This is a genomic window from Pseudomonas sp. S1_E05, assembly GCF_056337105.1.
The window spans coordinates 402,286-458,832 of sequence record NZ_JBFRHM010000001.1 but is presented as its reverse complement, the minus strand read 5'-3'; the positions used below and the strand labels follow the sequence as shown (position 1 = coordinate 458,832).

Genomic DNA, 56,547 nt, shown 5'->3' with positions numbered 1-56,547 from the left:
GCTGGCTCTGGGTTAAGAGCCGGCATTTTAGCAGTCTTCAAGGACTGCCATCGTCGGAACGCCGCCCGGAGCAAGCCCGCTCCTACAATGGTCAGGTGATCCCTGTAGGAGCAGGCTTGCCCCGGGCGGCGTTCCGACGATAGCCATTGGCAGGAAGACCCTGCCTGTTACAGCTCCGCCGCCAACCGCGACCCCTGATTGATCGCCCGCTTGGCATCCAACTCCGCCGCCACGTCCGCGCCGCCGATCAGGTGCACATTTTGCCCCGCCGCCACCAGGCCGTCGTGCAGCTCACGCAACGGGTCCTGCCCGGCGCAGATGACGACGTTGTCCACCGCCAGCACCTGCGGTTCGCCGCTTTCGCCGATGCGAATGTGCAGGCCTTCGTCGTCGATCTTCAAGTATTCGACGCTGTTGAGCATCTGCACCTGCTTGTTCTTCAGCCCCGTGCGGTGGATCCAGCCGGTGGTCTTGCCAAGGCCGTCACCGACCTTGGATTTCTTGCGTTGCAGCAGGAACACTTCACGGGCCGGGGCATGGGGCTGGGCCTTGACGCCGGCCACGCCGCCGCGCGCCTCGAGGTGGGTATCAATGCCCCACTCCTTCCAGAACGCCTCACGGTCCAGGCTGGTCGCCACGCCCTGGTGCACCAGGAACTCCGACACGTCGAAGCCAATGCCACCGGCACCGATGACCGCAACGCGCTTGCCAACCGGCTTGCGCTCCAGGATCACGTCCAGGTAGCTAAGCACCTTGGCATTGTCGACCCCTTCAATCGCCGGGGTACGCGGGGCGATACCGGTGGCCAGGATGATTTCGTCATAACCGCCTTCGACCAGTTGCGCGACGTCGACGCGGGTGTTCAGGCACACCTCGACGTTGCTGGTCTGCAACTTGCGGTTGAAGTAGCGCAGGGTTTCATAGAACTCTTCCTTGCCCGGCACACGCTTGGCCACGTTGAACTGGCCGCCGATCTCGCTGGCCGAATCGAACAGCGTCACCTGATGGCCACGCTCGGCGGCCACGGTGGCGGCCGACAAGCCCGCCGGGCCTGCACCGACCACCGCGATCCTCTTCAGGCTTTGCACCGGCAGGTAGTTGAGTTCGGTTTCGTGGCAGGCACGCGGGTTGACCAGGCAGCTGGTCAGCTTGCCGCCGAAGGTGTGGTCCAGGCACGCCTGGTTGCAACCGATGCAGGTGTTGATTTCATCGGCGCGGCCAGCGGCGGCCTTGTTCACGAAGTCCGGGTCGGCGAGGAACGGCCGCGCCATCGACACCATGTCAGCGTCGCCTTCGGCAAGAATCTGCTCGGCCACTTCCGGGGTATTGATGCGGTTGGTGGTGATCAGCGGAATGCTCACCGAACCGCGCAGTTTTGCCGTGACCTTGCTGAAGGCCGCCCGTGGCACCTTCGTGGCGATGGTCGGAATGCGCGCTTCGTGCCAGCCGATACCGGTGTTGATAAGGGTCGCGCCAGCCTGTTCGATGGCCTTGGCCAGGGTGACGATTTCTTCCCAGGCGCTGCCGCCTTCCACCAGATCGAGCATCGACAGGCGGAAGATAATGATGAAATTCGGCCCCACCGCCTCACGCACCCGGCGCACGATTTCCACCGGCAGGCGCATGCGGTTTTCGTAGCTGCCGCCCCAACGGTCGGTGCGGTGGTTGGTGTGCGCGGCGAGGAACTGATTAATGAAATACCCTTCCGAGCCCATGATCTCGACGCCGTCGTATTCGGCTTTCTGCGCCAGCACGGAGCAGGTGACGAAGTCGCTGATTTGCTTCTCGATGCCTTCCTCGTCCAACTCTTTAGGCTTGAACGGGTTGATCGGCGCCTGGATGGCACTCGGCGCGACTTGCTTGGGGCTGTAGGCATAACGGCCGGCGTGGAGGATCTGCATGCAGATCTTGCCGCCCGCCTCGTGCACCGCACGGGTGACGATCTGGTGCTTGAGGGCTTCTTCCTCGGTGGTCAGCTTGGCCGCACCCGAGTACACCCCGCCCTCGTCGTTCGGGCCGATGCCGCCGGTCACCATCAGGCCCACACCGCCACGGGCGCGCTCGGCAAAATACGCCGCCATGCGCTCGAAGCCGCCCGGCTTTTCTTCAAGGCCCGTATGCATCGAGCCCATCAGGGTGCGGTTGCGCAGCGTGGTGAAGCCCAGGTCCAGCGGGGCCAGCAGGTGCGGGTAATGAGCGGTGGTCATCGGAAACTCCACGTCGAGCGATCACGGATAAAGTGGGGGTGCTCTTTGGCACCCCTCTGTCATGAGCAACAGATTATGGGCACTCAGGTGACGGCTCAATGACCATAACTGACAACTTGATGACCTAATCGTGCAGCTAATGGTCGCATGGCGTCTCAGGCGCAGTGAGTCCTGCACCTGAATTCGTATACCATATGCGCAAATCAGTCCGAACGATCGCCACCGTGACCCAACCCAAATTCAACGCTCCCGACCTGGGCAACGCGCCCTCGACCTCGGAAATCATTACCCGCCACCTGCGTGACGCCATCGTCGCCGGGCATTTCGCCGAGGACGAACCGATTCGCCAGGACGACATCGCCCGCCAGTTCAATGTCAGCAAGATTCCCGTGCGCGAAGCACTCAAGCGCCTGGAAGCTGAAGGCCTGGTGATGTTCCAGCGCAATCGCGGCGCGATGGTTACGCGGGTGTCGGATGCCGAATTGGCGCAAATGTTCGAAGTGCGCATGCTGCTCGAAGACAAGGTGCTGCGCCTGGCCATTCCCAACATGACCGAGGCTACCTTCGCCCGGGCCGAGCGCATCTGTCAGGAGTTTGTCGGCGAGGATGACGTCGGGCGCTGGGCCGAGCTCAACTGGGAACTGCACGCCTGCCTGTATGAGCCGGCGCAACGGCCGTTTTTGGTGAACCTGATCCGCTCGGTCAACGACAAACTGGAGCGTTACCTGCGCATGCAGATGAGCCTGTCCGCCGGCAAGGAACGCGCCGACCACGAACACCGCGAGATCATTGCCGCCTGCCGTGCCGGTGATGTAGACCGCGCCGTGAGCCTGCTCGACGAACACATCGCCGGGGTGTGCCAAACCCTGTTCGAGCACCTGCCCCACCATCATTGACGGCTGGCTGTCCTGTGCCGATTTCGTCATCGGTGCAGAATAAATCCATCAAGCCGCCACGCCCCGTACACGCCACGCTTGCGTTCATCTATCCGAACGCGAGAGTGGTCCCTTCATGAAACGCATCAGCGTGATCGACTCCCACACCGGCGGCGAACCCACCCGCCTGGTGACCGCCGGTTTTCCCGACCTGGGCAACGGCAGCATGGCCGAACGCCGCCAGCTTCTGGCTGAACAACACGACGACTGGCGCGCCGCCTGCGTACTCGAACCACGGGGCAGCGACGTGCTGGTGGGCGCGCTGCTGTGCGAGCCGGTCGACCCCAGCGCCTGTGCCGGGGTGATCTTCTTCAACAACACCGGTTACCTGGGCATGTGCGGCCACGGCACCATCGGCCTGGTGGCTTCGCTGGCGCACCTGGGCAAAATCGGTCCGGGCGTGCACAGTATCGAAACGCCGGTGGGTACGGTGCAGGCCACTTTGCACGCCGACCACAGCGTCAGTGTGCGTAACGTGCCGGCCTACCGTTATCGTAAGGCGGTGACATTGCAGGTGCCAGGCGTCGGCGAGGTTGTCGGTGACATCGCCTGGGGCGGCAACTGGTTTTTCCTCATCGCCGAGCATGGCCTGCGCGTGGCCGGGGACAATCTCGATGCGCTGACGGCTTACACCTACGCTGTGCAACAGGCGCTGGACGTGCAAGGCATTCGCGGTGAAGACGGCGGCTTGATCGACCATGTCGAACTGTTCGCCGACGACGCCCAGGCCGACAGCCGCAACTTCGTGCTCTGCCCCGGCAAGGCCTACGACCGCTCCCCCTGCGGCACCGGCACCAGCGCCAAGCTGGCGTGCCTGGCCGCCGACGACAAATTGCAGCCGGGGCAGATCTGGCGCCAGGCCAGCGTGATCGGCAGCGAGTTCGAGGGCTCCTACGAGTGGCAAGGCGAGCGCATCGTCCCGACGATTCGTGGCCGTGCTTTCATCAGCGCCGAAGCGAGCCTGATCATTGAGCAGGACGACCCGTTCGCCTGGGGCATCCGCCCATGAGCCAAGGCCTGGTGGCCGATGTGATCGTGATCGGCGCGGGCATCATCGGCGCCGCCTGCGCCCAGGCGTTGGCCCGGCGTGGCCTGCGCGTGCAGGTCCTGGACGCCGGCCTGCACGGTGCCACGGCTGCCGGCATGGGCCACTTGCTCGTACTGGACGACAACCCCGCGGAACTGGCCCTGAGCCAATACTCGTTGCAACGCTGGCGTGACCAGGCACCACAGTTGCCCGACGGTTGCGCTTACCGCAGCAACGGCACCTTGTGGCTGGCGGCCAACCCCGAAGAAATGGCCGTGGCCGAGAGCAAATTCCTCAACCTGCAAGCCCAGGGCGTGACGTGCGAACTGGTCGCACGCCACGCCTTGCGCGAGCGCGAACCGGCGCTGCGCGAAGGCCTGGAGGGTGGCTTGCTGATCAACGGCGACGGCATTCTCTACGCACCCGCCACCGCCCGCTGGATGCTCGATCACGCCAACATCGAACAACGGCGGGCGCGGGTCAACGAGGTGGACGGTAACCGCGTACGCCTCGAAGACGGCCAGTGGTTGCAGGCCGAAGCGGTCATCCTGGCCAACGGCATCCAGGCTAACGAGCTGTGCCCGGAGTTGCCCATCGAACCGAAAAAGGGCCATCTGCTGATCACCGACCGCTACCCCGGCACCGTCACCCACACGCTGGTGGAACTGGGTTATGTCACCAGCGCCCACAACGCCAAGGGCCCGTCCACCGCCTGCAACATCCAGCCACGGCCGACCGGGCAATTGTTCATCGGCACCTCGCGGCAGTTCGGCACCACCGACCCGCAAGTCGAGGGCTGGATGCTGGCGAAGATGCTCAAGCGCGCCACCGAATACATGCCGGACCTGGCCCACCTCAACGGCGTTCGCGCCTGGACCGGTTTTCGCGCCGCCAGCCCCGACGGCCTGCCGCTGGTGGGCCAGCACCCACAACGCAAAGGCCTGTGGCTGGCGGTCGGACACGAAGGACTGGGGGTCACCACGGCGCCCGGCACCGCCGACCTGCTGGTCGCGCAGCTGTTCAACGAAGCGTCGCCGCTGGCGGCGCCACCCTATTTACCAGAACGTTTCCTCGGGGAGGTCGTGCATGCCTGACGTGATTGTGGATGGCCGCGCCCTGCACGTGGCCGAAGGCACCACCGTGGCCGCCGCCCTCGCCCTGGCGGGTGACGGCAGCACCCGCACCTCCGTTGCCGGCCAGCGCCGTGCGCCGCTGTGCGGCATGGGCATCTGCCAGGAATGCCGCGTCACCATCAACGGCCGCCGCCGGCTGGCCTGCCAGACCCTGTGTCAAAACGACATGCATGTGCAGACCCGACCATGAACGAATACGCCGACCTTTTGATCATTGGCGCCGGCCCCGCCGGCATGAGCGCCGCCCTCGCCGCCGCGCCCAGTGGCGCGCGCATTGTGGTGCTTGACGACAACCCGCTGTCCGGCGGCCAGATCTGGCGCGACGGCCCCCAGGCCAGCCTGCCGAAACAGGCACGGCAACTGCGCGAGCGCCTGCACGCCTGCGCCAACATCCGTCATCACACCGGCACTCGGGTCATTGCCTGCCCAGGGCACAAACAGTTGCTGGTGGAAGATGCTGATCGCGGCTGGCTGATCGACTACGACAAACTGATCCTGTGCACCGGCGCCCGCGAATTGCTGCTGCCCTTCCCCGGCTGGACATTGCCGGGCGTCACCGGGGCTGGCGGGCTCCAGGCCCTGATCAAGGGCGGCCTGCCGGTGCAGGGTGAACGCGTGGTGATCGCCGGCAGCGGCCCGCTGTTGCTCGCCAGTGCTGCCACTGCCAAACACAATGGAGCGCAGGTGGTGCGCATCGCCGAACAGGCCGGGTTGGCAGCGGTCGCCGGGTTTGCCCTACAGTTGCCACGTTGGCCGGGCAAGCTGGTGCAATCCCTGTTTCTGTTTGATCGTCAGTACCGCGCCGGCACCCATGTGGTGGCGGCGCTGGGCTCGGATCGACTGGAAGGCGTGCGTCTGAGCCAGCAGGGCAAGATTGTCGAACTGGACTGTGATCGACTCGCCTGTGGTTTTGGCTTGATTCCCAACGTTCAGCTGGGTCAGGCGTTGGGTTGCGAAGTGACGGGCTCCGCGCTGGCGGTGGATGCCTGGCAGGCGACGAGTCTGGCCGATCATTATGCGGCGGGGGAATGCACCGGGTTTGGGGGCAGTGAGCTGGCGTTGGTCGAGGGGGAAATTGCCGGGCTTGCGGCGGTTGGCGAAACCTCTGCCGCTGAACAGCTCTGGCCACGACGGGCGCGCTGGCAGGGGTTTGCACGGGCGTTGAATGGGGCGTTTCGGCTTGATCCCAAGCTTAAGGCGTTGGCCCAGGCCGATACTCTGGTGTGCCGCTGTGAAGACGTGCCTTACGCCGCCATCGCCGGGCACCGCGACTGGCGTGAGGCCAAACTGGCCAGCCGTTGCGGCATGGGTGCCTGTCAGGGGCGGGTGTGTGGTGGGGCGTTGCATTATCTCTTTGACTGGCAACCCTCGGCCCCCCGGCCGCCCTTCAGCCCGGCGCGGATCGAAACGTTTTTATGTGTGGATGAGACGCCGCCTGCTTGAATGGCTGACGCCGGGTTTTCTGTGGGAGCGGGCTTGCCCGCGATGGCGGCCTTCGGGCCGACCTGTTTTTTTGGATAGGGTACATATCCATTGCTGCGGTAACGGCCGCTTATGGTTTCGCCCTTACGGCGACTCACTTTTTACAAACGCCTAAAAAAGTAAGCAAAAAACGCTAGCCCCAAGCGTACGGTCCCTCGCCTAGGCTCGGGATACCCTCGCTCCGGCATCCATCCGGGGACATCGCCTCCGGTTTGCTTCGCTGCACCTCCTCTCGATGTGTGCGGCTGCGCCGCACGGCGCTGCGCGCCCACTCCCCGGATGAATGCCTCCACTCAGCCTTCCGAAGGGGCGGGTGGATCAAAAGCTTTCAAGGCGAGCTAACGCTCGGCCTCGTGGTTTGGTTTGACTGGCGCAGTCCTTGTGGGAGCGGACTTGCTCGCGAAAGCGATCTTGCAATCGCCACTGCATCTGCTGGTGTACACCATCCCTGTAGGAGCGAGCATGCTCGCGATGGACGTCAACGATGACGCTGGCTGCCTGATACCCCGCGGTGCCCGAACCACCATCGCGAGCATGCTCGCTCCTACAGGAGAAGAGGTTTACGTTTAACGGTGATGGTGAAATATCGGATAGCGCCTACAAGTCTTTGTAGGCAAACTCCGAATCTTGCTGTTGGGCACTTTGATGCCTTGTTGCGTGTTTTTTCGGGGGATAGTCTCGGGTCGTCGCTGGGTATTCAGCGATCGGGCTTGGAAACCCGTCAGATCACAACGCAAGGCGCCCATGGCACGATTGAAGTGTTAAGGCAGCTGTGCGTGGGACGCCTACGGGCGTGCCGGATTTGTGGTCTCCGGTTTCCAACCTGCGCACAGCCGCCACCCACTCGCTTGGAAACGAACGTGGCGAATTCTCTTACTGTTGGAGAAAGACCATGTCAAAAAATAATTCCCGCCGCACCGCAGACCTCAAAACCATCGGCCTCACGCCCCTCATCTACTGCTCCGACAACCCCCTGTTCCACGTCACCCGCAACGTCCCGCTCGCCGATGCACTGTCCATGGCCTCCGATTTCCTGTTTCTCGCCAAAGGTCTGACCCAGGACGCCGCCTTCGTCCGCGATACCGACCGGCACGCCTGGGCTGCGCATTACCTGACGCAACTGAGCAAGGCGCTGGTGGATGATGTGGCGAAGGTCCTGACACCATCGCCAACAAAACCTCAAACCAGCCAATAACCACCGCCCCCTTTAGGAGCGAGCTTGCTCGCGATGGAGGTCAACGATAACGCGGGCCATCTGACACCCCACGTTGTCCGAACCACCATCGCGAGCAAGCTCGCTCCTACAGGGACGGTGTACACCAGCCGATGCTGGGGCGATTGCAAGATCGCCTTCGCGGGCAAGTCGAATCGTCGCACCGCCGCTCCCACAGGGACAGCGCCAACCCAACCAAACCACAAGGTCGAGCGTTAGCTCGCCTTGAAAGCTTTTGATCTTGCTCTTGATCCACCCGCCCCTTCGGAAGGCTGAGTGGAGGCATTCATCCGGGGAGTGGGCGCGTAGCGCCGTGCGGCGTAGCCGCACACATCGAGAGGAGGTGCAGCGCAGCAAACCGTAGGCGATGTCCCCGGAGGGATGCCGGAGCGAAGGGATCCCGAGCCTAGGCGAGGGACCGGACGCCGGGGCGAGACCTTTTGGTTACTTTTGGGGCGTTTGCCAAAAGTGACCCGCTGTAAGAGCGGAACCATAAGCAGCCGTTACCGCAGCAACGGATATGTACACCAACAAGAACATGCTCAACCGGAAGGCCGCCTTCGCGGGCAAGCCCGCTCCCACAGGGGACCGTGTCCAAGAGGACAAATCAGGTCGACCAAGACGCCACCGAGCCTCTATGATCCGGGGTGTCGCCACCACCCCAAGAACACCATGTTCCCCTCACTCAACAGCTTCAAACCCTGCGACCTGCCCACCCTGCTCAGCAGCCTGGACCCCATCGCCACGCTGCTCGATACCCTGTCGGATGTCGCTTTCTTCATCAAGGATTGTGAAGCCCGCTACGTCTTCGTCAACCAGACCCTGGCCCTGCGCTGCGGCTTCAAACACCGCGAAGACCTGCTCGGCCTCACCGCCGACCAGGTCTTCCCCGCCCATTACGGCCCGCTCTACACCGAGCAGGACCGGCGAGTGCTGTCCACCGGACGCGAACTGGCTGACCAACTGGAATTGCACCTGTACCTGGGCAACCAACCGGTGTGGTGCCTGACCCACAAACTCGCCCTGCAGGACGAACAGGGCCGGATCGTCGGCCTCGCCGGTATCTCTCGCGATCTGCAACTCCCCCAGTCCAACCATCCGGCGTTCCAGAAACTCGCGGCAGTGGACGCCCATATCCGCCGGCACTTCGCCCGGCCCATCAGCCTGGCCGAACTGACCGCCATCGCCGGCTTCTCAGTGGCGCAACTCGAACGCCATTGCAAACGGGTATTCCAACTCACGCCCCGGCAGATGATCCACAAGACGCGTCTCGAGGAAGGCTCGCGGCTCTTGCTCGAGACCGACTTGCCCATCACCGAAATCGCCCTGCGGTGTGGCTACACCGACCACAGCGCCTTCAGCCGCCAGTTCCGCGCACTGACCAGCCTCTCCCCCAGCCAATACCGTGAAGGTCGTCGCCAATAATAATGTTCCGTTAGGGGGCGCTGCGCACTTGGCGTGCTCCCTTCCGTAACACCTCCCAACCTCCGCCCTCGCGGCCAAAGATTCCATTCCCCCTGCAACCGCACTGTTTAGCGGCCTACTGGCCTTTCGCCAAAAAAACACAAAACCGGCACGCCACTTGCTAACAGTTAATATCGTATACGAAATCCTCAATACGATATCTAACAGCACTTTCCGACCACGAGGCTTCTATGAAAAACCCCGCATTTGCCGTAGCCCTCAGCGCTGTTCTCAGTACCTCCTTCGTCGCTACCGCCCAGGCCGACAAGCTCGATGACATCATCGGCTCCGGCAAGCTGCGCTGCGCCGTGACCCTGGACTTCCCGCCCATGGGCTTTCGCGATGCCAGCAACAAACCCGTCGGTTTCGACGTGGACTACTGCAACGACCTGGCGAAGATCCTCGGGGTCGAGGCTGAAGTGGTTGAGACGCCGTTCCCGGACCGCATTCCAGCGCTGATTTCCGGGCGTGCCGATGTGATCGTCGCGTCCACTTCCGACACCCTCGAACGTGCCAAGACCGTTGGCCTCACCGTGCCGTACTTCGCCTTTCAGATGGTCGTGCTGACTCGCGACAACACCGGCATCAACAGTTTCGACGACCTCAAGGGCAAGGCACTGGGTAACACCAGCGGCACCTTTGAAGCCATCGCCCTGGAAGGCGATGTGAAGAAATGGGGCAGCGGCACCTTCCGCGCCTATCAGTCGCAAAACGACACGTTGCTGGCTGTGGCCCAGGGTCACATCGACGCCACCGTCGTCACCAACACCGTGGCGGCCGCCACCATCAAGTCGGGTAAATACAAAAACCTGAAAGTCGCCGGTAACGCGCCCTACGTTATCGACTACGTATCCCTGGCCGCCAAGCGCAGCGAGTACGGCCTGCTCAACTACCTCAACCTGTTCGTCAACCAGCAGGTGCGTAGCGGCCGGTACAACGAGTTGTTCACCAAGTGGGTCGGCACCGAGATCCCGCCGACCGACCTGACCGTGCCGAAGGTCTACTACTAAGGTGTCCGGCATGCCTTTGCCACTGCACGGTCGCAGCCTGATGGCCGGCTGCGCCCAGGGCCCGCTTCTGTTCGCTGATGTGGGCTTGAGCTTCTGGGGCGGGGTCGACCCCTTCAGCGGTGAGGTCATCGACCGTCACCATCCGCTCAGCGGTGAACAGTTGAGCGGTCGGGTGCTGGCCATTCCCAGCGGACGTGGCTCGTGCACCGGCAGCAGCGTGATGATGGAACTGATCAGCAACGGTCATGCGCCGGCCGCGCTGGTGTTGGCCGAAGCCGATGAGATCCTGACCCTGGGTGTGCTGGTGGCACAGGCGATTTTCGGGCGTTCCCTGCCGGTGCTGTGCATCGGCCGGGAAGCCTTCGCCACCTTGCGCGGCAAGGCCTTTGCCCGTATCGAAAACACCGGGCTGAGCCTGTTCGACCAGGCGCCCGCCGATGCCTGGCAAGCGCTCGGCACGCCACTGCAAACCCATGAAAGCGGCGGCCACATCGAGCTCAGTGAGCTCGATCATGCCCTGCTCGATGGCAAGCACGGCAAAGCTGCGCAGATGGCCATGCAGATCGTCTTGCGCATGGCCGAACTGCAAGGCGCACCACGCTTGCTGGACGTGACCCAGGCGCACATCGACGGCTGCATCTACACGGGCCCGGCAAGCCTGCGTTTTGCCGAACAACTGGTGCAGTGGGGCGCGAAGGTTCGTGTACCCACCACCCTCAATTCAATCTCCGTGGACCAGCGCCGCTGGCGCGAGCTGGGTATCGAGCCTGCATTGGGCGAACCCGCCAACGCCCTGGGTGATGCCTACATGGCGATGGGCGCCAGCCTGAGTTTCACCTGTGCCCCGTACTTGCTCGACAGTGCCCCCAAGGCCGGCGAGCAGATCGTCTGGGCCGAATCCAACGCGGTGGTCTACGCCAACAGCGTGCTCGGCGCGCGCACCCTCAAGTACCCGGACTACCTGGACATCTGCATTGCCCTGACCGGCCGTGCCCCCATGATCGGCTGCCACCTGGACGCGCCACGCAAGGCGCAACTGCTGATCGAACTGCCGCCGTTGACTGAACTCGACGACGCGTTCTACCCCTTGCTCGGCTACCACGTCGGCGCCCTTGCCGGCACCCGGATTCCGCTGGTGCTGGGCCTCGAACAACAGGCGCCAGACCTCGATGACCTGAAAGCCTTCGGCGCGGCATTCGCCACCACGTCCGCTGCGCCGATGTTCCATATCGCGGGAGTCACCCCCGAAGCCTTGGATCCAACGCAGGTGCTGGACGGCGACACCGCGCTGCCCGAGGAACAGATCCAGTTGCAGGACCTGTTGCGCAGCTGGCGTGAACTCAACAGTGCCACGAATGCGCACGTGGACATTGTGTCCCTGGGCAACCCGCATTTCTCGCTCAGCGAGTTCGCCCACCTGGCGCGCCTGTGCAGTGGCAAAAGCAAACACGCCACAACAGTGCTGGCGATTACCTGCGGTCGTGCCGTGCTGGAACAGGCCCGCGCCGCCGGCCACATCGACGAGATTGAACGCTTTGGCGCCACCCTGGTAACCGACACCTGCTGGTGCATGCTCGGCGAGCCGGTGATCCCGCCAGGCGCCACCACCCTGATGACCAACTCGGGCAAATTCGCCCATTACGCACCGGGCCTGGTAGGGCGCACGGTGCATTTCGCCAACCTCGCCGAATGCGTCGAAGCCGCTCGCACTGGCACTGCAAGCGGACGACTGCCCACCTGGCTGCAACCTGCCCTGCCGACGGAGACCCCTGCGCATGTTTGACTATACCTTCCAATGGCGCGCGGCCCTGCGCGCCCTGCCGGACATGCTCGCCGGCGCCTGGGTCACGTTCGAGACCGCGGCGTTGTCGATGATCTTCGGCGTGCTGATCGCCCTGGCCCTGACGGTCATGCGCGAGACCAAACAACCGCTGCTGCGCGCCATCGGCAACGGCTGGGTGTCGATCGCCCGTAACACCCCGTCGCTGTTCCAGATCTACATCCTGTATTTCGGCCTCGGCTCCATGGGCCTGCACGTCAGTTCGTGGATCGCCCTGCTGGCGGGGATCACCTTCAACAACGCCGGTTATCTCGCGGAAAACTTTCGCGGCGGACTCAAGGCCGTGCCCGGCACGCAGGTGCGCGCCGCCCGTTCACTGGGCATGAGCGCCTTCCAGGCGTACCGGCTGATCATCGTCCCGCAACTGTTGCGGATCGTGTTCTACCCGTTGAGCAACCAGATGGTCTGGGCGGTACTGATGACTTCGCTGGGGGTGATCGTCGGACTCAACAACGACCTGACCGGCGTGACCCAGGACTACAACGTCAAGACCTTCCGCACCTTCGAATATTTCGCCATCGCGGCGGTGCTGTATTACCTGATCGCGAAGGCGATTGTCGCGACAGCCCGGCTGATGGCCTGGCGGTTGTTCCGTTACTGAGGACGTGACCATGCTATCAACCAGTTTTACCTGGAACGATCTGTTGTTCCTGCTCGACGGCGCCTGGGTCACGCTGCAACTGACCTGCTGGGCGATTTTGCTGGGCACCTTCGCAGGGCTTGTTTTCGGTTTGCTGCGCGCCCTGCTGCCACGGGCCACCCTGCCCCTGGCCTGGGTGCTGGACGTGTTTCGCAGCGTGCCGTTGTTGATCCAGTTCGTGCTGTTCAACTCGCTCAAGAGCATCGCCGGCCTGAACATCAGCGCCTTCTCCGTGGGCTGCATCGTACTGGGTGTCTACGCGGCCGCGTACTTCACCGAGATCGTGCGCGGTGGCGTGCTGGCGGTGCCGCTGACCTTGCGCCGGGCCAGCCGTTCGCTGGGCATGAGTTTCTTCCAGGACCTGCGCTTTGTCGTGCTGCCGATTGCCACGCGGGTCGCCTTCCCTGGCTGGCTCAACCTGGTGCTGGGCGTGATGAAAGACACCGCGCTGGTGATGTGGATCGGCATCGTCGAATTGCTGCGCGCCTCCCAAACCATCGTGACCCGCATCCAGGAACCGCTGCTGGTGCTGTGCATCGCGGGCCTCATTTACTACGTCATGAGCCTGGTGGTCGCACGCCTCGGCGCTCGTCTGGAAACAAGGTGGCAAGAAAATGATTGAGATCGAAAACGTACACAAATCCTTTGGCGACCTCGACGTGGTCAAGGGGGTCAGCCTGACCGTCAACAAGGGCGAAGTGGTTTCGATCATCGGCGGCTCGGGCTCGGGCAAATCGACCCTGCTGATGTGCATCAACGGCCTGGAACCGATCCAGAAAGGCAGCATCCGCGTCGACGGCATCGAGGTTCACGACCGTGCCACCGACCTCAATCGACTGCGGCAGAAGATCGGTATCGTGTTCCAGCAGTGGAATGCCTTCCCGCACCTGACCGTCCTGGAAAACGTGATGCTGGCGCCGCGCAAGGTGCTGGGCAAGAGCAAGGCCGAAGCCGAGGCGCTGGCCGTACAGCAACTGACCCACGTGGGCCTGGGCGACAAGCTCAAGGTGTTCCCCGGCAAGCTGTCGGGCGGCCAGCAACAGCGCATGGCCATCGCCCGCGCCCTGGCCATGTCGCCGGACTACATGCTGTTCGACGAAGCCACCTCAGCCCTCGACCCGCAACTGGTGGGCGAAGTGCTGGACACCATGCGCATGCTCGCCGAGGACGGCATGACCATGGTGCTGGTGACCCACGAGATCCGCTTCGCCCGCGACGTGTCCGACCGCGTGGCGTTCTTCCGCAATGGCCTGGTGCATGAGATCGGCTCGCCGGACCAGGTGATCGGCAATCCGGTGCATGCCGAGACGGCGGCGTTTCTCAAGTCGGTGAAATAGGCGGTGGCCCCATCGTCGGAACGCCGCCCGGACCAAGCCCGCTCCTACAGGGTTAGCGGCGTCCCCCCTGTAGGAGCGGGCTTGCCCGCGATGAGGCCCGAACAGACACAACAAGGAGCAAATAATGCGCTCATCAAAAGTCATCCACGTCGTCAGCTGCCACGCCGAAGGTGAAGTCGGCGACGTGATCGTCGGCGGCGTCGCCCCGCCACCCGGTGCGACGGTGTGGGAACAATCCCGCTGGATCGCCCGGGATGAAACCCTGCGCAACTTCGTGCTCAACGAACCCCGTGGCGGCGTGTTTCGTCACGTCAACCTGCTGGTGCCAGCCAAGGACCCACGGGCGCAGATGGCCTGGATCATCATGGAACCGGCCGACACGCCGCCCATGTCCGGTTCCAATTCCCTGTGTGTGGCCACCGTGCTCCTCGACACCGGCATCCTGCCGATGACCGAACCGCAAACCCGCCTGGTGCTCGAAGCCCCCGGCGGCCTGATCGAAGCCGTGGCCGACTGCCGTGACGGCAAGGTCGAGCGTGTTGAGGTGAAGAATGTGCCGTCCTTCGCCGACCGCCTCGACGCGTGGATCGAAGTCGAAGGGCTGGGTTCGCTCAAGGTCGACACCGCCTATGGCGGCGACAGTTTCGTGATCGCCGATGCCCAGGGCCTGGGCTTTGCCATCCGCCCCGATGAAGCCGCCGACCTGGTGGCGGTCGGGCTGAAAATCACCCGCGCTGCCAACGAGCAACTGGGCTTCACTCATCCGTTGAACCCGGAGTGGTCGCACATTTCCTTCTGCCAGATTGCCGCCCCCGTGGTCATGGAAAACGACATCGCCACCGGCGCCAATGCGGTGGTGATCCAACCGGGCAAGATCGACCGCTCGCCCACCGGCACCGGTTGCTCCGCACGCATGGCGGTGTTGCAGGCCAAGGGCCTGATGCAGGTGGGCGAGCGTTTCATCGGTCGCTCGATCATCGGCTCCGAGTTCCACTGCCGCATCGACTCACTGACTGAAGTGGCCGGCCGCCCTGCTATCTACCCGTGCATTTCCGGGCGGGCCTGGGTCACGGGCACCCACCAACTGCTGCTCGATCCGAGCGATCCATGGCCACAAGGCTATCGACTGTCGGACACCTGGCCGGGCGCCTGACCGCTAGCGCGCTCGACACCCGGACCAACGGCGAAGAAAAAGCCTGCAAAAAGCGAAATAGCACTAGCCGAGCATTGTCATTTTAAATATCGTATACGAAATACAATAAACAACCCCGGAGGCAACAATGAGCAAGCGCATTAACTGGAGTGGTGTTTTCCCCGCAGTGACCACCCAATTCAACGATGACTTCACCATCAACCTGGAAAAGACCCACGAAGTGATTTCCAACGTCATTCGTGACGGCGTGTCGGGCCTGGTGGTGTGTGGTTCGGTGGGCGAGAACACCTCGCTGACCGCCGAAGAAAAAATCGCCGTGACCGAAGTCGCGGTCGACGCCTCCCGTGGCCGTGTACCGGTCATCTGTGGCGTGGCCGAGTTCACCAGCGTGCAAGCGGCGAAAGTGGCCAACTCGGTGCGCAAGGTGGGCGTCGATGGCGTGATGCTGATGCCGGCGTTGGTCTACGGTTCCAAGCCGTTCGAGACCGCCGAGCACTACCGCTACGTGGCGAAAAACGCCGACGTGCCGTTGATGGTCTACAACAACCCGCCGATCTACAAAAACGACGTGACCCCGGACATCCTGATTTCCCTGGCCGACTGCGACAACGTGGTGTGCTTCAAGGATTCCTCGGGCGACACCCGCCGTTTCATCGACGTGCGCAATGAAGTGGGCGACCGTTTTGTGTTGTTCGCCGGCCTCGACGACGTGGTCCTGGAAAGCATTGCCGTGGGCGCCGAGGGCTGGGTCTCGGGCATGTCCAACGTATTCCCGAAAGAAGGCGAAACCATCTTCCGCCTGGCCAAGGCCGGTCGTTTTGCCGAAGCCATGCCGATCTACGAATGGCTGATGCCGATCCTGCACCTGGACGCCCGTGCCGACCTGGTCCAGTGCATCAAGCTGTGCGAAGCCATCGCCGGTCGCGGCAGCGCGCTGACCCGTCCACCGCGCCTGGCCCTGCCGGAAGCCGATCGCGTGTTCGTCGAGCAGATCATGGCCAAGGCCCTGGCCAACCGTCCGCACCTGCCCGACGTCGGCCTCTGAGTGATTGCCGGGCGGGTCCTCGCGGACCCGGCCCGGTTGCCTGTTTTTTTTGCGCCACTACAGGAAACGCGAGCATGTCCAACACTCAACACGCAACCACACCGGCCGGCCTCAAGCGCGTCGTGGCCGCCGCCATGGCCGGCACCGTCGCCGAATGGTATGAATTCTTTCTGTATGGCACTGCCTCGGCGCTGGTCTTCGGCCAGTTGTTCTTCCGCCAGACCGGCAACGCCATCGACGGCATCATCGCCGCCTTCGCCCTCTATGCCGTCGGCTTTCTCGCCCGCCCATTGGGCGGCCTTGTGTTCGGTCACTATGGTGACAAATTCGGGCGCAAGCGCCTGCTTCAACTGAGCCTGGTGGTCGTCGGTATCACCACCTTCCTGATGGGTTGCCTGCCCGGCTTCAACGAAATCGGCTACGCCGCACCCGTGCTGCTGGTGCTGCTGCGCCTGATCCAGGGTTTCGCCTTCGGCGGCGAATGGGGCGGCGCAATCCTGCTGGTGTCCGAACACTGTCCGGACAATCGCCGGGGCTTCTGGGCCAGTTGGCCGCAGGCGGGTGTGCCGGCGGGCAACCTGCTGGCGACCGTTGCCTTGCTGGCGTTGTCGTCGAGTCTCTCGGAGGAACAATTCCTTGCCTGGGGCTGGCGTGTGGCGTTCTGGCTGTCGGCCGTGGTCGTGCTGATCGGCTACTGGATTCGAACCAGCGTCGATGACGCACCGATTTTCAAGGAGGCCCAGGCCAAACAGGCACAGACCAAACAGCAGCAACTGGGGGTGGTGGAAGTGCTGCGCCATCACTGGCGCTCGGTGTTGGTCGGCATCGGCGCGCGATTCGCCGAGAACATTCTTTACTACACCGTCGTGACGTTCTCGATCACCTACCTGAAACTGGTGGTGCACAAGGACACCACGCAAATCCTGCTCCTGATGTTCGGCGCGCACCTGCTGCACTTCTTCCTGATTCCGCTGATGGGTTACCTGTCCGATCTGGTCGGGCGCAAACCGGTGTACCTGACCGGCGCGGTGCTCACGGCGTTCTGGGGTTTCGTCGGTTTCCCGATGATGGACACCGGCAACAACTGGCTGATCATGGCCGCCATCACGCTCGGCCTGGCCATCGAATCGATGACCTATGCGCCCTACTCGGCCTTGATGGCGGAGATGTTCCCGACCCACGTGCGCTACACCGCGTTGTCGCTGTGTTACCAGGTGGCGCCGATTTTCGCCGGCTCACTGGCCCCGCTGATCGCCATCACCCTGCTCAACAAGTACCAGAGTTCGACACCCATCGCGCTCTATCTGGTGGCCGCAGCGCTGATCTCCATCGTTGCAGTTGGCCTGACCCGGGAAACCCGTGGCAAGTCGCTGCACCTGGTCGACAGCGAGGCCGCCGCCCGTGTCGCCGCCACGGTGAAGGTCGAAGCGGCGGGCACCCGCCGCAGCGACTCGCTGGCCTGACGTGACGCCCCTGCCGGAGGCGCCTTCGCGTCTCCGGCAGGACACGCCACATTTCCAACAGGAGTTTTCATGTCCGAGATCATCGGCCACAACTACATCGGTGGCGCGCGCAGCGCTACCGGCGCCATCACCGTGCACAGCCACGATGCCGTCACGGGTGAAGCGCTGCCCTTTACCTTCACTCAGGCGACTGCGGCAGAAGTCGATGCTGCAGCCCAAGCCGCCGCAACCGCTTACCCGACCTTTCGTGGCCTTTCGGCCAGCCGCCGTGCCAAATTCCTCGAAGCCATCGCCACGCAACTCGAAGCGTTGGACGACGACTTCGTCACGCTGGTGACCCGCGAGACCGCACTGCCCACCGCCCGCATCCAGGGCGAGCGCCTGCGCACCAGCAACCAGATGCGCCTGTTCGCTCAGGTACTGCGCCGTGGTGATTTTTACGCGGCGCGTATCGACCGCGCACTGCCCGAGCGCCAGCCGCTGCCACGTGTGGACCTGCGCCAATATCGGATCGGCGTCGGCCCGGTGGCGGTGTTCGGCGCCAGCAACTTCCCACTGGCCTTCTCCACCGCCGGCGGCGATACCGCTGCCGCACTGGCTGCCGGTTGCCCGGTGGTGTTCAAGGCCCACAGCGGGCACATGGCGACCGCCGAGCGGGTGGCGGACGCCATCCTCCGCGCCGCCGAGCAGACCGGCATGCCCAAGGGCGTGTTCAACATGATCTACGGCGCCGGCGTTGGTGAAGCACTGGTCAAGCATCCGGCGATCCAGGCGGTGGGTTTCACCGGGTCGCTCAAGGGGGGCGCGCATTGTGCGACATGGCCGCCGCACGAGCGCAACCCATCCCGGTGTTCGCAGAGATGAGCAGCATCAATCCGGTGGTGATCCTGCCCGACGCGTTGCAGGCAAGGGGCGAGAAAATTGCCAACGAACTGGCCGCCTCGGTGGTGCAGGGCTGTGGTCAGTTCTGTACCAACCCGGGCCTGGTGATCGGTATCCGTTCCCCGGCCTTCAGTGCATTTACCGCCTCGCTGACCGGGCTGATGGCCGGGCAACCCGCGCAAACCATGCTTAACCACGGGACGCTGAACAGCTACGCCAAGGGCGTACAGACCTTGCTCGCACAACCGGGCATCGAACATCTGGCCGGACGTGAACAACAAGGCAGACAGGCACATCCACAACTGTTCAAGGCAGACGTCAGCCTGTTGCTCGAAGGCAACCCGTTGTTGCAGGAAGAAGTGTTTGGCCCGACGACGGTGCTGGTGGAGGTCGCTGACGATGCCCAGTTGCAACAGGCACTACGCAGCCTCAACGGGCAACTCACGGCCACCTTGATTGCCGAGGACGGCGACCTGCAACAGCACGCCGCGTTGCTGCCGTTGCTGGAGCAAAAGGTCGGTCGGGTGCTGCTCAACGGTTACCCCACCGGCGTCGAAGTCTGCGACGCCATGGTGCATGGCGGCCCCTACCCGGCCACGTCCGACGCCCGTGGCACGTCCGTGGGCAGCCTGGCCATCGAACGCTTCCTGCGCCCGGTTTGCTACCAGAACTGCCCCGACGCGCTGCTGCCCGAGCCACTGAAAAACGCCAACCCGCTGGGCATCGCACGACTGGTGGACGGTACAAGCACGCGCGACGCGCTGTAAAAAAAGCGCCACCGATGGTTCGGTGGCGCTTTGCCGTTATCCCAGCAGTGCCTTCAGATCGTTGTACAACCCCTCTGGAATCTGCACGCCCTCCTCCAGGCTGCGCGCCCGCGCCTCATAGCGTCGCTGCGACGGCAAGCGGGCGCCCTGCCCCTGAATGCTCTCGAACAACACCTCGGCACGCGCCAGGTGCTGCTCACTGGTGCCGCCGAGGAAACGTTGCGGATCGAAGGCGATGATCAGTTCACCATGATAAGGCGACGACTTGCTGCCCGCGTCATAGGCCAGGGACTCGGCGCTGGTGAGGTCACCGATCAAGGGACCTGCGATCAGCTCGACCATCGCCGCCAGCGCCGAGCCCTTATGCCCACCGAAAGTCAACATCGCGCCGGCATCGAGCACCACGTTGGCATCGGTGCTTGGCTGTCCTTGCCCATCCACACCCCAGCCTTCAGGGATGGCCTTGCCCGCGCGGCGATGCAGTTCGATGTCACCGCGAGCAATCGCACTGGTGGCGAAGTCGAACACAAAGGGATCCTTGCCCGGACGCGGCCAGCCGAAGGCAATGGGGTTGGTGCCAAACACCGGTTGATGCCCACCCGCTGGCGCGACCCAGGCATGGCTGGGATTACAGGCCAGCGCCACGAGGCCGGCGGCGGTCAGTTGCTCGATTTCGACCCACAACGCCGAGAAGTGCACACAATGGTTGATCGCCAGAGCGGCAATGCCGTTGGCCCGGGTCTTCTCCATCAACGATGCAAGCCCTGCCTGAAACGCCAGTTGCGAAAAACCACCGGCGGCATCGACCCGCACAATCGAAGGCGCCTGATCGATCACCTGCGGCTCGGCATCGGCCGACACCTTTCCGGCCCTGAGCGAATTCACACAACCCAACACCCGGTACAAGCCATGGGAAGCGCAGCCATCACGCTCACCGGCAATCACCGTGGCGGTCACAGCCTGGGCGTGGGCCAGGTTGAAACCGTTATGCAACAAGATCGATTCGGCCAGCTCGCGAGCCTCGGCCAGGGTCAGTCGGATCATAATCCACTCCTTGAACAGACCGATCAGCCTGGCGCAGATGCACCGCAAAGGCTTGATCGGTTTAGCCAGGGGGAATGACGAATTCGGCACATCCGACATCCATGGCGATTGAACCACCGCATTCGCGAGCAAGCCCGCTCCCACAAAGGCCGCGGATGACCCTGTAGGAGCGAGCATGCTCGCGATGGTGGTCGGAACACTGCGGGGTGTCAGGCTGCCAGCGTTATCGTTGACGACCATCGCGAGCATGCTCGCTCCTACAGAGGGATATGTTTAGCCTGCAGGGACGAGGTTATCCAGCGCCCGATTCACCGCCAGGTCCGCCAGCATGATGATCTGTTGGATGCCCAACAACATGCTGCGCTGCGGCCCGTCCACGAATACCGCAAGATCACCGGCCAGGATGCTCGCCGAGACCAGGGATTCGCAAGCACTGGCCAGCAGGGTTTCGGTGTCGATGTCCGGGGCAATCTGGAACAGGGTGCTGGGGGTGTGGGGGGATGCGGATTTCAGCAGCGCTGGGTCGAAACCGAGGTCGTCTACAGGATCTGTGCGCGGGGATGATTCGGGGGGATTTGGGGTTGGTTTTGGCATGGAAGTCTCCTATGAATTTTCTTCGCCACCATGACCTATCGCTAAACAAGTAAGGGTGGCAGCTATGCGCGGGTTAGCGATCCGGGACATAGGAATCCCGGGTAGACCCGAAGGTCTCCCACGCACAGCCGCCATAACACGCCATCGCAGACACAAAAGTCTGTGAGTGTTAGGAGCGGTGTGATGCCTATGTGGAGTCGGATCGCTAAACCCGATCGCTGAATTGGCAGCGATACGCAGACATTAGGGACCAGAGCCAAGCCACACAAGCCGGCGGATTCTGGCGGAGTTGTAGGTAAAGGCGCAAGACAAGGCAAATTCGGAACGTTCTGACAGAACCGCCCCCTGTAGGAGCGAGCTTGCTCGCGATGGTGGTCGGAACACCGCGGGGTGTCAGGCTGCCAGCGTTATCGTTGACGACCATCGCGAGCATGCTCGCTCCTACAGGGACAGCGCCAGCCAAACCAAACCAAACCACGAGGTCGAGCGTTAGCTCGCCTCGCAGGCTTTTGATCCACCCGCCCCTTCGGCAGGCTGAGTGGAGGCATTCATCCGGGGAGTGGGCGCGTAGCGCCGTGCGGCGAAGCCGCACACATCGAGAGGAGGTGCAGCGAAGCAAACCGGAGGCGATGTCCCCGGAGGGATGCCGGAGCGAAGGAACCACGAGCCTCAGCGAGAGGCCGTACGCTGGGGCCAGCGTTTTTTTGCTTACTTTTTTTTGGCGCTTGTAAAAAAAGTGAGTCGCCGTAAGGGCGAAACCATAGGCGGCCGTTACCGCAGGAATGGATATGTACGCCGTAAGGCCGCCATCGCGAGCAAGCTCGCTCCTACAGAAAGACAACAAAAAAACCAAAAAAACACCGCCTTCATTTCCCCCCTGCCCGTTGTTTTGCCGTAGCCTCGAACTCACACGGGTTCCAGACCCCAAACCTGCACAAGGCTGTCGACTGTTTTTCCATGCGCAAACTTCTGTACCTGACCTTCTCCATGGCGTTGATCGCCGCCCTGACCACCTACGCCATGTGGGCCGCCGATCGACCGGCGGGGCATTACCTGTCGGACCTGCGGATCAACCTCGCCGTCGACCAGGGCACGCCAGCCGATCGCGGCAACCTGTTGGGCATCCAGCCCGAGCTGTTCCCCACCGACTATCAAAGCCCCGACCGCCTGCGCCGCAAGCTGGCCGCCTATCTTCAAAATGCCCAGAACCAGGGCCTGGTCAACGAAAAGACCATCGTCGTACTGCCCGAGCACATCGGCACCTGGCTGATGATCAGCGGTGAAAAGGACGAGCTGTACCAAGCTAATACCATCAGGGAAGCCATGAACTGGCTGGCGGTAAGCAACCCCGTGCACTTCCTGCGCGCCCTGATAAGCGCCACCGGCGACAATCGCCTGGACGATGCGCACCTGCGCATGAAAGCCAAAGAGATGGCCAGGGACTACCAGACGCTGTTCGGTGGCCTGGCGAAAGAGTTTCGGGTGACGCTGGTCGCCGGCTCCATCGTGCTGCCCGAACCGAGCGTCATCGACGGCATCCTGAAGGTCGGCCACGGTGCGCTGTACAACAGCAGCGTCGTGTTCGGTCGCGACGGCCTGCCGATTGGCCAGCCGCAGCGCCAGATGCATCCGGTCTTCAACCGGCAGGATGTATTACAGGCCAACGGCGGTGAGTCGCTCACCGTCGTCGACACCCCGGCCGGACGCCTCGGCGTGCTGATCGGCCGTGATAGCTGGTATCCGGACAACTATCGCCTGCTCGACGATCAGGGCGCGCAACTGGTGGCCGTCCCGGCATTCGTCAACGGTCGCAATACGTGGGACCAGCCTTGGCAAGGCTACAAGGGACAGACGCCCACGGTCGTCAGCCTCAAGGTCGGTGAAATCAGTGAAGGCCAAGCCTGGCAACGCCTGACGCTGACAGCGCAACCACCCGCCAGCCAAGCCATCGCCGGCATCAGCGTTTTCCTGCGTGGCCAGTTCTGGGATCAGGGCAGCGCCGGACAAAGTTTCCTCACCCGTGACGGGCAGCATTTCGCCAGCGATCCGGTGCGTGGCGCCCGCTTGCTGAACCTGTGGTTGTAACCGATGAAACCCTCGCCGATGCGCCTGGGCGATCTGTCGGTGGGCTTTGTTCACAGCCTGGCCGATGCGGTACGCAGCCATGGCAATGACCCGCAGCCCTTGCTCGAACAATACGGCCTCGACTCGGCCCGACTGGGTGAGGCCTGCGGTCGCTTGTCGATCCCACGCTATATGCGCCTGGGACACAGCGCGATTCAACTGACAGACAACCCCGCGCTGGGTTTGCGCATGGGCCAGCTCAGCCGCCTGAACCAGGTCGGCCTGGCCGGGGTTACCGCCGCGCAGGCGCCGACAGTGCGGGAAGCGGCGCGCTGCCTGACGCGCTTCGAAGCCCTGTACGGCTCCAACTATCGTGGCCAGTCGAGCTTTCATGAAGACGCCCAGGGCGCCTGGCTGCGGTTTTACTCCATCAGCCCGTACAACGCCTACAACCGCTTCGTGGTGGATTCGATCATCGCTGGCTGGCTGCAGCAATTGTCCAGCGTCAGCGCAACCTCACTGCGTGCCGAGCGCATCGACATCGAGTTCGAGGCACCGGCCTATCGTGAAGCCTATGGGGAAATGGGCGACTGCCCGATTCAGTTCGCAGCCGAGCACAACCAGCTTCGCCTGAGCCTGGCCAGCCTCGCCCTGCGCAACCCGGTGCATTGCCCGAGCACGTGGCGGCACCTGCTGCAACTGTGTGAACGGGAACTGGAGCAACTGACACGTACCCGCAGCCTGCGTGAACGCATCATTGCGTTGCTGGGGCCGTTGCTCAATGGTGGTCGGGAACCCGACCTCGAAGAAGTGGCGGCACGCCTGAAACTGCCGACCTGGACCTTGCGCCGCCGCTTGGCCGAGGAAGGTACGCAATTTCGCGCAATCCTCAACGACACCCGTCGCGACCTGGCCATGACTTACATACGCGATACCGAACTGGCGTTCGGTGAAATTGCCTACCTGCTGGGCTTTGCCTCAGCCGAGGCCTTTCAACGCGCATTCAAACGCTGGAGCGGTCAGACACCCGGCGAATTTCGCCGCAGCCGCAGAGGGACAGTTTGAAGCTGCGAGCCTCAGGCTTACAGCTCGGTAGCATCTTCCGCAGGCTCAACGGGGTCGAGTTCAAAGGCCTGGAACTCGAGCAACTCTTCCTGATATTCGTCCATGGTGCTTCCTCTTCTTAAGTGGTCTGGATAACTGACCTGCCACTTGAGCCTAAAGTGCCAACGTGAAAGAAAAATGACGCACCCACGACAGCTCGTCGCTACTGAATAAAACGTAGCAGCGGGTCAGGAATTTATCACGGGATTTTTTGCTTCGTGACGCACGCCCCCTCCCTTGTAGGAGCGAGCTTGCTCGCGATGGACGCTCAGACAACGCGGGGTGTCAGTTGCCCAACGTCATCGTTGACGACCATCGCGAGTAAACTCGCTCCTACAGGGGGGGCGAGCGGCGGATTAGAGGGCCGGAATCGGCTCGCTCGGCGGTGGCAGGTCCGACGCTGGCGGTGGCGTGATGGTCTCGGTCTGCGGTGCCGGTTCGGCACTTGGCGTCGGGGCCACAGGGGCAGGCTCAGGCGGCGCAGCCACCGGTTGCGAGGCGGCAGGCTCGGGGGTGGGGGTCGGCTCGGCAGCAGGCGCAGGTTGCGGCGTTGCCGGCGCGGCTGGCGGCACCGGGGCCTCAGGCACGCCCAGGTCGGTTTTTGGTTTCTCTTCGATGTGCGCCGCTTTCTTCGCTTCCGGCGGCAGGAACAGCTCGACCAGGGCAAAGAAACGTTCGTAGAACTTGGCCGATGAGACCGTCTCACTGGCCACCTTGACCATGGAGTCATCCGAGGAGCCAATCGGCATCGATACGGAGCCCAGCACGCCCACGCCGACACTGGCGGAGTTGCTGCTCTTCTTCAGCGCATAACTGTCCTGAAGCGCGTTGGCGAACACGGTCGCATGATGCCCTTCGCTGCCGTCATCGGCGCAAACCACACTGAAGCTGATCTCCATGTGCGTCTCGCCGGTCTGCTGGAAGCTCTTGTGACCGGAAATCAGTTTTGGATCGCTGCTGGTGATGATGTAACCCTGGCTGAGCAACGCACGACGGGCGGCTTCACAGCTTTGTTTGTCGGTCACCGGGTAATTGCGCGAAAAGGTTCCGGAGTCGTCAAAGTTCTCATGCTCATAGATCGCGGCTTTCTTCGACGAGCAACCGGCTGCGGCGGCCAGCACCAACGCCAGCCCGACAACCCGTGCGGGAGATGATTTAAACATTGAGCATCCTGATGAAAACGGTTCGGCGCGTATTGTGCAACATAACGTTGCTTAGCGTGGCATCGATTAGTGTCTTGAAACATTTACAAGTGTACTGACTGCGATTTACCGGAAAAAGTCGTTCGACGAATATTTCAGGTGACAGACAGCATCAGTGAATTTTCGAGCGCCCATAAAAAACCCCGACCTTTCGGTCGGGGTTTTCATACCGCGCGAAACTCAACCAGGCGTCAGTAGCGTTGGATGTCCGCTTCGGCTTCCAGTTGCTTGCGATACGCCGCGAAGTCCTGCTGACCGATGCGCGAAGCAAGGAAGCGACGGTATTGCGTCTTCTCTTCTTCGCTAGGCGCGGCGGCTTCATTGACACCGTTCAGGCGCACGATTACCAGGCTGCCATCCGCCAGGGTCACGCTGGAGAACGTCGGCTTGTCTTTGCTGGCCGGTTTCGGCATGCGGAACAACGCTTGCAATACCGTCGGGTCAATTCCTTCCTGAGCCCGAGTGGCTGCGGCCGTCACTTTCCAGCTCTGGCCGTCGATGGCCTTGTCCAGTGGCGCCTTGCCGTCGCGCAGATCGGCGATCAGCTTTTCAGCCTTGGTCTTGGCGGCAGCGCTGGCGTGCTCTTTGGTCAACTGGCTGCGGATCGCAGCAGACACGCTTTCCAGAGGCAATTGCGACGGTTTCAGGTGTTCCTTGGCGCGCAACACGATCACGGTTTCCGGATCGAGTTCGATGGCGGTGCTGTTGGCACCCTCATCCAGCACTTCAGGACTGAAAGCAGCCGTCAACACGGCACGGTTGGCGGCAATACCTTCGCCCCCTTCCCGGCCAAATGGCTTGGAGGTGTGTACGGTCAGTTTCAGGTCCTGCGCCGGCTGGGCGAGGTCTGAGGACTCGAACGACGAATCTTCCAGCTGCTTGGTCGCCTCGACGAAACGCTGTTCGACCTGTTGGGTTTTCAGCTCACGGGTCAGCTTGTCTTTCAGGCTGGCGAAGGTCGGTACTTCCGGTGCTTCGACACCCAGCAGCTTGATCAGGTGAAAACCGAAATCGGTACGCACCGGCGCGGACACCTGGTCCTTGGCCAGCGCATACAGCGCGGTTTCGAACGCTGGATCGTAGACGCCCGGGCCGGCAAAGCCGAGGTCGCCGCCGTTGTTGGCCGAGCCTGGGTCCTGGGAGAATTCCTTGGCCAGGGCCTCGAACTTCTCGCCTTTGGCCAGACGTGCCTGGATGTCTTCGATCTTGGCCTTGGCTTGCGCCTCGGTCATTTTGTCGTTCACTTCGATCAGAATGTGCGCAGCCCGACGTTGTTCGGACAGGTTGGCAATTTCTTTTTGATACGCCGCTTGCAGGTCTTCGTCCTTGACGGCGACCTGATCGAAGAAGGACGACTTCTTCAATTCGATGTAATCGATGACCACCTGATCCGGGGTCATAAATTCCTTGGCGTGCTCGTCGTAGTAAGCCTTGACCTCATCATCGGTCAGCTTCACGGCAGCCGGATCAGCCTTGACGTCCAGGGAAGCGAAGTCGCGGGTCTGCTTTTCCAGGCGGGCGAAAGCCAACACCTGGGCGTCGGTAACGAAACCGCTGCCTGCCAGGCCTGCTCGCAGCTGGCCGATCAGCATTTCCTGGGCCAGCATCTGGCGGAACTGCATGCGGCTGTAGCCGAGTTGACGGATGACCTGGTCGAAACGCTCAGGACTGAACTTGCCGTCCACCTGGAATTCAGGCGTCTGCAGAATCACTTGGTCCAACGCGCCTTCGGAGAAAGCAAACTTGGATTTTTCTGCGCCTTGCAGCAGCAACTTGCGATCGATCAGGCCTTTGAGGGCCGATTCGCGCAGCATTTTTTCGTCGAGCAAGGACGCATCGAAATCCTTGCCCAGCTGTTGCATGAGCTGACGGCGTTGCATATCGACCGCCTGGCTCAGCTCGTTCTGGCTGATTTCGTCGCCGTTGACCTTGGCCGCATCATTCTTGTGCGTCGTAGCCTGAAAAATCGCGTCGAAACCGGTCAGGGCCATCAGTACAACGATGACCCCGATAATGGTCTTGGCAATCCAGCCTTGTGAATTGTCCCTGATATTTTGCAGCATGCGTCCCCCAGAAACGGTTGAACTTCAAAAATTTAGGCAACCGTGGAGTGTGGGTAGAATCCGGATAGAAGAAAGGCGCATCCGAGGATGCGCCTTCTCGTAACTGGCGGAGCGGACCAAGAATTCGAATTTGCGACCCTTGGTGTCTCGGACCGGCAATTTGCCGGTTGGCCTACCGCCCCGCTACCAGATCAGGCATGACCCCGACCCGGACAGGTAAAAACCTGAATCAAACTTAGTTGACAGCTTCTTTCAGCGCTTTACCGGCTTTGAAACCTGGCTTTTTAGCGGCTGCGATTTGCAGTTGCTTGCCGGTCTGTGGGTTACGACCCACGCGAGCTGGACGATCAGTCACGGAGAAAGTACCGAAGCCAACCAGAACAACGGAGTCGCCAGCCTTGAGAGCGCCAGTGACGGATTCGATTACAGCGTCCAGCGCACGGCCAGCAGCAGCTTTCGGGATATCAGCGGATGCAGCGATAGCATCAATCAGTTCCGACTTGTTCACTCTAAAGTCCCCTTATATCTATTTGAGTATGATTCTAAGTTTTTTGGTGAAAGCAAAAACGAGTGCTGAATGGCCTACAGACACTATAAGAGCCGCTTTATAACAAGGGCTCTAAAAAGCTGTCAACAAGCCCCCCAGGCAAATGCGTATTAATGCGTGCTAATTCTTTCCTTAGAGTCAGACTCGCGTTTTTCGTCCTTCGCGACTATCTCCGGAGCTACATCGGGCAAGGGCTCCGGCGCGTATTGCAGCGCAATTTGCAGGACCTCGTCAATCCATTTAACCGGTTTAATCTGCAGATCCTGCTTGATATTGTCCGGAATTTCCTTGAGATCACGCACATTCTCTTCAGGAATGATCACGGTCTTGATACCACCACGGTGAGCCGCAAGCAGTTTTTCTTTCAGACCGCCAATCGCCAATACCTGACCCCGCAAAGTAATTTCGCCGGTCATTGCGACATCTGCGCGCACCGGAATGCCGGTCAACGCCGAGACAAGGGCCGTGCACATGCCCACACCGGCGCTTGGGCCGTCCTTCGGAGTTGCCCCTTCCGGCATGTGGATATGCGTGTCGCGCTTCTCATGGAAGTCCAGGGGGATCCCCAGGCTCTTCGCACGGCTGCGGACAACGGTCTGGGCTGCAGTGATCGATTCGACCATCACGTCACCCAACGAACCAGTCTTGATCAGTTGGCCTTTGCCTGGAACGACGGCGGCCTCGATGGTCAGCAATTCGCCGCCCACCTGGGTCCATGCCAGCCCGGTCACCTGACCGATCTGGTCCTGGGATTCAGCCAGGCCATAGCGGAATTTGCGCACGCCCAGGAAGTCTTCGAGCATCGACGCGGCCACCTTCACCGAGAAGCGTTTTTCGAGTGCATGCTCTTTGACCGCCTTGCGGCAGACCTTGGCAATCTGGCGCTCCAGTCCACGTACACCGGCTTCGCGGGTGTAGTAGCGGATGATGTCACGGATCGCCTCTTCCTCGAATTCCAGCTCGCCTTTTTTCAGGCCGTTAGCCGCGATCTGCTTGGGCGAAAGGTATTTGACGGCAATGTTGATTTTCTCGTCTTCGGTGTAGCCCGGCAGACGAATGACTTCCATCCGGTCGAGCAGCGCCGGTGGAATGTTCATGGAGTTGGAGGTGCACAGGAACATCACATCCGACAGGTCGTAGTCGACTTCCAGATAGTGATCGTTGAAGTTGTGGTTCTGCTCGGGGTCGAGCACTTCCAGCAACGCCGACGCCGGATCGCCGCGCATGTCGCTGCCCATTTTGTCGATTTCATCGAGCAGAAACAGCGGGTTGCGCACACCCACTTTTGTCATCTTTTGAATCAATCTTCCTGGCATCGAACCGATGTACGTGCGGCGATGACCACGGATTTCAGCCTCATCACGCACGCCACCCAAGGCCATGCGCACAAACTTGCGGTTGGTAGCGTGTGCAATCGACTCGGCCAGGGACGTTTTACCCACCCCAGGAGGACCGACCAGGCACAACACCGGACCACGAATCTTCTTCACGCGTTTCTGCACGGCGAGGTATTCAAGGATGCGTTCCTTGACCTCTTCCAGGCCGTAGTGATCGGCGTCGAGGATGTCCTCTGCACGCGCCAGGTCAAGGCGCACCTTGCTCTGGGCCTTCCACGGCACCTGCACCAGCCAGTCGATGTACGAACGCACCACGGTGGCTTCTGCGGACATCGGAGACATCTGCTTGAGCTTGTTCAGCTCACCCTGGGCCTTGGCCAGCGCGTCTTTGGGCAGGCCAGCCGCATCGATGCGCTTTTTCAGGTCTTCGATTTCATTGTGACCTTCGTCACTGTCGCCCAGCTCTTTCTGAATGGCCTTCATCTGCTCATTCAGGTAGTACTCGCGCTGGCTGCGCTCCATTTGTTTCTTGACGCGACCACGAATGCGTTTTTCGACTTGCAGCAGGTCGATCTCGGCATCCAGCAGCGCCAGGACGTGCTCGACCCGCGCCGACAAATCGATGATCTCGAGGATTTCCTGCTTCTGCTCGATCTTCAGGGCCATGTGGGCGGCCATGGTGTCGACCAGGCGACCGGGCTCATCGATGCTGTTGAGCGACGACAGGACTTCAGCCGGGACTTTCTTGCCCAACTGCACATACTGCTCGAATTGAGACAGCAAGCTGCGCACGAACACTTCCGACTCACGCTCAGGTGCGTCGACTTCTTCGATCAACGAGACTTCGGCGCGGCAGTGGCCGTCAACTTCGCTGAAGCGCTCCACGGTGCCACGCTGCTCACCCTCAACCAAAACCTTGACGGTGCCATCTGGCAGCTTCAGCAGTTGCAGGACGGTGGCAATGGTACCTACGCGATAAAGTGCATCTTCACCCGGATCGTCGTCAGCAGGGTTTCTCTGGGCCAGCAGAAGGATCTGCTTGTCACCCGTCATCGCCGCTTCAAGGGCTTCAATTGACTTCTCGCGCCCCACGAACAGCGGGATAACCATGTGCGGATAAACCACGACATCACGCAATGGCAAGAGAGGCAATTCGATGGTCGTCTTCATGATTTCGCCTCGACGGCGGCCACAAGGCCGTAAACAGATGGAATTGAGCTTGAAACCAAGATGGGGGCTGCCTGCAAAAAAAACAAGCGCAAAGAGATGGTTAAAACGCGGAAAAAGCAAAGGGGCCCGAAGGCCCCTTCCCTGTTCCAGCTGCGGGACGCTTAGGCGTCTGGCGCGGCCTTGGCAGTCGGCTCACTGTTTTCGTAGATATACAGTGGCTTGGACTTGCCTTCTATGACGCTTTCATCGATCACCACTTTACTCACCTCGGACTGCGAGGGGATTTCATACATGGTGTCGAGCAATACACCTTCAAGAATCGATCGCAGGCCACGGGCACCGGTCTTGCGTTCCAGGGCGCGCTTGGCAACCGATTTCAGTGCGTCGGCCCGGAATTCCAGGTCCACGCCTTCCATCTCGAACAGCTTGGCGTACTGCTTGGTCAGAGCGTTTTTCGGCTCGGTGAGGATCTGCATCAATGCAGCCTCGTCAAGCTCGTCCAGCGTGGCGAGAACCGGCAGACGACCGACGAATTCCGGGATCAGACCGAACTTGACCAGATCGTCAGGCTCGACTTCACGCAGGGCTTCGCCCACCTTCTTGCCTTCTTCCTTGCTGCGAACTTCTGCGTTAAAGCCGATGCCACCTTTGGTGGAACGGTTTTGGATGACTTTCTCGAGGCCCGAGAATGCACCACCGCAGATGAACAGGATGTTACGGGTGTCGACCTGAAGGAATTCCTGCTGCGGATGCTTGCGACCACCCTGGGGCGGAACGGAAGCGACCGTACCTTCGATCAACTTGAGCAGGGCCTGCTGCACGCCTTCACCGGAAACGTCCCGGGTGATCGACGGGTTGTCGGACTTGCGCGAGATCTTGTCGATCTCGTCGATGTAGACAATGCCCATCTGGGCCTTTTCCACGTCGTAGTCGCACTTCTGCAGCAGCTTCTGAATGATGTTCTCGACATCCTCACCCACGTAACCCGCCTCGGTGAGGGTGGTTGCATCGGCGATGGTGAACGGAACGTTCAGCAAGCGGGCCAGTGTTTCGGCAAGCAGGGTTTTACCCGAGCCTGTCGGGCCGATCAGCAAGATGTTGCTCTTGCCGAGTTCGACGTCGTCATTCTTTTTGTCACGCTGATTGAGGCGCTTGTAGTGGTTGTACACCGCTACGGCCAGAATCTTCTTCGCGCGTTCCTGACCAATGACATATTGATCAAGAATGCCGCTGATTTCTTTAGGCGAAGGCAATTTATGCGCGCTGCTTTCGGCCTGTGCTTCCTGCACCTCCTCACGGATGATGTCATTGCACAGGTCGACGCACTCGTCGCAGATAAAGACCGAGGGGCCGGCAATCAACTTGCGTACTTCATGCTGGCTTTTGCCACAGAAGGAGCAATAGAGCAGCTTGCCGTTGTCCTCGCCGTTGCGGGTGTCAGTCATTCGTTCGATCCAAATCCGATAGGCTTGCAACACAAGATGAAGGCTATTGCGGGCTTTTTCAAGCCCGCCGATGATCGAACACGCCGACCACGCCCTGTTTTGTGCCGCTTATTTTACGCTGGGCGTTGGGTGATCACTTCATCGATCAGACCGTATTCACGCGCTGCTTCTGCACTCATGAAGTTGTCGCGGTTGGTGTCGCGCTCGATTTCTTCGAGGGTACGCCCGCTGTGCTGAGCCATCAGCTTGTTCAAACGCTCGCGAATGAACAGGATTTCCTTGGCATGGATCTCGATGTCCGAGGCCTGGCCCTGGAAACCGCCCAGTGGCTGGTGAATCATCACGCGCGAGTTCGGCAGGCAGTAACGCTTGCCTGGAGCACCTGCGGTCAGCAGGAATGCGCCCATGCTGCACGCCTGGCCGATGCAGGTGGTGGAGACGTTGGGTTTGATGAATTGCATGGTGTCGTAGATCGACATGCCCGCTGTCACCGAACCGCCCGGCGAGTTGATATACAGATGGATGTCCTTGTCCGGGTTTTCCGCTTCAAGGAACAGCAATTGCGCACAGATCAGGTTGGCCATGTAGTCCTCTACAGGACCTACCAGAAAGATCACGCGCTCCTTGAGAAGACGCGAATAAATATCATAGGCGCGCTCGCCACGAGCAGATTGCTCGACAACCATCGGGACCAGGCCGCCTGCGGCCTGGACATCAGAGTTCTGCTGAATATAAGAATTACGGAACATGCTCTGCAGTCACTCCCAAAATAGTTATGTCTTGAAAACGCATAAGCCAGCACGAATGCTGGCTTATGGTGTACGTCTTAACGCAGGAACGATCAGTCGGCTTGTGGAGCTTCTACCGGCTTGACTGCTTCTTCGTAAGAGACCGATTTATCGGTCACGCTAGCTTTCTGCAGAACAGTATCCACAACTTGCTCTTCCAGCACAACAGAACGGACTTCGTTCAGTTGCTGGTCGTTCTTGTAGTACCAGGACACCACTTGCTCAGGCTCCTGATAGGCCGAAGCCATTTCCTGAATCATGTCGCGAACGCGTGCTTCGTCAGGCTTGAGCTCGTACTGCTTGACCACTTCGGCCACGATCAGACCCAGGACAACGCGACGCTTGGCTTGCTCTTCGAACAGCTCGGCCGGCAGTTGGTCAGGCTTGATGTTGCCGCCGAACTGCTGGACGGCCTGCACGCGCAGACGGTCAACTTCGTTGGACAGCAGGGCCTTTGGCACTTCGATCGGGTTGGTGGCCAGCAGACCATCCATGACCTGGTTCTTGACCTTCGACTTGATGGCCTGACGCAGTTCACGCTCCATGTTCTTGCGAACTTCGGCGCGGAAGCCTTCCAGACCCGTTTCCTTGATGCCGAATTGAGCGAAGAACTCTTCGTTCAGCTCTGGCAGGGTTGGCGCGGAAACGGTGTTCACGGTAACGGTGAACTCGGCAGTCTTGCCGGCCAGGTCGAGGTTCTGGTAGTCCTCAGGGAAGGTCAGGTTCAGGACGCGCTCTTCGCCGGCTTTAGCGCCAACCAGACCGTCTTCGAAACCCGGGATCATGCGGCCGGAACCCAGCACCAGCTGAGTACCCTTGGCGGAACCGCCAGCGAACACTTCACCGTCGACCTTGCCAACGAAATCGATGTTGAGCTGGTCATCGTTCTGGGCGGCGCGATCGGCCACTTCGAAACGGGTGTTCTGCTTGCGCAGCACGTCCAGCATCTTGTCCAGGTCGGCGTCAGCCACATCAGCGCTCAGGCGCTCGACGGCGATACCTTCGAAACCGGCAACGGTAAACTCAGGGAACACTTCGAATACGGCAACGTATTCCAGGTCCTTGCCTGCTTCCAGGGATTTTGGCTCGATCGACGGCGAACCCGCCGGGTTCAGCTTCTGCTCAACCACGGCTTCGTAGAAGGAAGCCTGGATCACGTCACCCACAGCTTCCTGACGCGCATCAGCACCGAAACGGCGCTTGATTTCGCTCATTGGCACTTTGCCTGGACGGAAGCCGGCAATCTTGGCCTTTTGGGCAGTCTGCTGCAGACGCTTGTTTACCTGAGTCTCGATGCGCTCAGCCGGCACGGTGATGCTCATGCGGCGCTCAAGAGCAGAAGTATTTTCAACAGAAACTTGCATGGATATTCCTCGTTGCACAGACGTTAGCCGGCCGTTACCGACCCAAGAATCAAGGGCATGCATTCTAGAGGGTCAAACTCAAGAAGTCACCCTACTGAAAAGGGGTAAAAAAACGGCAGGCATTTTAGAGGAGCGAAGGCACCCATGCGCCCCGCTCCGACAGCCAATACAGTCGATCACGCCAAGGCTCTGCATCAACCCTTCTATATATAGAAGAGCTCGCGACCCTACACCCCGGCGGCCGCTGCGCAAACAGCAGCGGCGAGCAGTGCGGCATCATCGGGTAACATTTATACGACGAAACGCCCTGCGCTTTTCAGACTGCCAAAACTAAAAAAGGCGCCAGACTGTTAAATCTGGCGCCTTTCGAAATATGGGGTGGACGATGGGGATCGAACCCACGACAACGGGAGTCACAATCCCGTGCTCTACCAACTGAGCTACGCCCACCATATTGCAGTGCAAGGAAACCAAACGGCCTCTTTGCTTGACTCCAGCCCGGCCTGCGACCCGAATGAAGCTTGTTTGGTGCGGATGAAGAGACTCGAACTCTTACGCCTCGCGGCGCTGGAACCTAAATCCAGTGTGTCTACCAATTCCACCACATCCGCGGATGAAGCTGTTAAAGCAAAGGCGCCAGACTGTTAATCTGGCGCCTTTCGAAATATGGGGTGGACGATGGGGATCGAACCCACGACAACGGGAGTCACAATCCCGTGCTCTACCAACTGAGCTACGCCCACCATATCGCGCTACTTGTGCCAATGCTGCCTAATGGCGCACCCGGCAGGACTCGAACCTGCGACCATCCGCTTAGAAGGCGGATGCTCTATCCAGCTGAGCTACGGGCGCCTTATTAATCTGTACTCTTGGAGGACTACAAACTAAGTGCTTTTCAGCCTCGCAAAACCGTAATTTCGCTCGACCTTCTTAACCAGTGCTAGGCTGTGCCCGACAAGTGCGACGAATAGTATAGAGCGCCCCCAAGGTCGTCAAATCCTTTTTATAAAAAATTCATTTAATTAAAGGGCTTAGGGGAATTTGCAGACCAAGCGCCTTTGCCCTCACCGAATGACATGCGAGAATGCATTCTCTTTTTTCCCCCTCTCGATGGTTAATCACGCGCAATGACTGCACAACTAATCGACGGCAAATCGATCGCCGCCAGCCTGCGCCAGCAGATCGCCCAACGCGTCAGCGAGCGCCGCCAGCAAGGCCTGCGCACTCCTGGCCTCGCGGTGATCCTGGTCGGCAGCGATCCAGCCTCTCAGGTTTATGTCTCGCACAAGCGTAAAGACTGTGAAGAGGTCGGCTTCATCTCCCAAGCCTACGACCTGCCTGCGCAAACCACTCAGCAAGCGCTGACCGATCTGATCGATCGCCTCAACGAAGACCCGGCAATCGACGGCGTCCTGCTGCAGTTGCCGCTGCCTGAACACCTGGACGCCTCCAAACTGCTGGAGCGTATCCGCCCGGACAAGGACGTCGACGGCTTCCACCCTTACAACGTCGGTCGCCTGGCCCAGCGAATTCCATTGCTGCGCCCCTGCACACCGAAAGGGATCATGGCGCTGCTGGAAAGCACCGGCGCGGACCTCTACGGAATGGATGCGGTCGTCGTCGGCGCGTCGAACATCGTCGGCCGCCCAATGGCCATGGAACTGCTGCTCGCCGGCTGTACCGTGACCGTTACCCACCGCTTCACCAAGGATTTGGCCGGCCATGTCGGCCGGGCCGACCTGGTGGTGGTGGCTGCCGGCAAGCCGGGCCTGGTCAAGGGTGAGTGGGTCAAGGAAGGCGCGATCGTGATCGACGTCGGGATCAACCGCCAGGACGACGGCAAGCTGGTCGGCGATGTTGTCTATGAAACCGCCCTGCCCCGCGCCGGCTGGATCACGCCCGTGCCGGGTGGCGTAGGCCCCATGACACGTGCCTGCCTGCTGGAAAACACCCTGTACGCCGCGGAAACCCTGCACGGCTGAGTGTTGCCATGCCTGCACCGACGCGTAAAGGAACCCCGCCCATGGCGGGGTTCTTTTTATTTGCAGGAACGACATGACCATTCGCCGGAAACCTGCTGTTTTGTGGGGCTTTTCAAGGAGTTTCACCTGTCAATCGAACAACCATCGACAGTTCTTCAGCCATACTCCTAAAATGCCTCGGTTTTAAGAAACAGCCCGTTACAAAACGGCTAATCCACATCTTATGAGTCTGCCAGCGTGAAAATCCGTCTTTCCATCCTGAGTCTGTTTTTCGCATTTACTACAGGGACGTTCCTCACGCCATTGGTCGATGCTGCGGAAATCGCAGCTCCGCGCGACACCAAACAACTGAAAATCGCTTCCGGCAGCGCCTTGCTGATGGATCTGCAGACCAACAAAGTCATTTACGCCAGTAACCCAGACGTCGTGGTTCCGATTGCCTCGGTCAGTAAATTGATGACAGCACTGGTCGTCGTCGAAGCCCGCCAGAACATGGATGAGTACATTTCCATCGATATCAGCGACACGCCGGAAATGAAAGGTGTGTTTTCACGGGTCAAGCTCAAGAGCGAAATGCCCCGTCGGGAAATGCTGCTGATCGCCTTGATGTCCTCCGAAAACCGCGCAGCCGCGAGCCTCGCGCACCACTATCCGGGCGGTTACGCCGCCTTCATCGCCGCAATGAACGCCAAGGCAAAGGCATTGGGCATGACCAGCACGCACTATGTCGAACCGACTGGCCTGTCGCCGCGTAACGTCTCCACGGCAAGGGACCTGAGCAAGCTGCTGGTCGCGGCGCACAAATACCCGATCCTCACGGAACTGAGCACCACCAAGGAAAAAACCGTGTCGTTCCGCAAGCCCAATTACAGCTTGGGCTTTCGTAACACCGACCACTTGGTGGGCAAGCCGAACTGGGATATTTCCCTGACCAAGACGGGTTTCACCAACGAAGCCGGCCACTGCCTGGTACTGGTGACCCGCATGGGTAATCGTCCGGTGGCATTGGTGATTCTGGACGCCTTTGGCAAGTACACTCACTTTGCGGATGCGAGCCGCATTCGCAACTGGGTCGAGACCGGCAAGAGCGCCGACGTGCCATCGGTGGCCTTGCAGTACAAGTCAGAGAAGAACCTCAAACAGCGTCAGGGTGGGGTGGCTGAGGCGTCCAAATAAGCTGAATCCCTACCCCTGCTCCTGTGGGAGCGGGCTTGCTCGCGATAGCGGTGTGTCAGCCAGACTTAGGTAACTGACACACTGCTATCGCGAGCAAGCCCGCTCCCACATGGGGGTTGTGACTCGCTCCACCCTCAATCATTCGGCAACGGCATCTGATCATCATCCGGGATGCCGTCGCCCGCACTGGGCTCCTTCGGCGCCACCGCCGGCCGGGCCAGCGGGTCGCGCAGAGGACTGTCCGGATCCAACACCGGATCAACGTTTTTTTCCGGAGTGGTGGGAACACTGTCCGGCTGTTTTTTGTCATCGAAACTCGAATCGGTCGACATACACACCTCACTTGAACGTCAGGGTTTCAGGTCAGCCAGCGGGTCGTACGGTTTGGCGGGGGCCTTGTTGTCCTCTTCCGGATCCACGTCCAGTGGCGCCTTGGCAGGACCGACAGGATCGACCTGCGGATCGTCGAGGTCCGGCGAGTCGGGATCGAATCCAAGCTCTTTGTCAGAAGAGTGCTCGGATGAATGCGGGCCCGAAGGATGTTTGGAATCTGCCATGGTTGCCTCCTTGGTGTGGCCCGCACAATACGGGCACTTACACCTCTGAGGACAATCGCACAGTGCCGTGCGACGCAGATGACGAACGGAGGGTGTTACGGAGCAAGCGCCTTCTTCGCACGAGCCGCAGCCTGCTCCTGACCAGCCTGGGCGAGGTCATTGGCGGCGTTCAACCAGCGCTGCCGATCAACGTTGGCCGGAATCTGATTCGGCTTCTGGATCAGCACCGCCCACCCGCCGGCACTCGTGAACGCCGATTCGAACGAACCGAAACTCATCAACTCCCGGCGATCCATCCCGGCTCGCAACAATACGGTCTGCTTCTGACGGTCGTACCCGGCCAGGATGGCGTAACGCTGCTCGGCCCAGAACGCCGAGCCTTCGGTGAAGCGCACCATCACCGGATACCCAGCAGCGACCTGAGTCAGCAAGGCCGGCAGGTTGTTGTCCAGCGGGTAGACGACCATGCCGTACTCGCGCGCCAGGTTTTGCATGTTCTTTTGCAACTGCGCTTCGGCTCCAGGCAGATGCAAGGGCTTTTCCAGCAGGCCAGGGGTGATGACCACACCCAATTGAGACAACAGGCTCGCCAGCACCTGCGGCCCGCTTTGATAACTCACACCTCGGTAAAACGTGCCGCTGAGCTCCACCCGTTGCGGCAGACGCTGCACCTCAGGCGCCACGCTGCCGGCGCACCCGGCAAGCCCCGCCACACACCCTGCAATCAATGCCGCCACTCGAATCCGCGAAATAAGCCGAACCATCATCTCTCTCTGCCTGTCCCTGTTAATACTGGCGATCATAGGACGCCCACCGGCAGCGGTATAGCCTTTACCCGCAGTTAGGCACTTTCGATAGAGCGAACTGGTTGGTGACAGGCGACCTTTGGTCAATAGCTTGAAACACGGCAGCGACTAGACTGTGAATTGTAGAGGGTATGCCCGCCGCAGGGCGAAGAGGAGGCACTGATGAGCCTGACAATGACCATCGTGATGTTGATTTCCGGCTGGCTGGCCGTTGCCACCGCCATGTTGTGGGGGGTCCTGCGCATTGCACGCCGGCACCATCACCACCCTGCCCCAGCTGCGCGGGTGGTCAAAGATCCGACCGTACGCCACGCCACTGCACACTGACGCTCATTGAAGGATGGATGTAACACGGCCGCCTGGGCTCTTTCGAGCGCAGGCGGCCGTTTCATTTACGTTGTGGTTCAAGCCTCGGCGCTGACGCGCTTCTGCTTGGCCCGCCGGGACATCATGTTCAACACCTCGATCGCTGCCGAGAACGCCATGGCCGCATAGACGTAGCCTTTGGGTACATGGGCGCCAAAGCCTTCGGCAATGAGCGTCATGCCGATCATGATCAAGAAGCCCAGCGCCAGCATCACCACCGTCGGGTTGTCGTTGATGAACTTGGCCAGCGGGTCAGCGGCCAACAACATCACCAGTACCGAAGCCACGACCGCAATGATCATGATCGGCAAATGCTCGGTCATGCCGACTGCGGTAATGATGCTGTCGATGGAGAACACCATATCCAGCATCAGGATCTGCCCGATAGCCGCAGCGAAACCCAGGGTGACGGTCGAGGTGGCGCTTTTCGGGTCCTCTGGCGCCGGGTCCATGCTGTGGTGGATCTCGGTGGTTGCCTTCCACAACAGGAACAGACCACCGGCGATCAGGATCATGTCCTTCCAGGAGAACGCGTGGCCAAGTATCTCGATGACAGGCGCCGTCAACTGCACGATGAACGCGATGGTGCTCAACAACGCCAGGCGCATGATCAATGCCATGCCGATACCCAGACGCCGCGCTTTCTGGCGATATTGCTCCGGCAGTTTATTGGTCAGGATCGAGATGAAGATCAGGTTGTCGATGCCGAGCACGATCTCCATCACCACCAGCGTGGCCAGGGCGACCCAGGCGGTGGGGCTTGCAGCAAGTTCTAAGAGGTATTCCATGGGTCAGTCCTGACTCGATTAAGACGGTTTAGATTTCCTGGGAAGATTCGGTTTTTTCGTTATCTTCGCCTGATGACTCTTTCTTGCTGATGAGCCCGCCGGTGGCGTCGCTGAGCGCCTGCTCGGCTGCTTTGTGCGTGTCGTCGATGGCCTGCTTGGCACTTTCGGCTGCCTTGCCCATCAGTTGCTGGGCGCTTTTTTCGGCCTGGTCGCAACCGGCCAGTATCAGTAAAGACGCGATCAACAATGCCGTGGATTTAAGCTTCATGATCCTTTTCCTCGATAGAACAGATCGGGCCGAAACCTGGCCCGCTGATAGCGAGGCATTCTAGGGAGATGAACACTTCAGTAAAATTCGTATTTTTAGCGGCTATACTTCGTTTTTTACGAACTGTAGGGCACCATGATCAACTATCGCCAATTGCATTACTTTTGGGTGGTGGCCAAGACCGGCAGCATCGTACGTGCCTAGTGAGCAACTGAACCTGACGCCACAGACCATCAGCGGACAGATTTCACTGCTCGAACAGACCTACGGCATCGAATTGTTTCGCCGGGTCGGTCGGCAACTGGAACTCACCGAGGCCGGGCGCCAGGCATTGCCTTATGCCGAACAGATGTTTCAGATCGCAGGTGAGCTGGAATTGATGTTGCGGGCACAACCCAATGAGCAGCAGATCCTGTTTCGGGTCGGCGTGGCCGATGTCGTGCCCAAATCCATCGTGCATCGCCTGATCGCCCCAACCATGGAGTTGCACGAACCCCTGCGCATCACCTGTCGCGAGGACAAACTCGAACGCTTGCTCGCCGACCTGGCGATCCAGCGGCTGGACCTGGTGATTTCCGACAGCCCGATGCCCTCGCACCTGGATATCAAGGGCTACAGCCAGAAGCTGGGTGAATGCGGCATCAGTTTTTTCGCCACGACAGAACTGGCGGGGCAATACGGCCAGGATTTTCCCCGTAGCCTGCACGGTGCCCCACTGTTGATTCCGGGCCCGGAAACCGTCGTGCGCAGCCGTTTGCAGCGCTGGTTCGCCGAACAGCAGATTCAACCCCGGATTGTCGGCGAATTCGATGACAGCGCCTTGATGCAGGCGTTCGGGCAATCGGGGAGTGGGATCTTCATCGGCCCGAGCGTGATTGCCGATGAAGTAAAGCGCCAGTACGGCGTGGAGCTGCTGGGCCAGACTGACGCGGTGACCGAGTCGTTCTATGCCATTTCGGTGGAACGCAAGGTCAAGCACCCCGGCATCGTTGCAATTACCGAAGGTGCCCGACGCGAGCTGTTTACTGCGCTCTGACGCCTCAGGCGCAGACGTGCCGGGGCTTGAAGGTCATCAGCGCCATGGCCAGCAGAATCGACATCAGGATCAGCCCCGCCGCCGCGAACCCCAGGCCTTGCAGGCCGACGCTGTCGATCACCCGGCCACCGATCATCGCCCCCAGCCCAATGCCGAGATTGGCCCCGGCGATGTTCAGCGACGCGGCAAACGCCGGTGCCTCGGGCGCGGCCTTCATCAAGCGCACATGGCTGACCAGGAACAACGCCGCCTGGGTCACCCCCCAAATGCCCATCGCCGCGGCCAGGCCCAGCGGCGAGTGAATGTTCGGCACCAGCGTCACCATGCCGGCGATCATGAACGCACAAAACGTCATCGAGGCGATCAACGGATGACGATCCACCGCGCGCCCACCCAGCGAGTTGCCGATCAATCCCACCGCACCGAAGCCCATCAGGCACCAGCCGACCACCGTGCCGTTGAAACCGGCGAGGCGTTCCAGAATGTCCGCCAGGTAGGTGTAGGCGGTGAACATGCCACTGAACACGATGATCGACAGCAGCACGTGGCCCATCATCAAGGGGCTGCGCAAGATCTTGAACTGCGAACGCAGACTCACCTGATGCTGATGCAGGCTGGTTTTGGGCAGGTACACAAACAGCAGCAAAGCCTTGGCGAAGGCGATCACCGCAAGAATGCCGAAAGCACTGCGCCATCCAAAGGCGTCGGAAATCAGCGTGCCGACCGGAATGCCGAACACCGTTGCGCAGACGATGCCAAAACCAATCTTGGCGATGGCGCGCCCAGCGTAATCCGGCCCGACGATGTCCACCGCCGTCTCACTGGCCAGGGCCCAGAACACCGGCAGCCCCAGGGCGGGAATCAGCCGCGCGAACGCCATGACCCAGATGTTCGACGCGAATGCCGCCAGGGTATTGGCCAGGCCGAACATGATCAGCACCGAAATGAACAGCTTGCGCCGCTCGAAGCGGGCGAAGTACGCCGTCAGAAAAGGCCCGAACGCCGCCACAGTGAAGGCGAACAACGTCACCAGCAAACCCGCCTGGGGAATCGTGACCTCAAGGTCCCGAGCGATGGCCGGCAACAGGCCGACGATGACAAATTCCGTGGTCAGCACCGTAAAACCGGCGGCGGACAACAGAAGAATGGGCAACAGCATGCAGAACTCCAGAAAAACGACAGCACCAGCGATAGCCCGAAGGCCCACTGGCAGAGATGAAAATGAGGATGGCCAATGTTAACAGAGTGTGTCCGAAGCTGGTTGCACGAACCTGCAAATCAGGTGTTCATCGGGTGACAGTTGGTCACGGGCCTGATGGAAGACCACGACTGGCGCTGTGATAAAATCCGCGCCCTGCGATTTCCACCCCCTGCTCATCAGCTCGCGATCGGCCTCGATGTCGCGACCACCTGAACATTCAGAGATGTTGTTTTATGACTGCTTCGTCCCCTTCACTGTTGCAACGCTTGAAAGGCTTGAGCCTGGTTTCACAAATCATCATCGGCCTGATCGCTGGTATTGCCCTGGCCCTGCTGGCGCCAGAGGTGGCAAAGTCCACGGCATTCATCGGAAAGGTATTCGTTTCGGCGCTCAAAGCCGTCGCCCCGATCCTGGTGTTCGTCCTGGTGATGGCGTCGATCGCCAATCACAAACACGGCCAGGAAACCCACATCCGACCGATCCTCTTCCTTTATCTGCTGGGCACCTTTGGCGCGGCGGTCGTAGCGGTTGTCGCCAGCATGATGTTCCCGTCGAGCCTGGTGCTCAGCACCCAGGATGTCGCCGTGACCGCGCCGGGTGGCATCAGTGAAGTGTTGCAAAGTCTGCTGCTGAGCGTGGTGGACAACCCGGTCAGTGCGCTGATGAATGCCAACTTCATCGGAATCCTGGCCTGGGCTATCGGCATGGGCATCGCGATTCGCCACGCGGGCGACACCACACGCGAGGTCCTTGATGACCTTTCCAACGGTGTGACGTTGATCGTGCGCCTGGTGATCCGTTTTGCACCGCTCGGGATTTTCGGCCTGGTGGCCTCGACCCTGGCGACTTCAGGTTTCGGCGCGCTGATCGGCTATGTGCATCTGCTGGCCGTGCTGCTGGGCTGCATGGTGTTCGTGGCACTGGTCATGAACCCGCTGATCGTGTTCTGGAAACTGCGTCGCAACCCCTTCCCCCTGGTGATCATGTGCCTGCGCGAAAGCGGGATCACGGCGTTCTTCACCCGCAGTTCGGCGGCGAACATTCCGGTCAATCTGGAGCTGAGCAAGCGCCTCGGCCTGCACGAAGACACCTATTCGGTGTCGATCCCGCTGGGCGCGACCATCAACATGGCGGGCGCGGCGATTACCATCACCGTCCTGACCCTGGCGGCGGTGCACACTCTGGGCATCGCCGTGGACATTCCCACCGCCATTTTGCTGAGTGTCGTCGCCGCCATCTGCGCCTGCGGCGCATCGGGCGTGGCGGGCGGTTCGCTGCTGTTGATTCCCCTGGCGTGCAGCCTGTTCGGGATCCCCAGCGAAATCGCGATGCAGGTGGTGGCGGTCGGCTTCATCATCGGTGTGTTGCAGGACTCGGCAGAGACTGCGCTGAACTCGTCCACTGATGTGTTGTTCACGGCGGCGGCTTGCCTGGGTGAAGAGCAGAAGGCTTAGATTGCACGGATGAAAAAAAACCGCAGCCAATTGGCTGCGGTTTTTTTTGGCTTTCTGCTTTCTGTAGGAGCGAGCTTGCTCGCGATGGTGGCTCAGACACCGCAGGGTGTCAGTTTCCTTGCGTTATCGTTAACCACCATCGCGAGCAAGCTCGCTCCTACAGAGCAATGGGTGTGCGTCAGAACGCGCCCATATAGTCCCGCTTGCCCACTTCCACGCCATTGTGACGCAGCAGCGCGTAGGCGGTGGTGACGTGGAAGAAGAACTGCGGCAAGCCATAGCTCAGCAGGTAAGCCTGGCCGCTGAAGCGCTTCTCTTTCGGCGTGCCCGGACGCGTCACGATCTCGATGCCTTCCTTGCCATTGATCTGCGCAGGCTTGATCTCGTCGATGTAGGCCAAAACCTTGGTCAGCAGCGCTTGCAGCTCGGCGAAAGTGGTTTCGGTGTCGTCGTACTTCGGCACTTCAACCTCGGCGAGGCGGGAGGAAACGCCCTTGGCAAAATCCACCGCGATCTGCACCTGACGCACCAGCGGGAACATGTCCGGGAACAGACGCGCTTGCAGGAACGCATTGGCGTCGATGTTTTTGGCGGTGGCGTGGGCTTCGGCCTTGTGCAGGACGTCGCTCAGGGCGGTGAGCATTTGCTTGAAAACCGGAATGGATGCGTCGTACAGGGAAATGGTCATGGCAGTCTCGTGTGATGACAGGAGTGAAACGTGGGAGCGATTATAGCGAGCTGCGAATCCTGCGGCGTCTGCCCGCAGATAAAAATAACGGCATGAAACAATGGCGTTTTGATGACTGTTTGCTGCGAATTCAGTTGCCATTGGCGCGCGCCGGCCTAAAGTGCATGCCAGCAGGATCAGATTATGAATCGCGTAAGGACGCAGCCTCATGAGTGAGCAAGAAACCACGTTCGAAGAGCCACGGCTCAACAGCACGGAAATCCGCATTCTGGGCTCGTTGATAGAGAAGCAGGCCACCAGCCCGGAAACCTATCCGCTGACGCTCAATGCGCTGGTCATTGCCTGCAATCAGAAAACCAGTCGTGAACCGGTGATGAACCTGACTCACGGTCAGGTCGGCCAGAGCCTGCGCGCTCTCGAAGGTCGAGGCTTTGCCAAATTGGTCATGGGCAGCCGTGCCGACCGCTGGGAACACAAAGTCGATAAGGCGCTGGAACTGGTGCCAGCCCAGGTGATTCTCACCGGATTGATGTTTCTGCGCGGACCGCAGACCGTCAACGAGCTGTTGACCCGCAGTGGGCGCATGCATGATTTCGAAGATGCCGAACAGGTGGTGCACCAACTGGAACGCCTGATCGCCCGAGGTCTGGCCGTACTGATCCCGCGCCAGGCCGGGCAGCGCGAAGATCGTTATACCCACGCTCTGGGCGATCCGGCGGACATCGAAGCGATCCTCGCCGCCCGCCAGAACCCGACCGAGCGCAGCGCTGGCGGTGGTGTTTCGTTGGAGCGGATCGAAGAACTGGAAGCGCGGATTGCGGCGCTGGAAGAACGGTTGGCGCGGCTGGAATAGCCTGATGTTCTGATGTTGACTGTCCCGGCCCCATCGCGAGCAGGCTCGCTCCCACAGGGATCACCGATAGCCTGTGGGAGCGAGCCTGCTCGCGATGGGGCCGGGACAGCCACCGCATCACCCCCCGAGCAAACGCCACGGCCTTTTCAAACTGCTCAACCGTCGGGCGCACCCCGGTGTACAGCACAAACTGCTCGAGCGCCTGGATCGCAATGACTTCCAGGCCAGTGATCACCCGCTTGCCTTCGGCGCGCGCCCGCACGATCAACGGTGTTTCGCTAGGAACAGCCACCACATCGAAGACCGTCTGTGCGGCTGCAATCGTCTCGGCGTCGAAGGCCAGTTGATCGGCCTCGGGTCCCCCAGCCATGCCGATCGGGGTGACATTGATCAGCATTTGCGGGTTGCGCGCCCCCAGTTCGGCTTGCCACTCGTAACCCAGCGATTGCGCCAGCGCGCGCCCGGCGCTTTCGTTTCGGGCGACGATCAAGCCGTTCTTGTAGCCGCCATCGCGCAGCGCACTGGCTACGGCCTTGGCCATACCGCCGCTGCCACGCAGGGCAAAGGTTGAGTCCTTGGGCACCCGATGGGTGTCCAGCAGTTGCGCGACAGCGATGTAATCGGTGTTGTAGGCCTTGAGGTGGCCGTTGGTATTGACGATGGTATTGATCGATTGGATGGCTGCGGCGGAGGCGTCCAACTCGTCAACCAGTGCAATGCACGCTTCCTTGAACGGCATCGACACCCCGCACCCGCGAATGCCCAGTGCGCGGATGCCAGCCACCGCGCCGGTCAGGTCCTGGCTGCTGAACGCCTTGTAATAGAAATTCAAGCCCAACTGCTCGTACAGATGGTTGTGGAATCGCAGGCCGAAGTTGCCAGGGCGCCCAGACAGGGACATGCACAGTAGGGTGTCTTTGTTGGGGTTCATCTGCATGAGACATCTCCTTCATGGGTACGCGCCTGCGCCGGGCAGTGCGATGTAAAAAAACCGGTACAGACCTTACACAAAATTTACCCAACGGCTGTGCAGAATTTAGAAGAAGCGCTGTCTTATAGGTATCCCCGCGACAATCCCTGGGTCTATCGCAGACACCGGCGCCGGGCTGAAGAATCGAGGAACTATCATGATCCGTAAAATCCCCGCAGTGGCCCTGCTGATCGGCGCTCTGGCTGTCGCAGGACAGGCTCAAGCGCATGGCGGTGGCGGCTGGCAAGGTCCGGCGGTATTTGGCGCGATCGTCGGGTCGGCCATCGTCGGCTCGGCCATTATCAACAGCAACCGCCCAGTCTATGTCGCTCCGCAACCTGTCTATGCAGAGCCGGCGCCGGTGTATTACGCACCACCGCCGCCACCGGTTTATTACCAGCCAGCGCCGGTGTACGTACAACAACCCATTTATTACCGCCCGGCTCCGGTCTACTACGGGCCGCCGCGTGGTTATTACGGCCCGCCCCGTGGCTATTATGGCCCGCCACATGGATACGGCCGCTGGTAACAACCTCAATTAAAGCCCTGCCTCAAGCAGGGCTTTTTTAGGCCTGTGGATCCGTATTGGATGGACTCGCCGCTTCGACTTTTCGCAACCATTCATCGCCAAGGTCTGAATACCTTTCGTCGAGGTCGCTGTCGGGACAGTGCCGGTTGGGCAAGGCGTTCATATTTTTGGCATGACAGGTCCGCAAGCTGGTTCTGTCCGCCCACAATTGCTTGATAACAACAAGGACGAGCCCATGCCCACGCAAAACCCCCATCGCGATACCAGCTTGTGCACTTGCGACAAGGTGTACAGCGCCCTGACCGAACTCAAGCAGCTCGAGGGTCATCGCAACGCCAAGTTCCTTTCGCTGATGGCTGAAAACCTGGTGCGCAAGGGCCTGCTCAACGAGCAGGAAGTGATGCACCTGCTGGATCTTGTGGTCGATTGACCGACAGACGGTCGCTTGGCCTCACTTGCATCAATGACCACTATTGAAAGCGTTGATTTCTCGTCCAGGCACCAGGCTCGTAAGGTAGCTCCATAGATTGATGGAGGTACTTATGTCCCAGGTTAAAATCATGTCCGTTATCGGCAGCGCCGTTCCCGCCTCGCTCAGGGAGGTCGGCTTGCTCGCCTGCTGGTATTTGATGCAGGACGGCGAACCGATCAGCGGTCCGCTCACCTCGCTCAATGCCGCCCAGGCCTTGTCTCGACGCCTCGACACCGAGCGATTCAGCGCTTAAGGCAACTGCACCCGCGGTTGCGTTTCGATGAAAATCGCCCAGCTCGACATGAACAGTGCCGCGATGAGGGGCCCGATCACAAAGCCGTTGAGGCCGAAAATGGCCAGGCCACCCAACGTCGAGATGAGAATCAGGTAATCCGGCATCTTGGTGTCCTTGCCCACGAGTATCGGGCGCAACACATTGTCCACCAGGCCGATCACGAACACACCGAACAGCCCGAGCACCACGCCCTGCCAAATCGCCCCGCTGAACAGGAAAAACGCCGCCACCGGCGCCCAGACAATCCCCGCTCCGACGGCCGGTAGCAACGACAGAAACGCCATGAGCACCGCCCAGAGCAACGCGCTGGGAATATCGAGAAACCAGAAAATCAGCCCGCCCAGCGCACCTTGCGTCATGGCCACCACCAGGTTGCCCTTGACTGTGGCCCGCACCACCCGATTGAACTTGAGCTGCAAACGGCGCTTCTGGTGTTCTTCCAGCGGTATGGCGGTGCGCATTTTGCGCGCCAGTTCGGCACCGTCGCGCAGAAAAAAGAACAGCAGGTAGAGCATGATGAAGAAGCTCACCAGGAAATCGAATGTGCCCTGGCCGAAGCTGAACGCCTGACTGGTGATGAATTCATTGCCGCTCACGGCACTCTTGATGATTTTCTCGCGCAGTCCCTCCAGCTCACCGACCCCGGCCCGATCGAGCAAATGCTGGAAGTACGCCGGCAGGCTGTGCTTGAAATGCGTGACATAACCGGCGATGTCCAGCTCGCCGCTTTCGATGCGCTTGTACACCGTAGCGCCTTCCTGGACCAACAACATGCCGAGAATGATCATCGGCAAAATGGCGATCACCAGGCAGATGCCCAAGGTCAGCGCTGACGTAAAGTTGCGCTGCCATCCCAGCTTCAACTGCAGCCGCCGCTGCATGGGCGCAAACAGGATGCCAAGGATCACCGCCCAGAACACCGCGCCGTAGAACGGCAGCAGAATCCAGATAAAAGCCGCCGTAACCAGCCCAAGCAGGACCACCAGCGACTTGTTGTGTACCGTCTGTTCGTTCATGTCCGATCCATGTCAGTCCAAGGCGACGCAGGTCGCGTCCTGTTGCTTAGTCCGCCACGGTTCGCGCGAGTGCCATCGGTTTGTTCACCAAGCATAGATCCAGATCAATGAAACCCGCAGGCAAGGCCGTTACCCTGCCCGGCTTTTGCGATCGACACGCCCATGACCCTCGCCAAGCCCGAACTGCTCGCCCCCGCCGGCACCCTGAAAAACATGCGCTATGCCTTCGCCTATGGCGCCGACGCCGTATACGCCGGCCAGCCGCGCTACAGCCTGCGAGTGCGCAATAACGAATTCGACCACGCCAACCTTGCACTCGGCATCCGCGAGGCACAGGGCCAGGGCAAGCGCTTCTACGTCGTAGTCAACATCGCGCCGCACAACGCCAAGCTCAAGACATTCCTCAAGGATCTGGAGCCGGTGATTGCCATGGCGCCGGATGCGCTGATCATGTCCGACCCCGGCCTGATCATGCTGGTACGCCGGCATTTCCCACAGATGCCGATTCACCTCTCGGTGCAGGCCAACACGGTCAACTGGGCAAGCGTCGAGTTCTGGCAGTCGCAAGGGGTGAGCCGGATCATTCTGTCGCGGGAGCTGTCGCTGGAGGAAATCGAGGAAATTCGCCAACAAGTGCCAGCCATGGAACTGGAAGTGTTTGTCCACGGCGCCTTGTGCATGGCCTACTCCGGACGCTGCCTGCTGTCGGGTTACATGAACAAGCGCGATGCCAACCAAGGCACCTGCACCAACGCCTGCCGCTGGAAATACTCGGTGCAGGAGGCGGCAGAAAACGTCGTCGGCGATATCGTCCAGACCTTCGAGCCCGAACCCACGCTGGGCATCGGCGCGCCGACCGACCAGGTGTTCCTGTTGCAGGAAGCCAATCGCCCCGACGAATTGATGCCCGCCTTCGAGGACGAACACGGTACCTACATTATGAACGCCAAGGATCTGCGCGCCGTGCAGCACGTCGAACGCCTGACTCGCATGGGCGTGCACTCGCTGAAAATCGAAGGCCGCACCAAGTCCCATTTCTATTGCGCGCGCACCACCCAGGTTTACCGGCAGGCCATCGATGATGCCGTGGCCGGGCGTGAATTCGATCGCAACCTGATGACCGACCTGGAATCCCTCGCTCAGCGCGGTTACACCGAAGGCTTCCTGCGCCGCCACGTCCATGACGAGTACCAGAATTATCAGAACGGCAGTTCGGTGTCGGAGCGCCAGCAGTTCGTCGGCGAACTGACCGGTTCAAGGCGTGAGGGGTTGGCGGAGGTGAAAGTGAAAAACCGCTTCGCCCTCGGTGATCACATGGAATTGATGACCCCCAACGGCAACGTCCATTTCGACTTGCACCAGTTGCACAACCTCAAGGGCGAATCCATCGACGTCGCGCCGGGTGATGGCCACACGGTGTACCTGCCGATCCCGGAAACGGTGGATTTGGCGTTTGGATTGTTGATGCGAGATGTGGCGAAGCCCTGACCCCACCTCATCACGCAAACTCTTCACGCAACATTGCCACGAACGCCTCTCGCGCCGGGTGGACCCCGGCGTTTTCGTGCCAGTAAAACAGGTTGTCGATGGCCGTCAGGTCGGGAAATTCGTACCCCGCGCAACCGGCGCCCTTGGCGTACTGATCGAACACGCCCTTGGGCACCAACGCAACGCCTGCCCCCGCGCTCACGCAACCGACAATCGCGCCGTAACTGGCCAGGCTGACAATCGGCAGTGCATGGCCCTGGCGCAATAGCCAGTGTTCCAACGCCGCGCGATAAGGGCAGCCCTGGGGCCACATGAACACGGTTTTGTCCCGCAGGTCGTTGATGTCACGCACCGGCCCCATTGATGTCGAGGCGATCAACAGCAAGTCCTCGCGGTACATCGGCGTGCGCTTGAGGTGCGAGCGCTCGACATCCACCGCGACTATCGCTCCGTCGAGCCGATGTCCAACCGTGTCATCGAGCAGTTGCCCCCAACTGCCAGTCGTCAGCTCCAACGCCACCGCCGGATAACGCTTGTGGAACTTGGCCAGCAGACGCGGCAAGCGACCCGTCGCGGACGACTCTATTGCCCCGATGCGCAACGGGCCGGACGGCTCGGCGGCGGGGTCCAATGCCCGCTTGGCTTCGGCGGTGAGCGCAAGGATCTTCGAGGCGTAAGCCAGAAACGTCTGCCCTGACGCACTGATGCGCAGCCCCCTGCCCTCGCGCAAAAACAACGCGACGCCCAACTCTGCCTCCAGTGCCTTGATCCGCGCCGTAACGTTCGACGGAACACAATGCAGCAACTCAGCCGCGCGGGCGATGCTGCCCACGTCGGCAACGGTCTTGAACATACGAATCTGGGCCAGCTCCATACATCACCTGAAGTGAACGTTTTGAGCAGTATAAGTCACTTGTGGCGAATGGTTCGCCTTACGATACTCCAGGCATCTGCCTACTGGTGCCCGACCATGCCCGCGCTTGCTGCTGCCTCCCCCCTCAAAGTCATCCTGGCCATGGCCTTTGTCGTGGCGTGCTGGGGGTATTCTCCCAGCGGTATTCACATCGGCCTGCAAGCTTACGACCCCGGTCACCTGGCACTGCTGCGGTTTGTGCTGGCCTCTGCGCTCATGACCCTGATCGCCTTGATCAAGGGCGTCAGCCTGCCACGCCTGCGCGATGCGCCGCTGCTGTTCGGCCTCGGCTTTTTTGCCGTGAGCCTGCATCACGTGGCGATCAACTTCGGCCAGCAAGGCGTGAGCGCCGGGGCATCAAGCGTCCTGGCGCAAACGACACCCTTGTTCAGCACGTTGCTGGCACGGTTTGTCTTCAAAGATCGGGTGAGCGCCTGGCGCTGGGGCTGTGTATTGCTCGGGCTGATCGGCGTGATGATCGTGGTCGCAGGTGACCGTGGTTTGGGCAGCCTCGACGCCCATAGTCTGTTGATCCTGCTCGCCGCGCTGTCCTGGAGTCTTTACTTTGCCTTGCAGAAACATCATTGCGCGCGTTACAGCGGGCTGACACTCGTGTGTTACACGGTGTGGTCCGGAACCGTGTTGCTGCTGGTGTACCTGCCAGGGCTGGCGGCGCAAGTGGCCACCGCACCCGCCCGTGTGCAACTGGCTGTACTGGCGCTGGGCGTGTTTCCCAGTGCGCTCGCCTATCTTGCCTGGGCATTCGTGCTCGCGCACGTTGACCTGAGTCGGGCGACGATGACCCTGTACCTGGTGCCACCGACAGCGATGGTGATGGCGTCTTTCGCCTTGGGCGAGCGCCCCAGCCTGATGATCGTCGTCGGCGCCCTGGTCGTGCTGATCAGCGTGCTGGCGCTGAACCTGGAGCGCAAGACTCTGATCATCGACTCATCGACTACCTGTGATAAATGACACTTTTTTGATCCATATCAAAGCAATCGGACATTGACCCCCCAGGCAAACTATTGGCGCCAGATTCAAGGCGATAGCACTTAGCCATTGCCGTAACATCGAGCACAGGTGTGCGCGGATAAAAATAGCGGTACGACAACTTAGCGCCTCAATGAATTTAATTGGAATGAGGGTTAAGGGCCATGCTGAAAAATGCCCCGCTACGTTTGAAACTGCTATTGATCCTGGCACTGCCCCTTCTCGGGTTTCTATTGCTGTCGGGCCTGTTTGTGTCGAGCAACTACGCAACGCTGCACGACATGAATGAGACGGTGACCGCCAGCGCCACCGCGCAGAAATTGAGTCGATTGATTACCACACTCCAACGCGAACGCGGCGCCAGTGGTGTATTCCTCGGCAGCGGCGGCAAGTCCATGGCGCAGCAGCTGACGCAAATGCGCAACGGTTCCAATGTTTCGATCGAGGCCGTGCGGGGGCTGTCTGCCCAGGGCGATGCACAACTGGTGGATGCCATTCGTGCACTGGATGAGCTGCCAGCCCTTCGTGCGCAGGTGGATAAGTTGAGTATCAGCGGGACCGAGTCGGGTGAGCGTTATACCCGGCTGATCAAGACGCTCATCGGCTTTACCCACTCCCTGGAAGCGAACGTCAATAACGCCGGGGTGATTCACGCGCTCAGCGCGCTCAACCAGTTCATCGAAATGAAAGAACGGGCCGGACGCGATCGGGTACTGCTCGGCCTGGTGTTCAATCAGGGCTACTTCGACGAAACCCTGCTGTCGCGCTTCAGCAGCAACCTGGGCGAGTTCTCTGCCTACTCCGATGCGTTCCGCCGCAAGGCCCCGCCCGCTTCGCTGAAACAGTTCGAGGAACAAATGCGAAGCCCAGTCGCCCTCGCAGTCGACAGATTGCAACGACTGGCGTTTGAAATTCCATTGGGCCAACCGCTGAACATCAAACCCGAAATGTGGTTCCAAACCTCCACCCAGCGCATCGACCTGATGGGCCAGGTAGAAGAAGCCCTGAGCCAGAGCGTGAGCAACCTGGCCATGCATGAACGCGACATCGCCAGCCGTGCGCTATGGCTGACGATTGGCGCGATGGTCGTATCGTTACTGGTAGTCGCACTGCTTTCATACATCATCATCCGCACCATCAATCTGGCGGTGAGCGACGTCAACCGGGTACTCGACGGCCTCGCCCAACGCGACCTTACCGCCCGAGCCACCTACAAGAGCAAGGACGAGTTCGGCCAGATCTCCCTCAACCTCAATCGCATGGCCGAAGAAATCAGGGGGATTATCGAGGAAATCGGCAACGCCACGGCGCAAGTGGCCACGGCGGCGGAGGAGTCGTCTGCGGTGACGATCCAGACCAGCCAGAGCGTTGACCAGCAGCGCCAGGGCACCGAACAGGTCGCTACCGCGATCAATGAAATGAGCGCCACGGTGCGTGAAGTCGCGCAAAGCACCAACGACGCTGCGCAGATGTCGCGGCAGATCAACCTCAGCACCGAGCAAGGTCGCGCCGAGATCGAAAGCACCATCAGCCTGATCCGCCAATTGTCAGGCCAAGCCGAGGACACCGCGCAGATCATCGGCAATCTCAAGGATGAAAGCCACGCGATTTCCTCGGTGCTCGACGTTATTCGCGGCATCGCCGAACAGACCAATCTGCTGGCACTGAACGCAGCAATCGAAGCGGCCCGGGCTGGAGAGTTCGGTCGCGGTTTTGCCGTGGTCGCCTCCGAAGTGCGCACCCTGGCGCAGAAAACCCAGGAATCCACAGGCAACATCCAGCAGATGATCAGCAACCTGCAAGCCGGGTCGGATCACGCGGTCATTTCCATGCAGGAAACGCTCGACAAGGCGCAGGACGGCGCAAGCAAAGTTGAACGCGCAGGTGAATTGCTGGTGGAGATCGCCGACGGCGTCGCCCGTATCAACGACCGCAACATTCAGATCGCCTCGGCAGCCGAAGAGCAGAGCGCGGTGTCGGAGGACATCAACCGCAACGTGAACGAGATCAATGACCTGGTGATTCAGGTCAGTGCCGGCGCCGAGCAGACGGCGATCACCAGCCAGGAGCTGGCCCGCCTGGCCGAATACCAGCAACAACTGGTCAACCGGTTCAAGATGGCCTAGCCGTCAGTGCACGTCAGTCGCGAGCGGCGAGGAACCGGTCGCGACTATTGGTCAGGTGCAGCCACATCGCGGCCCGCGCCGCATCGGCGTCCTGGCGCTTGATGGCATTGAGAATGGCCTCATGCTCCAGGTTGGCAAGCTGTCCCAACTTGCTCAGATCCGTGGCGCCGCGTTCGACGGCGTTGACCCGGGTGCGGGGAATCATGGCGCTGCCCAGGTGCTGCATGATTTCACTGAAACAGGCGTTGCCGGTGGCCTCTGCAATCAACAAATGAAAGCGCCGGTCGGCCTCGACGCAACTGTCGTTGTTGGCCAGCAAACGTTGATAATCGTCCAGGGCCTGGCGCATTTGGACCAGTTGCGAATCGGTTCGCCGCGTGGCTGCCAGCGCTGCGGCCTGGGTTTCCAGGCCCAGACGCAATTCCAGGATGCTGCGCACTCCCAGTGCGGTGTCGACATTCAGCCGCAACCCCTGCTCCGGCGCACGTTCGATGACGAAGGTGCCGATGCCGTGCCGCGTCTCCACCAACCCCGACGCCTGCAACTTCGAGATGGCCTCGCGCACCACCGTGCGACTGACGCCGTGCTCGGCAACGATGCTGTTTTCCGATGGCAGCTTGTCCCCCGGCAGCATCTGGCCGAGCAGGATGCTCTGGGTCAACTTGCTCACCAGGTCATGAGCCAGGTTGTGAGTGCGCTTGCGGGCAGGCGCGTCGAGTTCTTCTTGCATGGGCTCATCCGAAAGCGCAATTGACGCCATCGTAGCACTGCGGATGAGCGGAAGCCGGAATAAACACGCGCCAACTTGTATGACAACACTCAACAAACTCGCCGTAAGCCGCCAAAAAACACTGAAAACAAAACCACAAAAAGACAGGGCATCCCGATAAAACCCAAGATTACTGGGATGCAACCCCTTGCAGAACAAAAAAACGCAGTTGTATGATGTCTCTCAACAAGCAGCACCTAGCAATACCCCGCATAAAAATAATCAGTGGGAGACAATCAAGTGAACACACCCCTTACCGGGATGCACGACGGCGTCAATCCGGTCCTGCAATCCGCCATCGCGAAAGTGAAACGCCACGTTCTGCCCCTGTTCGTCATCATGTTCATCGTCAACTACATCGATCGCGTGAACATCGGTTTCGTCCGCACTCACATGGAACACGACCTGGGTATCGGCGCTGCCGCCTACGGATTCGGTGCCGGTCTGTTCTTCATCGGTTATGCATTGTTCGAAGTCCCCTCCAACCTGCTTTTGCAAAAAGTCGGTGCCCGAGTCTGGCTGACTCGCATCATGCTGACCTGGGGCCTGGTCGCCGCCAGCATGGCCTTCATCCAGAACGAAACCCACTTCTACATCCTGCGTTTTCTGCTGGGCGTGGCGGAAGCCGGTTTCTTTCCGGGGGTGATCTACTACTTCACTCGCTGGCTGCCCGGCGCCGAGCGTGGCAAGGCCATCGCGATTTTCCTGAGTGGGTCGGCCGTGGCATCGCTGATCTCCGGCCCACTGTCTGGGCTGCTCTTGCAAATCAACGGGCTTGGGATGCACGGTTGGCAATGGATGTATTTCATTGAAGGCATGTTCTCGGTAGGCCTGTGCGTGTTCGTGTGGTTCTGGCTGGATTCAAAGCCCCATGACGCCAAATGGCTGAACCGCCAAGAACAGGACGCGCTGGTTCAGGCCATCGACGCCGAACAACTGGCCCGCGAAGCCGCCTCACCGGTCAAACCCTCCCTGGGGACGCTGCTCAAGGATCGCCAGATCATTCTGTTCTGCCTGATCTATTTCTTCATCCAGTTGACCATCTACGCCGCGACGTTCTGGCTGCCGAGCATCATCAAGAAAATGGGCGACCTCAGCGACATTCAGGTCGGCCTGTTCAACTCGATCCCGTGGTTGCTGTCGATCGTCGGCATGTACGCCTTTGCCTCCCTGTCGACGAAATGGAAACACCAGCAAGCCTGGGTGGCTGCGGCACTGCTGATCGCCGCAGCCGGGATGTTCATGTCCACAACCGGCGGGCCGATCTTCGCGTTCGTGGCCATCTGTTTCGCGGCGCTGGGTTTCAAGTCCGCGTCTTCGCTGTTCTGGCCGATTCCCCAGGCCTACCTGGATGCGCGAATCGCCGCCGGGGTGATTGCGCTAATCAACTCGGTGGGCAACCTCGGCGGCTTCGTCGCGCCGACCACTTTTGGCCTGTTGGAACAACACACCGGCTCGATCCAGGGCGGGTTGTACGGATTGGC

The 56,547-nt window shown here is 60.6% G+C and carries 50 protein-coding genes, 4 tRNA genes and 3 pseudogenes (2 of these 57 cut by a window edge); 31 read left to right on the top strand and 26 right to left on the bottom strand.

What is annotated here, in order from left to right:
• Positions 1-26, bottom strand: partial view of a 1-aminocyclopropane-1-carboxylate deaminase/D-cysteine desulfhydrase gene (locus AB4N33_RS01935; RefSeq protein ID WP_476456286.1) — the start only. The gene continues 901 nt to the left of window position 1, outside the view; only the first 26 of its 927 coding nucleotides appear in the window; its start codon is at positions 24-26; its stop codon lies beyond the left edge, outside the window.
• Between the two features lie 141 nt (positions 27-167).
• Positions 168-2,207, bottom strand: coding sequence for an oxidoreductase (locus tag AB4N33_RS01930; protein WP_476456285.1), 2,040 nt, complete (start codon positions 2,205-2,207; stop codon positions 168-170).
• Positions 2,208-2,431: 224 nt separating this feature from the next.
• On the opposite strand from AB4N33_RS01930, the gene AB4N33_RS01925 reads away from it, so the two are divergent.
• The 16 genes and pseudogenes from AB4N33_RS01925 (at position 2,432) to AB4N33_RS01850 (ending at position 19,598) form a co-directional block, all read left to right on the top strand.
• Positions 2,432-3,103 (top strand): GntR family transcriptional regulator, encoded by a 672-nt coding sequence (locus AB4N33_RS01925; protein ID WP_460122546.1) that lies wholly within the window; start codon positions 2,432-2,434, stop codon positions 3,101-3,103.
• 115 nt (positions 3,104-3,218) lie between these two features.
• Positions 3,219-4,151: a 4-hydroxyproline epimerase gene (locus tag AB4N33_RS01920; protein ID WP_476456284.1), complete on the top strand. Its 933-nt coding sequence runs from the start codon at positions 3,219-3,221 to the stop codon at positions 4,149-4,151.
• Entirely contained in the window at positions 4,148-5,263 is a 1,116-nt protein-coding gene (locus AB4N33_RS01915) for an NAD(P)/FAD-dependent oxidoreductase (RefSeq protein WP_476456283.1), read from the top strand. The genes AB4N33_RS01920 and AB4N33_RS01915 overlap by 4 nt, the downstream gene beginning before the upstream one ends.
• Positions 5,256-5,492, top strand: coding sequence for a 2Fe-2S iron-sulfur cluster-binding protein (locus tag AB4N33_RS01910; protein ID WP_476456282.1), 237 nt, complete (start codon positions 5,256-5,258; stop codon positions 5,490-5,492). The genes AB4N33_RS01915 and AB4N33_RS01910 overlap by 8 nt, the downstream gene beginning before the upstream one ends.
• Positions 5,489-6,745 (top strand): FAD-dependent oxidoreductase, encoded by a 1,257-nt coding sequence (locus AB4N33_RS01905; protein ID WP_476456281.1) that lies wholly within the window; start codon positions 5,489-5,491, stop codon positions 6,743-6,745. The genes AB4N33_RS01910 and AB4N33_RS01905 overlap by 4 nt, the downstream gene beginning before the upstream one ends.
• Before the next feature lie 931 nt (positions 6,746-7,676).
• On the top strand, positions 7,677-7,979 hold the full coding sequence (locus AB4N33_RS01900; protein ID WP_476456280.1) for a DUF3077 domain-containing protein: 303 nt from the start codon (positions 7,677-7,679) through the stop codon (positions 7,977-7,979).
• Positions 7,980-8,669: 690 nt separating this feature from the next.
• The gene (locus tag AB4N33_RS01895; protein WP_476456279.1) at positions 8,670-9,422 is read left to right on the top strand and encodes a PAS domain-containing protein; all 753 of its coding nucleotides are present in this window, start codon (positions 8,670-8,672) and stop codon (positions 9,420-9,422) included.
• 230 nt (positions 9,423-9,652) lie between these two features.
• Positions 9,653-10,471, top strand: a complete 819-nt coding sequence (locus AB4N33_RS01890) for an ABC transporter substrate-binding protein (protein WP_460141260.1) — start codon at positions 9,653-9,655, stop codon at positions 10,469-10,471.
• Between the two features lie 10 nt (positions 10,472-10,481).
• Positions 10,482-12,254 (top strand): cis-3-hydroxy-L-proline dehydratase, encoded by a 1,773-nt coding sequence (gene lhpI / locus AB4N33_RS01885; protein WP_476456278.1) that lies wholly within the window; start codon positions 10,482-10,484, stop codon positions 12,252-12,254.
• Entirely contained in the window at positions 12,247-12,912 is a 666-nt protein-coding gene (locus AB4N33_RS01880; protein WP_460122532.1) for an amino acid ABC transporter permease, read from the top strand. Before lhpI ends, AB4N33_RS01880 begins: the two co-directional genes overlap by 8 nt.
• A 10-nt stretch (positions 12,913-12,922) precedes the next feature.
• Positions 12,923-13,573, top strand: coding sequence for an amino acid ABC transporter permease (locus tag AB4N33_RS01875; protein WP_476456277.1), 651 nt, complete (start codon positions 12,923-12,925; stop codon positions 13,571-13,573).
• Positions 13,566-14,288: an amino acid ABC transporter ATP-binding protein gene (locus AB4N33_RS01870; protein WP_460122528.1), complete on the top strand. Its 723-nt coding sequence runs from the start codon at positions 13,566-13,568 to the stop codon at positions 14,286-14,288. Before AB4N33_RS01875 ends, AB4N33_RS01870 begins: the two co-directional genes overlap by 8 nt.
• A gap of 124 nt (positions 14,289-14,412) precedes the next feature.
• Complete coding sequence (locus tag AB4N33_RS01865) at positions 14,413-15,441, top strand: trans-3-hydroxy-L-proline dehydratase (protein WP_476456276.1); 1,029 nt, start codon at positions 14,413-14,415, stop codon at positions 15,439-15,441.
• A 127-nt stretch (positions 15,442-15,568) separates the two neighbouring features.
• Positions 15,569-16,486, top strand: coding sequence for a dihydrodipicolinate synthase family protein (locus AB4N33_RS01860; protein ID WP_460122524.1), 918 nt, complete (start codon positions 15,569-15,571; stop codon positions 16,484-16,486).
• 74 nt (positions 16,487-16,560) lie between these two features.
• Positions 16,561-17,949, top strand: coding sequence for a fosfomycin efflux MFS transporter AbaF (gene abaF / locus AB4N33_RS01855; RefSeq protein ID WP_476456275.1), 1,389 nt, complete (start codon positions 16,561-16,563; stop codon positions 17,947-17,949).
• A 69-nt stretch (positions 17,950-18,018) separates the two neighbouring features.
• Positions 18,019-19,598 (top strand): annotated as a pseudogene (locus tag AB4N33_RS01850) (aldehyde dehydrogenase (NADP(+))).
• 36 nt (positions 19,599-19,634) lie between these two features.
• Here the strand turns inward: AB4N33_RS01850 and AB4N33_RS01845 are convergent.
• Together AB4N33_RS01845 and AB4N33_RS01840 are read right to left on the bottom strand one after the other, a co-directional pair.
• Positions 19,635-20,642, bottom strand: coding sequence for an Ldh family oxidoreductase (locus tag AB4N33_RS01845; RefSeq protein ID WP_476458771.1), 1,008 nt, complete (start codon positions 20,640-20,642; stop codon positions 19,635-19,637).
• Between the two features lie 273 nt (positions 20,643-20,915).
• The gene (locus tag AB4N33_RS01840; RefSeq protein WP_476456274.1) at positions 20,916-21,236 is read right to left on the bottom strand and encodes a DUF6124 family protein; all 321 of its coding nucleotides are present in this window, start codon (positions 21,234-21,236) and stop codon (positions 20,916-20,918) included.
• 957 nt (positions 21,237-22,193) lie between these two features.
• Here AB4N33_RS01840 and AB4N33_RS01835 point away from each other — a divergent pair.
• Positions 22,194-23,321 (top strand): carbon-nitrogen hydrolase family protein, encoded by a 1,128-nt coding sequence (locus tag AB4N33_RS01835; RefSeq protein ID WP_476456273.1) that lies wholly within the window; start codon positions 22,194-22,196, stop codon positions 23,319-23,321.
• A 3-nt stretch (positions 23,322-23,324) separates the two neighbouring features.
• Positions 23,325-24,365, top strand: coding sequence for an AraC family transcriptional regulator (locus AB4N33_RS01830; protein WP_476456272.1), 1,041 nt, complete (start codon positions 23,325-23,327; stop codon positions 24,363-24,365).
• 395 nt (positions 24,366-24,760) lie between these two features.
• Here AB4N33_RS01830 and AB4N33_RS01825 read toward each other — a convergent pair whose 3' ends face one another.
• The 11 genes from AB4N33_RS01825 to AB4N33_RS01775 form a co-directional block, all read right to left on the bottom strand.
• Positions 24,761-25,567, bottom strand: coding sequence for a DUF2242 domain-containing protein (locus tag AB4N33_RS01825; protein WP_460141256.1), 807 nt, complete (start codon positions 25,565-25,567; stop codon positions 24,761-24,763).
• A 230-nt stretch (positions 25,568-25,797) separates the two neighbouring features.
• Entirely contained in the window at positions 25,798-27,669 is a 1,872-nt protein-coding gene (locus AB4N33_RS01820) for a SurA N-terminal domain-containing protein (RefSeq protein WP_476456271.1), read from the bottom strand.
• 235 nt (positions 27,670-27,904) lie between these two features.
• The gene (locus AB4N33_RS01815) at positions 27,905-28,177 is read right to left on the bottom strand and encodes an HU family DNA-binding protein (RefSeq protein ID WP_460122508.1); all 273 of its coding nucleotides are present in this window, start codon (positions 28,175-28,177) and stop codon (positions 27,905-27,907) included.
• Between the two features lie 149 nt (positions 28,178-28,326).
• Positions 28,327-30,723, bottom strand: a complete 2,397-nt coding sequence (gene lon, locus AB4N33_RS01810) for an endopeptidase La (protein WP_460122507.1) — start codon at positions 30,721-30,723, stop codon at positions 28,327-28,329.
• A 161-nt stretch (positions 30,724-30,884) separates the two neighbouring features.
• Positions 30,885-32,168, bottom strand: a complete 1,284-nt coding sequence (gene clpX / locus AB4N33_RS01805; RefSeq protein WP_460122505.1) for an ATP-dependent Clp protease ATP-binding subunit ClpX — start codon at positions 32,166-32,168, stop codon at positions 30,885-30,887.
• A 113-nt stretch (positions 32,169-32,281) separates the two neighbouring features.
• Complete coding sequence (gene clpP, locus AB4N33_RS01800) at positions 32,282-32,917, bottom strand: ATP-dependent Clp endopeptidase proteolytic subunit ClpP (protein ID WP_460122503.1); 636 nt, start codon at positions 32,915-32,917, stop codon at positions 32,282-32,284.
• 92 nt (positions 32,918-33,009) lie between these two features.
• Positions 33,010-34,320, bottom strand: a complete 1,311-nt coding sequence (tig, locus tag AB4N33_RS01795; protein WP_460122501.1) for a trigger factor — start codon at positions 34,318-34,320, stop codon at positions 33,010-33,012.
• Positions 34,321-34,694: 374 nt separating this feature from the next.
• Positions 34,695-34,770: transfer RNA gene (locus AB4N33_RS01790), tRNA-His, on the bottom strand.
• A gap of 76 nt (positions 34,771-34,846) precedes the next feature.
• A tRNA-Leu gene (locus AB4N33_RS01785) sits at positions 34,847-34,931 on the bottom strand.
• A 56-nt stretch (positions 34,932-34,987) separates the two neighbouring features.
• Positions 34,988-35,063, bottom strand: a tRNA-His gene (locus AB4N33_RS01780).
• 32 nt (positions 35,064-35,095) lie between these two features.
• Positions 35,096-35,172 (bottom strand) — tRNA-Arg (locus AB4N33_RS01775).
• A gap of 275 nt (positions 35,173-35,447) precedes the next feature.
• Between AB4N33_RS01775 and folD the strand changes: the two genes are divergently transcribed.
• Both folD and pbpG read left to right on the top strand, forming a co-directional pair.
• A complete protein-coding gene (gene folD, locus AB4N33_RS01770; protein ID WP_460122499.1) occupies positions 35,448-36,302 on the top strand; it encodes a bifunctional methylenetetrahydrofolate dehydrogenase/methenyltetrahydrofolate cyclohydrolase FolD in 855 nt (284 codons plus the stop codon).
• Between the two features lie 237 nt (positions 36,303-36,539).
• A complete protein-coding gene (pbpG, locus tag AB4N33_RS01765) occupies positions 36,540-37,478 on the top strand; it encodes a D-alanyl-D-alanine endopeptidase (protein ID WP_460122497.1) in 939 nt (312 codons plus the stop codon).
• Positions 37,479-37,612: 134 nt separating this feature from the next.
• Here the strand turns inward: pbpG and AB4N33_RS01760 are convergent, their stop codons facing one another.
• The 3 genes from AB4N33_RS01760 to AB4N33_RS01750 form a co-directional block, all read right to left on the bottom strand.
• On the bottom strand, positions 37,613-37,810 hold the full coding sequence (locus AB4N33_RS01760; protein WP_460122495.1) for a hypothetical protein: 198 nt from the start codon (positions 37,808-37,810) through the stop codon (positions 37,613-37,615).
• Between the two features lie 18 nt (positions 37,811-37,828).
• Entirely contained in the window at positions 37,829-38,035 is a 207-nt protein-coding gene (locus tag AB4N33_RS01755; protein ID WP_460122493.1) for a DUF6021 family protein, read from the bottom strand.
• A gap of 95 nt (positions 38,036-38,130) precedes the next feature.
• Positions 38,131-38,799, bottom strand: a complete 669-nt coding sequence (locus tag AB4N33_RS01750) for a peptidase C39 family protein (RefSeq protein WP_460126611.1) — start codon at positions 38,797-38,799, stop codon at positions 38,131-38,133.
• 204 nt (positions 38,800-39,003) lie between these two features.
• Here AB4N33_RS01750 and AB4N33_RS01745 point away from each other — a divergent pair, with 204 nt between their 5' ends.
• Positions 39,004-39,168, top strand: a complete 165-nt coding sequence (locus AB4N33_RS01745) for a hypothetical protein (protein WP_460122491.1) — start codon at positions 39,004-39,006, stop codon at positions 39,166-39,168.
• A gap of 77 nt (positions 39,169-39,245) precedes the next feature.
• Here the strand turns inward: AB4N33_RS01745 and AB4N33_RS01740 are convergent, their stop codons facing one another.
• Positions 39,246-39,995: a TerC family protein gene (locus AB4N33_RS01740; protein ID WP_460122489.1), complete on the bottom strand. Its 750-nt coding sequence runs from the start codon at positions 39,993-39,995 to the stop codon at positions 39,246-39,248.
• 28 nt (positions 39,996-40,023) lie between these two features.
• Positions 40,024-40,263 (bottom strand): hypothetical protein, encoded by a 240-nt coding sequence (locus tag AB4N33_RS01735; protein ID WP_476456270.1) that lies wholly within the window; start codon positions 40,261-40,263, stop codon positions 40,024-40,026.
• A 135-nt stretch (positions 40,264-40,398) separates the two neighbouring features.
• Between AB4N33_RS01735 and nhaR the strand changes: the two are divergent.
• Positions 40,399-41,299, top strand: a pseudogene (gene nhaR / locus AB4N33_RS01730) (transcriptional activator NhaR).
• A gap of 4 nt (positions 41,300-41,303) precedes the next feature.
• On the opposite strand, the gene AB4N33_RS01725 reads toward nhaR, so the two are convergent.
• Complete coding sequence (locus AB4N33_RS01725) at positions 41,304-42,458, bottom strand: MFS transporter (protein ID WP_460122483.1); 1,155 nt, start codon at positions 42,456-42,458, stop codon at positions 41,304-41,306.
• A 275-nt stretch (positions 42,459-42,733) separates the two neighbouring features.
• On the opposite strand from AB4N33_RS01725, the gene sstT reads away from it, so the two are divergent.
• Positions 42,734-43,954: a serine/threonine transporter SstT gene (sstT, locus tag AB4N33_RS01720; RefSeq protein WP_460122481.1), complete on the top strand. Its 1,221-nt coding sequence runs from the start codon at positions 42,734-42,736 to the stop codon at positions 43,952-43,954.
• A gap of 178 nt (positions 43,955-44,132) precedes the next feature.
• Here the strand turns inward: sstT and AB4N33_RS01715 are convergent, their stop codons facing one another.
• Positions 44,133-44,642 carry a DUF1993 domain-containing protein gene (locus AB4N33_RS01715; protein ID WP_460122479.1) on the bottom strand — a complete coding sequence of 170 codons (510 nt, stop codon included), beginning with the start codon at positions 44,640-44,642 and terminating at the stop codon, positions 44,133-44,135.
• A gap of 208 nt (positions 44,643-44,850) precedes the next feature.
• On the opposite strand from AB4N33_RS01715, the gene AB4N33_RS01710 reads away from it, so the two are divergent.
• On the top strand, positions 44,851-45,495 hold the full coding sequence (locus tag AB4N33_RS01710) for a YceH family protein (RefSeq protein WP_476456269.1): 645 nt from the start codon (positions 44,851-44,853) through the stop codon (positions 45,493-45,495).
• Between the two features lie 124 nt (positions 45,496-45,619).
• On the opposite strand, the pseudogene AB4N33_RS01705 reads toward AB4N33_RS01710, so the two are convergent.
• Positions 45,620-46,432: pseudogene (locus tag AB4N33_RS01705) on the bottom strand (shikimate 5-dehydrogenase); the annotation flags it as partial.
• 190 nt (positions 46,433-46,622) lie between these two features.
• On the opposite strand from AB4N33_RS01705, the gene AB4N33_RS01700 reads away from it, so the two are divergent.
• The 3 genes from AB4N33_RS01700 (at position 46,623) to AB4N33_RS01690 (ending at position 47,719) form a co-directional block, all read left to right on the top strand.
• Positions 46,623-46,994: a hypothetical protein gene (locus AB4N33_RS01700; protein WP_460122473.1), complete on the top strand. Its 372-nt coding sequence runs from the start codon at positions 46,623-46,625 to the stop codon at positions 46,992-46,994.
• 235 nt (positions 46,995-47,229) lie between these two features.
• Positions 47,230-47,424, top strand: a complete 195-nt coding sequence (locus AB4N33_RS01695) for a hypothetical protein (RefSeq protein ID WP_460122471.1) — start codon at positions 47,230-47,232, stop codon at positions 47,422-47,424.
• A 112-nt stretch (positions 47,425-47,536) separates the two neighbouring features.
• Positions 47,537-47,719 carry a hypothetical protein gene (locus tag AB4N33_RS01690; RefSeq protein ID WP_460122469.1) on the top strand — a complete coding sequence of 61 codons (183 nt, stop codon included), beginning with the start codon at positions 47,537-47,539 and terminating at the stop codon, positions 47,717-47,719.
• On the opposite strand, the gene AB4N33_RS01685 is transcribed toward AB4N33_RS01690, so the two are convergent.
• Positions 47,716-48,777, bottom strand: a complete 1,062-nt coding sequence (locus AB4N33_RS01685) for an AI-2E family transporter (protein WP_460122467.1) — start codon at positions 48,775-48,777, stop codon at positions 47,716-47,718. The genes AB4N33_RS01690 and AB4N33_RS01685 overlap by 4 nt on opposite strands.
• 162 nt (positions 48,778-48,939) lie before the next feature.
• Here AB4N33_RS01685 and trhP point away from each other — a divergent pair, with 162 nt between their 5' ends.
• Positions 48,940-50,265, top strand: coding sequence for a prephenate-dependent tRNA uridine(34) hydroxylase TrhP (gene trhP, locus AB4N33_RS01680; RefSeq protein ID WP_476456268.1), 1,326 nt, complete (start codon positions 48,940-48,942; stop codon positions 50,263-50,265).
• A gap of 10 nt (positions 50,266-50,275) precedes the next feature.
• Here the strand turns inward: trhP and AB4N33_RS01675 are convergent, their stop codons facing one another.
• Positions 50,276-51,139: a LysR family transcriptional regulator gene (locus tag AB4N33_RS01675; RefSeq protein WP_460122463.1), complete on the bottom strand. Its 864-nt coding sequence runs from the start codon at positions 51,137-51,139 to the stop codon at positions 50,276-50,278.
• Positions 51,140-51,235: 96 nt separating this feature from the next.
• Between AB4N33_RS01675 and AB4N33_RS01670 the strand changes: the two genes are divergently transcribed.
• A complete protein-coding gene (locus AB4N33_RS01670; RefSeq protein ID WP_476456267.1) occupies positions 51,236-52,150 on the top strand; it encodes a DMT family transporter in 915 nt (304 codons plus the stop codon).
• A 182-nt stretch (positions 52,151-52,332) separates the two neighbouring features.
• Positions 52,333-54,294, top strand: a complete 1,962-nt coding sequence (locus AB4N33_RS01665; protein ID WP_476456266.1) for a methyl-accepting chemotaxis protein — start codon at positions 52,333-52,335, stop codon at positions 54,292-54,294.
• A 13-nt stretch (positions 54,295-54,307) separates the two neighbouring features.
• Here AB4N33_RS01665 and AB4N33_RS01660 read toward each other — a convergent pair whose 3' ends face one another.
• Complete coding sequence (locus AB4N33_RS01660) at positions 54,308-55,024, bottom strand: FadR/GntR family transcriptional regulator (protein ID WP_460122459.1); 717 nt, start codon at positions 55,022-55,024, stop codon at positions 54,308-54,310.
• Between the two features lie 300 nt (positions 55,025-55,324).
• Between AB4N33_RS01660 and AB4N33_RS01655 the strand changes: the two genes are divergently transcribed.
• Positions 55,325-56,547, top strand: the 5' portion of a protein-coding gene (locus AB4N33_RS01655; RefSeq protein WP_460142116.1) for an MFS transporter. It continues 103 nt past the right edge of the window; only the first 1,223 of its 1,326 coding nucleotides appear in the window; its start codon is at positions 55,325-55,327; its stop codon lies beyond the right edge, outside the window.

What these genes read in the sequence shown, in the direction of transcription:
- AB4N33_RS01930 (WP_476456285.1), bottom strand. Translation starts at nt 2,207, where the DNA reads ATGACCACCGCTCATTACCCGCACCTGCTGGCCCCGCTGGACCTGGGC.
- AB4N33_RS01920 (WP_476456284.1), top strand. Translation starts at nt 3,219, where the DNA reads ATGAAACGCATCAGCGTGATCGACTCCCACACCGGCGGCGAACCCACC.
- AB4N33_RS01915 (WP_476456283.1), top strand. Translation starts at nt 4,148, where the DNA reads ATGAGCCAAGGCCTGGTGGCCGATGTGATCGTGATCGGCGCGGGCATC.
- AB4N33_RS01910 (WP_476456282.1), top strand. Translation starts at nt 5,256, where the DNA reads ATGCCTGACGTGATTGTGGATGGCCGCGCCCTGCACGTGGCCGAAGGC.
- AB4N33_RS01905 (WP_476456281.1), top strand. Translation starts at nt 5,489, where the DNA reads ATGAACGAATACGCCGACCTTTTGATCATTGGCGCCGGCCCCGCCGGC.
- AB4N33_RS01900 (WP_476456280.1), top strand. Translation starts at nt 7,677, where the DNA reads ATGTCAAAAAATAATTCCCGCCGCACCGCAGACCTCAAAACCATCGGC.
- AB4N33_RS01895 (WP_476456279.1), top strand. Translation starts at nt 8,670, where the DNA reads ATGTTCCCCTCACTCAACAGCTTCAAACCCTGCGACCTGCCCACCCTG.
- AB4N33_RS01890 (WP_460141260.1), top strand. Translation starts at nt 9,653, where the DNA reads ATGAAAAACCCCGCATTTGCCGTAGCCCTCAGCGCTGTTCTCAGTACC.
- lhpI (WP_476456278.1), top strand. Translation starts at nt 10,482, where the DNA reads ATGCCTTTGCCACTGCACGGTCGCAGCCTGATGGCCGGCTGCGCCCAG.
- AB4N33_RS01880 (WP_460122532.1), top strand. Translation starts at nt 12,247, where the DNA reads ATGTTTGACTATACCTTCCAATGGCGCGCGGCCCTGCGCGCCCTGCCG.
- AB4N33_RS01875 (WP_476456277.1), top strand. Translation starts at nt 12,923, where the DNA reads ATGCTATCAACCAGTTTTACCTGGAACGATCTGTTGTTCCTGCTCGAC.
- AB4N33_RS01870 (WP_460122528.1), top strand. Translation starts at nt 13,566, where the DNA reads ATGATTGAGATCGAAAACGTACACAAATCCTTTGGCGACCTCGACGTG.
- AB4N33_RS01865 (WP_476456276.1), top strand. Translation starts at nt 14,413, where the DNA reads ATGCGCTCATCAAAAGTCATCCACGTCGTCAGCTGCCACGCCGAAGGT.
- AB4N33_RS01860 (WP_460122524.1), top strand. Translation starts at nt 15,569, where the DNA reads ATGAGCAAGCGCATTAACTGGAGTGGTGTTTTCCCCGCAGTGACCACC.
- abaF (WP_476456275.1), top strand. Translation starts at nt 16,561, where the DNA reads ATGTCCAACACTCAACACGCAACCACACCGGCCGGCCTCAAGCGCGTC.
- AB4N33_RS01845 (WP_476458771.1), bottom strand. Translation starts at nt 20,642, where the DNA reads ATGATCCGACTGACCCTGGCCGAGGCTCGCGAGCTGGCCGAATCGATC.
- AB4N33_RS01840 (WP_476456274.1), bottom strand. Translation starts at nt 21,236, where the DNA reads ATGCCAAAACCAACCCCAAATCCCCCCGAATCATCCCCGCGCACAGAT.
- AB4N33_RS01835 (WP_476456273.1), top strand. Translation starts at nt 22,194, where the DNA reads ATGCGCAAACTTCTGTACCTGACCTTCTCCATGGCGTTGATCGCCGCC.
- AB4N33_RS01830 (WP_476456272.1), top strand. Translation starts at nt 23,325, where the DNA reads ATGAAACCCTCGCCGATGCGCCTGGGCGATCTGTCGGTGGGCTTTGTT.
- AB4N33_RS01825 (WP_460141256.1), bottom strand. Translation starts at nt 25,567, where the DNA reads ATGTTTAAATCATCTCCCGCACGGGTTGTCGGGCTGGCGTTGGTGCTG.
- AB4N33_RS01820 (WP_476456271.1), bottom strand. Translation starts at nt 27,669, where the DNA reads ATGCTGCAAAATATCAGGGACAATTCACAAGGCTGGATTGCCAAGACC.
- lon (WP_460122507.1), bottom strand. Translation starts at nt 30,723, where the DNA reads ATGAAGACGACCATCGAATTGCCTCTCTTGCCATTGCGTGATGTCGTG.
- clpX (WP_460122505.1), bottom strand. Translation starts at nt 32,168, where the DNA reads ATGACTGACACCCGCAACGGCGAGGACAACGGCAAGCTGCTCTATTGC.
- clpP (WP_460122503.1), bottom strand. Translation starts at nt 32,917, where the DNA reads ATGTTCCGTAATTCTTATATTCAGCAGAACTCTGATGTCCAGGCCGCA.
- tig (WP_460122501.1), bottom strand. Translation starts at nt 34,320, where the DNA reads ATGCAAGTTTCTGTTGAAAATACTTCTGCTCTTGAGCGCCGCATGAGC.
- folD (WP_460122499.1), top strand. Translation starts at nt 35,448, where the DNA reads ATGACTGCACAACTAATCGACGGCAAATCGATCGCCGCCAGCCTGCGC.
- AB4N33_RS01760 (WP_460122495.1), bottom strand. Translation starts at nt 37,810, where the DNA reads ATGTCGACCGATTCGAGTTTCGATGACAAAAAACAGCCGGACAGTGTT.
- AB4N33_RS01755 (WP_460122493.1), bottom strand. Translation starts at nt 38,035, where the DNA reads ATGGCAGATTCCAAACATCCTTCGGGCCCGCATTCATCCGAGCACTCT.
- AB4N33_RS01750 (WP_460126611.1), bottom strand. Translation starts at nt 38,799, where the DNA reads ATGGTTCGGCTTATTTCGCGGATTCGAGTGGCGGCATTGATTGCAGGG.
- AB4N33_RS01745 (WP_460122491.1), top strand. Translation starts at nt 39,004, where the DNA reads ATGAGCCTGACAATGACCATCGTGATGTTGATTTCCGGCTGGCTGGCC.
- AB4N33_RS01740 (WP_460122489.1), bottom strand. Translation starts at nt 39,995, where the DNA reads ATGGAATACCTCTTAGAACTTGCTGCAAGCCCCACCGCCTGGGTCGCC.
- AB4N33_RS01735 (WP_476456270.1), bottom strand. Translation starts at nt 40,263, where the DNA reads ATGAAGCTTAAATCCACGGCATTGTTGATCGCGTCTTTACTGATACTG.
- AB4N33_RS01725 (WP_460122483.1), bottom strand. Translation starts at nt 42,458, where the DNA reads ATGCTGTTGCCCATTCTTCTGTTGTCCGCCGCCGGTTTTACGGTGCTG.
- sstT (WP_460122481.1), top strand. Translation starts at nt 42,734, where the DNA reads ATGACTGCTTCGTCCCCTTCACTGTTGCAACGCTTGAAAGGCTTGAGC.
- AB4N33_RS01715 (WP_460122479.1), bottom strand. Translation starts at nt 44,642, where the DNA reads ATGACCATTTCCCTGTACGACGCATCCATTCCGGTTTTCAAGCAAATG.
- AB4N33_RS01710 (WP_476456269.1), top strand. Translation starts at nt 44,851, where the DNA reads ATGAGTGAGCAAGAAACCACGTTCGAAGAGCCACGGCTCAACAGCACG.
- AB4N33_RS01700 (WP_460122473.1), top strand. Translation starts at nt 46,623, where the DNA reads ATGATCCGTAAAATCCCCGCAGTGGCCCTGCTGATCGGCGCTCTGGCT.
- AB4N33_RS01695 (WP_460122471.1), top strand. Translation starts at nt 47,230, where the DNA reads ATGCCCACGCAAAACCCCCATCGCGATACCAGCTTGTGCACTTGCGAC.
- AB4N33_RS01690 (WP_460122469.1), top strand. Translation starts at nt 47,537, where the DNA reads ATGTCCCAGGTTAAAATCATGTCCGTTATCGGCAGCGCCGTTCCCGCC.
- AB4N33_RS01685 (WP_460122467.1), bottom strand. Translation starts at nt 48,777, where the DNA reads ATGAACGAACAGACGGTACACAACAAGTCGCTGGTGGTCCTGCTTGGG.
- trhP (WP_476456268.1), top strand. Translation starts at nt 48,940, where the DNA reads ATGACCCTCGCCAAGCCCGAACTGCTCGCCCCCGCCGGCACCCTGAAA.
- AB4N33_RS01675 (WP_460122463.1), bottom strand. Translation starts at nt 51,139, where the DNA reads ATGGAGCTGGCCCAGATTCGTATGTTCAAGACCGTTGCCGACGTGGGC.
- AB4N33_RS01670 (WP_476456267.1), top strand. Translation starts at nt 51,236, where the DNA reads ATGCCCGCGCTTGCTGCTGCCTCCCCCCTCAAAGTCATCCTGGCCATG.
- AB4N33_RS01665 (WP_476456266.1), top strand. Translation starts at nt 52,333, where the DNA reads ATGCTGAAAAATGCCCCGCTACGTTTGAAACTGCTATTGATCCTGGCA.
- AB4N33_RS01660 (WP_460122459.1), bottom strand. Translation starts at nt 55,024, where the DNA reads ATGCAAGAAGAACTCGACGCGCCTGCCCGCAAGCGCACTCACAACCTG.